Raw genomic sequence first — 55888 nt, forward strand, 5'->3', positions numbered from 1 at the left:
TTCAAATTGGTGAACGGCCCGCGCGTGAAGTTCAGGATATACGGCCAGTTGTGCGGGTAGGTGTTGGTGATGATCTGCATCCCCGCCCGCTTCAGCACCGGCACGGCATCGGGCGCCGGCGCCTCGATGAAATTCACCTGGCCGGACAGCAGGGCCGCCGTGCGCGTCGCCGCCTCTGGCATCGGCAATAGGATCAGCTTGTCCTGCTTCGGCACGCGCGCCTTGTCCCAGTAATCCGGGTTCGGCGCCAACTCCATCCGCTCATGCGCGGTCGCGCTGACGAATTTGTAGGGCCCGGTGCCGGAGGGCTGGTTCGCATAGGCGTTCCAGTCGTACTTCAGTGCCTCGGCCCGGCAGCGGCTGATCATCAGCACGTAGGACATGTCGTAGGGGAAGAGTGATTCGACGAATTTGGTCGTGATGGCGACCGTGTGGTCGTCCACCTTCTCGATCCCGTCGTAGTTCGTCAGATACGCACGGGCGAGCGCGAATTGCTGGGTGTAGAATTGCGGTGCGGTCTGGTCGCTGATGCGCTTGAAGTTCCACACCACGTCATCGGCGTTGAAATCGCAACCGTCGTGCCACTTAACGCCCTGGCGCAGGGTGAAGATCCAGCGCTTGTGGTTGTTCGGATCGATATGCCACTCGGTCGCCAGGCCCGGCTTGATGTCGGATGCCTTGTCGGCAGACGACAGATCCCAGTCGATCAGCGCGTCATACAGGCTCCAGCCGACGAACCGAAAACCCTCGAACCCTTGGTCCGGGTTGCCGGTGGTCACCGGCAGATCACCCGCCGTCATTGCCACGGTCAATACCCCGGCAGCCTGGGCTGGAATCGCCGCCGCACCACCCAGCAGCGCCGCTGCCAGGGTCCATCGGCCCAATGTGTTGAGGAATGAATTCGCCATAATGCCTCCGCTGGAGCCGGCCACGCTGTGAAGAAATCGCGCAGCGTCCTGAGTAACATAGTCGAGAGCACATTCCGTGAGCAAGTGGATTGCTGCGGTGCGAAACGATGCTTCGAATGTTGGCAATATCGCAAATAGATAGGGTTTGATGCCGTTTATGTAGGCAATGCGCGTCTGTCTGCGCCGATGGACGATCGGCTGATTGCTTCATACAGTCCGACCATGAGCCAGATACACGCTGCGCCGCCGCTTCGCATCGCCATCGCCGGGTTCGGCGCCATTGGCCGAACCGTAGCCGCCCGGCTGCTGGCTGGCATTCCTGGCCTTCAACTCACTGCCGTAGGCGTGCGCGGCGTCGCCAAGGCTCGCGCCACCCTGCCATCCGACGTCGAGGTCACCGACGTCGCCAGTTTGGCGCAACATGCCGACATCATCGTCGAATGCGCCCCGGCTGCCGTACTGCCAGGCATCGCGGAACCAGCGTTGCGCGCCGGCCGCACTGTCGTCGTGCTCAGTTGCGGCGCGCTGTTGGAACAGATGTATCTTGTGGAACTGGCCAGGGCACATGGCGGACGCATCATGGTGCCCACCGGCGCCTTGCTCGGCCTGGACGCGGTCGCTGCCGCGGCAGAGGGGGAAATCCATTCCATCCGCATGATCACCCGCAAGCCGCCGCGCGGCCTGGTCGGCGCGCCTTACCTGATCGAGCATGGCATCGAACTCGAAGGCCTGACCGCCCCATTGCGAGTGTTCGAGGGCACGGCACGCGAGGCCGCCCGCGGCTTCCCGGCCAATCTGAACGTGGCGGTGGCCCTGTCGCTCGCCGGCATTGGCCCCGACCGCACCCGGTTGGAAATCTGGGCCGACCCGACCGTCACCCGCAACACCCACACCATCGAACTCGATGCCGACTCCGCGCGCCTGTCGGTGAAGATCGAGAACATTCCCAGCGAAAACCCCAAGACGGGCCGCATTACCGCCCTGTCCGTCATTGCCCTGTTGCGGAAATTGCGCAGTCCGCTGGCAATCGGAACCTGAGCGTGCCGACATCCACCAAACACCGCATCGCCGGGCTGTATACCGCCCTCATCGCCGCCAACGTCGCTGCCTGGGCCTGGGCGGTCGTCATTTTCCAACATCAACCCGTGCTGCTGGGAACCGCGCTGCTCGCCTACGGGTTCGGCCTGCGCCACGCGGTGGACGCGGACCATATTGCCGCGATCGACAACGTCACCCGCAAACTGATGCAGGAGGGTAAGCGCCCAATCGCCGTCGGTGCGTTCTTCGCGATGGGTCATTCCACCGTGGTCATACTGGCCGCCGCCGCGGTGGCTGGGGCCGCCACCGCACTACAGGGCTCGCTCAGTCAATTCCGCCCAATCGGCGGCATCATCGGCACCAGCGTGTCGGCCCTGTTCCTGTTCGCCATCGCCGCGGCCAACATCGTTATCCTGCGATCGGTCTGGCGCAGCTTCCGCCACGTGCGTCGCGGCGGTCGCTACGCCGATGCCGATTTCGACATCCTGCTGAATAAAAGCGGCCTGCTCGCGCGCCTGTTCCGGCCGCTCTTCCGGCTGATCACCACCAGCTGGCACATGGCCCCGCTCGGCTTCCTGTTCGGCCTGGGGTTCGACACCGCGACCGAGATCGCCTTGCTCGGCGAATCCGCCACCCAGGCGGCGCACGGCGTCTCCGTCTGGTCGATCATGGTCTTCCCCGCCCTGTTCGCCGCCGGCATGTCGCTGATCGACACCACGGATGGGCTGCTGATGCTGGGTGCGTACGAATGGGCATTCATCAAGCCGATGCGTAAGCTCTACTACAACCTCACCATCACCTTCGTGTCCGTCATCGTCGCGGTGCTGGTCGGCGGGATCGAGGCATTGGGCCTGCTGGGCGACCAGTTGCAATTGAAGGGCATCTTCTGGGACGGCATCAGCGCGCTGAACGATAATTTCGGCACGCTCGGCTTCCTCACCATCGGCGTGTTCATCGCCGCCTGGGTCGGCTCGGTGATCGTCTACCGCTACAAGGGGTTGGACCACACCGAGATCACGATCGCCCGAGGCTGATCCGCTACAGCAGCACCCGCTCGGCATGGACGCCGCGGCAGTCCAGTTCGAACTCCAGCCCAATGACGGGTGGCCGGCAGAAATGCCAGGTTACCCCGTGCTCCGCCGCACCGCGCGCCACGATGTCCCGCGCAAGCGTCGGGTAGATGTCGTACACGGTGTATGCTTGCGCGCCCGTCACCATGGTCCAATCCACATCCAGCGACGCCATGCGCTTTTCCACCTGGCCCAGCACGAAGCCGATCTTCTCCGCTATCGCATCTACGCTGGTTTCGCCCCAACGGACTGTCTTGTCGCGGTACGCACCGGGACCTTCATGCGCCTCCGCACTACCGGCGATCACGAAGGAGGGCGGCGCGTCCGGTGACGGCACGGCGATGGAAAACGCGTGAAAACTCGGCCCCTCCGGCTTGTTCAGTTCCGGACACACATTGCTGCGCGCCACCGGGTTGTTGTCACCCTCCACGATGCCCCATCGCGTCAGCGTGCCAACATAGTCGCGATTGAACGCGATGAACCCAGCATCGGTGAACGGCGCCGGGGAGCGTAATTCGCAGGCACAGAACGCCGTCAGCGGCAGGCCCTGCTGGGTCAGAAACGCTTCGATCCGGTCGAAGCCCTGCTTCAACAACACCGGCTTGGCAAACCGCACCCGATGGATCGCGTAACCCGGCAGCGCCGCCACGCCAGACGAAAATTGGAATGGCCCTGGAATATACCGATAGCCGGTTCGCTCGACTGCGCCGCTCATGCTGCATTTCCTTTCAATCCGTCGTCCCCACCGGCAACAACTCCGGCCGGCTCCACTGCATTGTCTGTCGCCCGGCCTTGAATGCCATCAGCGGCTGCCGCAACTCCCGCACCGCCTGCACGGGGCCGTCGGCATCCAGCACCAGCACATCCGCCGGATTGCCGGGGTGAATGCCGTAATCTCCCTGGTTCAGCACCGCGGCCGCGCGGCTGGTGATCATCTCGAAACACTCGGCCATATGCGCGTCCGTACTCACCTGCACCACATGCGCATACATATTGGCGATGCGCAGGATGGAGGCATCGCCGAACGGCGTGAACCCGTTCAGCACGTTGTTGGTGCCGATGCAGGCACGCACCCCCTCCGCCAGCAGCATGTTCGCGTCCACCACGCCGCGGCGCACATTATCCGTCTGGTCACGCCCCATCAGGAACAGATCGGTCGCTGGCAGCACCGCGCAGGCGACGCCGGCATCGGCCATCCGCCGCGCAATCACCCGCTGTTGCGGCAAGGGGTGCGTCGTCAGCTTGGTCAGATGCGCCACGGTAACCCGGCCGCCCAGCCGATGCTCGTCCGCCAGGCGGCACACCAGGTCGATATCCATGTCACCGGGCACATTGCCGAAATCGACGTGCAGATCCACGTCGCAATCATACTGCCGGGCCAGCGCAAAGATCCGCCGCAACTGCCCGGCGCGATCCGTGTCGGACGCCGGGGCCCCGCCGATCACCCGCACGCCCGCCTCCAACGCCGCCACCAGCAATTCGTCGGTGCCAAGATTATTGGTGAGACCCTCTTCCGGAAACACGCAGATCTCCACGTCGATCTGCCGCGCAAAAGTCGCGATCGCTTGCTGCACGCCCTCCAGCCCGCGCAGTCCCACGATCGGATCAAGCTCCACCTGGGTGCGCATCCGCATCGTGCCGAACGACACGGCCCGGGCCAGGACCCGGCATGCCCGCTGGTACACGTCGGGCACGGTAAAACCCTGCTTCACCTCGCTAGACCGCCGCACGGAGTCTGCCAATCGCCCCGGTTCCGGCGCAGTACGGTCGAACACGCAGGCCTTGTCCAGATGTATGTGGCAATCCACCAGCCCGCCGCAGGCCAGGCGGCCGCCCAGTTCGACCGAAGCGGCTTCCGCCACCAGCCCCGGCTGCACGACGGCGATGCGGCCATCCGCAATGCCGATATCGGTCAACTCGCCACCCACCAGGCCGTTGCGCAAGATCAGATCCATATCGAAACCGCTTCCACTCCGCCATTGGCGCTAGTTTTGCATGGCTCAGCCGTCAGGAGGAAGGTAATGACGTTCTCGATTGCCGGGCTGTGTTCGCGAACAGGGGAGATCGGCGCGGCACTGGCCACATCCAGCATGGCTGCTGGGGCGCGTGCCATGTTCGTGTCGCCGGGCCGCGGCGCCGTATTTGCCCAAGCCCGGTCCGACCCAATGCTCGGCGCACTCGGCCTGGCGCGGCTGGAAGCCGGGGACAGTGCGGAGCAAGTTTTGGCCGCCATGCTCGCCGCCAAGCCCGATGCCGAATTTCGTCAGATCGCCGTGCTGGATGCCACTGGACGTATCGCCCACGCCACCGGAGACCGCTGCCTCGCCCCCAAGGGCGCGGTGGTGGATCTGGGGGCAGTCGCGTTGGGCAATGCCGTGGACAACGACGACGTCATCCCCGCCATCTTGCGCGGTTTCGAAACAGCGGACGGGCCCCTCGCGCATCGCCTGATCGCGGCTCTGGAGGCTGGCGCCGCAGCGGGTGGCGAGCCCTACCCGCTGCGTTCCGCCGCGCTCAAGATCGTCCGGCCAGACGTGCCCTTCGCCGTCGTCGATCTACGTGTAGACCTGGCCGAACACCCTATCGCCACCCTGCGGCATCACTGGGCGGCGTACGAGCCGCTGATGGAGGGCTACCTGGCCCGCGCGCTCACCCCCGAACAGGCACCGCTCGCCGCGGCGATCGAGGGCCACCTACGAAGCTGGCCCGTAGGCACACCCTAACATACAGATTTCTGGAGTCCCGATGTCTCGCACCCGCATCACATTCGTCGTGTCGTGCCTGGTCGCCGCCATGCCGGCCACCGCGCAAACGCTGCCCAAGCGCATCCAGGACAGCAAGATCATCAGCATCGCCGTCAACGGCACCTACCCGCCGATGGAAAGCGTCGACCCGGTGACCAACAAACTCGTCGGCTTCGACCTCGATCTCGGCGACGCGCTGGCGAAGAAACTTGGCGTCACCCTGGAGTGGCATGACGGCGCCTTCGCGCAATTGATACCCTCGCTGCAAACCGGCCGCGCCGACATGATCCTGTCTGGCATCAGCGACCTGCCCGCCCGGCGCGAGACCATGGACTTCGTCGACTACCTGAATTCCGGCGCCCAGTTCTACACCCTGGACACCAGCGGCATCAAAACCCCTGAGGATCTGTGCGGCAAACGCGTTGGCACCGTCCGCAGCACCAACTATCCCGCCAACATCGCCGCCTGGAGCGACGAACATTGCGTCAACGCCGGCAAGCCCGCCATCGACTCCGTCGGCGTCGACCGCATGCCGCTGGTCCACACCGAATTGCAGCAGGGCCGCATCGATGCCGCCGTGCAGGGCAGCGAAACCCTGCCGACGCTGATGAAGACCGAACCCGGCATCTACCGGTTGGTCGCGCCCCCCTTCACCAAGAACTTCCAAGGCATCGCCTTCGCCAAAGCCGACACTGGGCTGCGGGACGCCGTCATGGGCGCCCTGAAATCACTGTATGCCGACGGCACCTACACCACCCTGATCAAAAAGTGGGAACTGGACGCCAGCGCCGCCCCCGCCCCGACACTGAACGGCGACCCGGCGCCGTGACCGAGCCGGCTGCGGTGGTGCTGGACAGCGCCTCCGCCCTGGACATCGCTCAATTGCGCCACGTGCGGCCCCGTCATTGGGGCCGCATCGTCTCTGCGACCTGCTTGCTCGTCCTGCTGGCGCTGCTGGTGCACGCTTTCGCGATCGGGCAGATCAACTGGGCCACCGTTGGGGTGTACCTAACCTGGCCCACTATCCTGGCCGGCCTGTTGAACACAATCATCATGTCGGTCTGCGCCATGGCACTTGGCATCGTGCTGGGCGTCGCTGCCGCGGTCGCGCGCATGTCGCCCAACCCGGTGCTCCGCAGCACCGCCATCGGCTACGCCTGGCTGTTCCGCGGCACGCCGGTCATCCTGCAATTACTGCTATGGTTCAACCTGGCGCTGATCTTTCCCGTTCTAGGCATTCCCGGCCTATGGAGCGCCCGTGCCGTAACCGTCATCACCCCCTTTGCCGCGGCGTTGCTTGGGCTGGGCCTCAACGAGGGCGCCTACGTTTCCGAAATCGTGCGCGCCGGGCTCCTCTCGGTGGATGCCGGGCAGTACGAAGCCGCAAAGTCCATCGGCATGTCGCATAGCCTGTCCCTACGCCGCATCATCCTGCCGCAAGCAATGCGCGTGGTCGTGCCGCCGCTGGGCAACCAGTTCATCACCCTGGTAAAAACCACCTCGCTCGCCAGCGTCATCGAATACGCCGAGCTGCTGCACAATGCGGAGAACATCTACTACAGCAACGCCAAGGTGATGGAGCTGCTTTTCGTTGCCGCCTTCTGGTATCTCGTCGTAGTGACGGCGCTCTCATTCGGCCAGGCTGTTTTGGAACGCCGCTTCGCCCGCGGCATAGCCAGGGCACGATGACGCCAATCGTTTCCGCCGTGAAGGTCGGCAAATCCTTTGGCACCGTGCAGGCGCTGTCCGACATCACGATGGACGTCGCCGCCGGGGAGGTCGTATGCCTCATCGGCCCTTCGGGCTCCGGCAAGACGACGTTTCTTCGCTGCATCAACCAATTGGAACGCTTCGATTCCGGCGCCCTGTTTCTGGAAGGCGAGTTGGTCGGGTATCGCCGGGCTGGCGACCGCCTACATCCGCTGGCCGAGGCGCAAATCGCCCAACAACGCCGCGCCACCGGCATGGTGTTTCAGCGCTTCAACCTATTTCCGCACCTCACGGCGCTGGGCAACATCACCGAAGGCCCAGTTCAGGTGTTGCGTCAGCGCCCGGCGGAGGCGGCGGAGCACGCGCGCAGTCTGCTCGCCCAGGTTGGCCTGTCCCACAAGGCGGATGCCTATCCCTCCCAACTCTCGGGCGGTCAGCAGCAGCGCGTTGCCATCGCCCGCGCATTGGCCATGCGCCCGCGCCTGATGCTGTTCGACGAGCCGACCTCCGCCCTGGACCCGGAACTGGTTGGCGAAGTGCTGGCTGTCATGCGCGACCTGGCAGAACGCGGCACCACGATGATCACCGTCACCCACGAACTCAGCTTCGCGAGGGAAGTAGGCCACCGCGTCATTTTCATGGATGGCGGCCGTGTCGTGGAAACCGGCCCGGCGCGCGAGCTTCTATCCAACCCGCAGGAAGCGCGAACCCGCGGTTTCTTGGCCGCAGTCCTATCTTAACTCGATCCTAAACGCTGGGCTCGTCCATCAACGCCCGCAGACCCGCACGGGCCAGATCGGTCACGTGCGGATTCCGCGGTTGTGCGGGGTAAACCGCGTAGATTTGCCGGGTGAAGCGCGGCGCCTCCGCAACCACGACAAGATCGCCCTTGGCTACCAATGGGTTCGCCGCTCGTGCAGGCAGATAGCAGGATCCTTTCAGGTCCAACACGTAACGCAGCGCCAGCGCACCGACGCTCACCGTCACGCTTGGAGGCGGCATGTCTGCGAATGCTTGCGTATGCGACACAGCAAACTCCTCACCAAGGTCGACCAGGGCGTAGTTATCAAACCACTCGCCCGCCATGTGGGGGTGGCGCACCAACATGAGTTCTTCCGTCATCAACGGCTCGACAATCACGTGGTCGCGATATCGTGGACTATACAACAGGGCGACGTCCAGCAAGCCATTCGATACCTGTTCGAACAACCCATCCGAGTAGCTACCGCCCAAGTATAATGCGACGCCGGGCGCGTTGTGTCGCATCCAGTCGACCCAGCGAGCGATCACGCCATCCCACAGCGACACCGGGGCACCCAGACGGAACACCGCGTGATAGCCCTGCGGAAGCGCCACGCCTTGCCGCGCCTGCTCCCATATCTGGATGATCCGCCTGGCATGAGTCTGAAGCTCGATGCCGGCTGGTGTCAGGTCCGCGCCGCCACGCCCCCGGCTGAACAATGTCTGTCCGAGCTCCGCCTCCAACCCTTGGATACGGCTGCTGATCGTCGACTGTGTGACATTCAGCGACGCAGCTGCGAGACTAAAACTTCCAGTTTCAATGATCTGGATGAAGCTTCTAAGTCGATCGAGATCCATGATTTAATACATCGACTTTCCCGATAACAATACATTAACAAAACTGTTGATCTACAACATTATAGCCTGATACTGGTATGCGACAAATCTAGTTAGACGCAATATCGGCGATAATATTAGGTCCAAAATGGCATAAATGACACCGCCAAGTGTAATTATTGTAGGCGGCGGTATTGCGGGCGCAGGGCTGGCCTACGCACTTGCAGGCCATGCGGACGTAACGCTGCTGGAACGTGACAGCTATTTGGCCCGGCGCGTACCAAAGCAGCCAGTCGCCAACTTCGTTGAGCCGCCGGGCACAGCGGTGGTGCGGCAGCTCGCCGCAGCCAGCCGCCCATTTCTCGAAGCTCCGCCGCCGAATTTCACGACGGCGTCAATCCGCATAGGATGCGGTGCGGTGACCATCGCGGGCGAAGATCGGATCGAAGCCCTGGCACTCAGGCTGGCGGCGGCGCGAGAGCAGAGGTCGGACGCACGAGCCATCGACCTAACCGAGGCCGGACGTCGCTTTCCCATCCTGCGCCCCGGTTACGCTGCGTGGGCCATGTTGGAGCCAGACTCAGCCCATGTGAACGCCCACGCGCTCCATCACGGCTATCTGCAGGGGCTGCGCGGGCGAAGTGGCCGCGTCGTCACCGATGCCCATGTCGTCGGCATGCGCCGTATTGTTGGGCGCTGGACGGTGGAGACCGCCGCATCCGGGCGCTTCTACGCCGATGTCGTGGTCAACGCCGCCGGGGCTTCCGCCGACAAATTGGCGGCGATGGCCGGCATCAAGCCGCTCGGCCTACGTGCCAAGCGCTGCCTCGCCATCATGCTGGACATTCCGTTGGACATTCCGCCGAATGACTGGCCGCTCCTCCGGGACATCAGTGGCGACTTGTGTGTCAGCGCAGACGCCAACGCGCTGTTCATTTCGATCCCGGATATCCGGTCTAGTGCTTCGCCCAACGCGGCTCCGGCGGAGGAGGACGTGGTCGCTGCCATCGCGCGCCTGCAACGCGCCACCACCGTGACGGCGGGCCAGGTTCGCCATGCCTGGGCCGGCCTGCGCAGCTTTGCCCAGGACCAAAATCCGGTCGTCGGCGTCGAACACCATGCCGACGGCTTCGTTTGGCTGGCGGCCCAGGGTGGCGCCGGCATCAAGGCCTCCCCCGCCATATCCCGCATTGCTGCCGCAGCCGTGCTGGATCAGTGCTTCCCAGCGGATCTGGCGGCACTGGGCCTCCGTGCCGCCGAGTTATCACCGCAGCGCCTGCGACTGCAGCAATCCGCGCAGCCGAAGCTCCACTAGCAGCATTGTGCCTCGCACCCGTGAGTTGACGCCGCGGTGGCCCCGGGCCTAAACGCGCGGCCTTCCAGCCGCACAGGTACCCCGTGACAACAATCCTCGGCATTGATTTCGGCACTACGAACAGCGTCTTCGCCGTGCTGGACACCGAGTCCCGCCAGGTCACCACCCGCCGTTTCGCCGTGGGTGGGGAGGATTACGACGTCTTTCGCACCGTCCTGTGCTTCTGGGCCGACCAGGCCAATGGTCGCACCACGCTACGCCACGCCGCCGGGCCAGCCGCCATCCTGGCCTATCTGGACGAGCCGCTGGACAGCCGGCTGGTCATGTCCACCAAGACCTATCTCGCCAGCAAAAACTTCACCGCCACCAATCTGTTCGGCCGCACATTAACCTTGGAGCAGTTGATCGGCCTGTTCCTGCGCGACCTGTTCGGCGCGGCGGAGTTGGACACCACGGGGCTGCACATCGTTGCCGGCCGCCCCGTGCAATTCGCCGGCGAGCAGGCCGATGACGCGCTGGGCCAGACCCGGTTACGCGCCGCCTTTGCCGAGGCGGGGTTCCCCAGCATCGACTTGGCGCTGGAGCCGGAGGCCGCCGGGTATCGCTTCACCCGCGCCCTGAACGGCGCGGCGACCGTCCTGGTGGGCGATTTCGGCGGCGGGACCAGCGACTTTTCCGTCCTGCGGTTCGACCCCGGGGCCGACACCCCCATCACCGCGCTTGGCCGCGCTGGCGTCGGTATTGCCGGGGACTCATTCGACGCGCGGATCATGGACAAGGTGGTTGCACCCCTGCTGGGCAAAAACACCACCTACAAGCCCTGGGGCACCGACCTGCCCGTGCCCGCGGAGTGGTATAGCGCCTTTGCCCGCTGGCATCGCCTGTCGATGATGCGCAGCCCTCGCACCATGCGCGACATCGCCGAGGTCCGCCGTACGGCGGACCATCCAGAACGGCTGGACCATTTGGTAAGCCTGATCGAGGACGAGCAGGGCTATTCGCTCTACCGCGCGGTTTCCAATGCTAAGGCGGCACTTTCCTCCGCCGACAGCACGTCGCTACGCTTCGACCATGCCGGGTTTAGCATCGACCAGCCGATCGCCCGCACCGAGTTCGAGGGCTGGATCGCGCCGGAGCTAAAGCGGCTGGACGCCACCATCACCGAGGCGCTGGCCGCCTCCAACATCGCAGAGCACGCAATCGACCGCGTTTTCCTGACCGGGGGCACCGCCTTCGTGCCCGCTGTACGCGCGCTGTTCGACACGCGCTTTGGCCCAGAGCGCGTGTCCGGCGGTGGTGAGTTCGTCTCGGTGGCCGAGGGGCTGGCGCTTATCGGGGCGGAGCGGCTCGGCCTTTAATCGGCGGCTTGGCCCAGCAAAGCACTGCGCAGCTCCGTCGAGGGTGGATGCTCGCCGATAAAGCCGGACAAGATCCGAGCCGCAAGATCCGGATTGTTGAACTCAGCGATCGGGCGATTATTGGCTAGCAGCTTGAAGCCATGCGCGGTGAAGATATAGGTGGACGTGTCACCCACCTTCACCGCCGGCGCTGCCGCAACCAGCTTTTCGAAATCTGCCGCGTCCGCTGGATTGCAACCGCCGCTGCCGCAGTTCGTCGTCTCGCCGGCGCGGTATTCCTTCTCCACATCCGCCTTTGACCCGGAGTGCAGGAACTGTAGCAGCAGCACCTTGGACCCAGTCGAGGCCAGGATCTGCTGCGCGTCGTGGCTCTGTTGCGGCAAATACAGCCCGGCGACGTAGACCTTCACATTGAAGATTGTCAGCGTCCGCACGCCAATCCCATTCAGCACGAGGGACTGGCCCTCTACCGGGTAGCGGTCGGGCAGCGTGACACCGTCGAGCGTTGCCGCCCTGGCCTGAGACGCGAGCAGAACGCCAAGCAACGCAGGCAAAAACCGACGAACCATTATGACCTACACCTGATGGATGGAACCGTAATGCAAACGACACAGCAGCATCATCGTTCCACGGCCCTAACGCACCAGGTTCGGCGGCTCCCGTCCCGCCAACACCGCATCGATCCCGTCCAGCACCATATTACCCATGGCGTCGCGGGTAACCGCAGTCGCACTGCCCAGATGCGGCAGCAGCACCACATTTTCCAGCGTGATGTAGGCAGGGTTCAGCGCGGGTTCGCCCTCATAGACATCCAGTCCGGCCGCCGCGATCTGCCCACTGCGAAGCGCAGCGATCAAGGCCGCATCCTGCACCAGCGTGCCCCTGCCGGCATTGGCCACCACTGCACCGCGCGGCAGCTTGGCAATACGGTCCTCGTTCAACCAATGCATGGTGGGCGCGCCACCGGGCGCATTCAACGACAACAGTTCGCTGACGGCGAGGAAGCTGTCGTCATTGTCGTGGTAGATTGCCCCCTTTTCCAGATCCGGCGGCAGACGGACGATGTCACGGTAATGCACCGTCATCGATAGACCCTGCGCCAGCGCTGCCAATTCGCGCCCGATCCGCCCCATGCCAAAAATACCAAGCGTTCGGCCCACGACCCCGGCGCCCAGCAATTGCGTCGGCGCCCAGCCGTTCCAGCCACCGCCTCGAATCAGCCGCTCGCCTTCACCGGCCCGGCGTGCGGCCGCCAGCAGCAGCAGCAGCGCGCATTCCGCTGTTGCGACGGATAGGACGTCCGGCGTGTTTACCAGGGCAATGCCACGGGCTTTCAACGCCGCAACGTCGATATGGTCGAACCCGACGCTAAACGTGCCCAGTACCTTCAACGTCGCCGGCAGCGCTTGAATGACCGTGGCGTCCAGCTTTTCCGCCGGGCAACACAGAACGGCAGTCGCCCCTTGCGCCATTGCCGCCACATCGGCGCCGGTGCGCACGGTGTCCTCCGCGTTCAGCCGCGCATCATAATCACGCACGGCCCGCGCCTCGATAGCGGGCGGCAGGCGGCGCGTCACGAACAGGATGGGCTTGGACATGGCGGGGGGCTCCCAGTTTTGTCGCCATTTTGGCGACGATCGCCCCCCGGCGCCAGCCATGCCCGTCGGTTTACGCCGTCAGGCTAGTGCTGGTGCTAGCGGTGGCGGCGGAACTGTAGGCGCTCAGCGACTGCTGCAGCGTGGATTGCAGCTTATCCAGGACGGACTGCAGATCCGTCGGCTGGCTCGTGGTGGCGGCGGCCGTGGCGTTGGACGCGGCCGTCGTCGCGGCGGTGGCGCCGGACCCGACGGTGGACAACAGGCTTTGCAGCCGGTCCGCGATATTGCGCACCGAATGGCCCGGCGTGGCAGGCGGCGCCGTGGGATCCGTGGCGCCCGCCGGATCCACCGAGGTGGACGGGTCATTCGCCGTGGTGTTCTGCGAGCTTGGCTTTCCGGACTGCGCGCTGATCAGGATCGACTGCAATTCGGCGGCAAATTTCTGCAGCCCAATGCTGGACGTGGCGCCAGCGCTGCTCCTGGCCGTGGTGGCGGTAGCGCTGCTGCTGCTGCTGGTGCTGCTGCTGTCATCCGAGTCCAGCACGCCCAACGCGCCCGATTTCGACGCGGCGCCTGCCCCGCCCGAGCGGTGATGGTGGTGAATTTGGGCAGGGCTTGCCGATGTGGCGCCGACGGCTGATGTGCTCATAGCTGCCTCCATGGAGGAAAGGGGTGACTGGGTCTTGCCCAAGTATTTGCACCCCCCGTGCCAGCGAAAAAATGGCGGATTACCGCCATTTCTCAATCGCAACAGGCAGCCTAGGACCGGCATAAACTGCCGGGTTCGGCAATTTGCGCCGATCCGGCCGGGTGCCGCTAGGCGAACTCCGTCCGGATGGCGGCGGATTGCTCCCCGATAGCTGGGACCGGCCCCAATTGCCGCGGCCCAGCGCTGTCAATCACCGGTGGTGCCGCAATCATCGCCGGGCCACCCGGCGTCTGCACTGCAACCCGACGCAGCGCCGGGTGCTGGGAGAACGCTGCCAGATCGTTCACGTAGCCAAACGCAGTCTTTCCAGCGCGCAACCGGCCCCCCGCTTCCTCCCGCGTCAATGTCGCAAACACTGTCGCGATGTGGCCGTCCACCGCCGGGCGATTGGTGACACGCGCCGTGTTGTTCTCGAACCCCGGCCGCGTCGGCAGATCCGGTTCCAATAGGAAATGGGTGCAGAAAGACGTCCACTCCCGCTCGTTTTGGATCGCCAGCAACACGGCGGACCCGTCCTTCGTGTCGAACGCGCCATAGGGTGCGATGGATGGGTGGGCCAAGCCAACCCGTTTTGGCGCCTTCCCCGTGCCCTCGAAATATAGCAACGGCACGTTCATCCAATCGGCCATGCCGTCGAACAGGCTCACCTTCAGCCCCTTGCCGCGGCCGCTGATCCCGCGCTCGATCAGTGCCTCCAATACGCCGGCATGCGCCGCCATGCCGCAGGCGATATCGCAGGCCGACACGCCCACACGCCCCGGCCCCGCCGGATGCCCGGTGATCGACGCCAGCCCGCTTTCCGCCTGCACCAACAGGTCGTAAGCCTTCATGTCGGCGTAGTCATGCCCCTCGCCATAGCCGCTGATGTCGACCGTGATCAGCCGCGGATGTCGTTCCCGCAATGCCTCCGACCCAAACCCTGCGCGCGCCGCCGCATTTGGCGCCAGATTCTGGATGAACACGTCCGCTTGGGCCAATAGCCTATGGATCAGCGCCGAGTCCTCAGGCTGCTTGATATCGGCGACCAGGCTTTGCTTGCCCCGGTTCAGCCACACGAAATAGCTCGACAGCCCATGCACGGACGCATCGTAGCCGCGGGCGAAATCGCCCTCTGCCCGCTCGATCTTGATGACCCGCGCGCCGGCATCCGCCAGCTTGCACGAGCAATAGGGCGCCGCGACCGCCTGTTCCAAGGCGACCACCAGCAGCCCATCCAACGCGCCCATTAGTACGAGCGCGGCATGCCGAGCACATGCTCGGAAATAAACGACAGAATGAGGTTCGTGCTAATAGGCGCTACCTGATACAGCCGGGTCTCGCGAAATTTACGTTCGATGTCGTACTCCTCGGCGAAGCCATAGCCGCCATGGGTCTGAATGCACGCCTCGCCCGCGGCCCAGCTTGCCTCCGCTGCCAGCATCTTTGCCATGTTGGCCTGCTCGCCACAGGGCAGCCCGGTCTCGAACCGCTCTAGCCCGTCGCGCACCAGCAACTCGGCGGCGCGCATCTGGGCGTAGGCACGCGCGATCGGGAACGCCACGCCCTGGTTCTGCCCGATAGGTCGGCCGAAGACCTTGCGTTCATTGGCGTACGCGGTGGACTTGGCGGTGAACCACTTGGCATCACCAATACATTCAGCCGCAATCAGCAGCCGCTCCGCATTCATGCCATCGAGGATGTAGCGGAACCCCTTGCCCTCCACGCCCACCAGATTGGCAGCCGGCACCGGCATGTTGTCGAAGAACACCTCGCACGAATTGTGGTTCATCATCGTGCGGATCGGCCGGATGGTCAGGCCCGGCGTGTTCTTCATGTCCACGATGAAGGTGGACAGCCCCTCGGTCTTCTTCGCGACCTGGTCCTTCGGCGTGGTGCGGGCCAGCAGAAGCATCAGGTCCGAGTGTTCGGACCGGCTGGTCCACACCTTCTGACCATTGACGATATAGGTATCGCCTTCCAGCTTAGCGACGGTGCGTAGGCTGGTCGTATCTGTGCCGCTCGTTGGTTCGGTCACGCCGAACGCCTGCAGCCGCAACTCGCCGGTTGCGATCTTCGGTAGGTATTGCTGCTTCTGCGCATCCGACCCGTGCCGCAGGATCGTGCCCATGATGTACATCTGGGCATGGCAGGCGGCGCCATTGCAGCCTTCCGCCTGCACCGTCTCCAGGATCGCCGCCGCCGCGGAAATACCAAGACCGGAGCCGCCATATTCTTCGGGGATCAGCACCGACAGATAGCCGGCTTCCGTCAACGCCTGCACGAACTCGGTCGGGTAGCCACGCACTTCATCCAACTTGCGCCAATACTCGCCGGGAAAGCGCGAGCACAGCTTGCGGACCTCCTCCCGTATCTCAGCGTGGTCGTCACGGGCAACCAGGGGGTGGTCCATCATCAATCCTTCTTTTGGGGCGTAGACCCGTGTCCCAGGCCTACGCTATCGCTCACGCCGCCATTCGCGCGGGCTGGGCCACCCGCGCCAGGCTCGATACATTGTTGGTCACGTCGATCCGCAGCACCGCATCCGCCAACGCCGCGGACCCGGCGCTGCCCAAAACGGCCTCGGTCAACCCGGCAAACTTCGCCCGCAACTCATTCTCGGTCAGGAAGTTCGACGGCTCGCCCTTCGGCACCACCACCTTCTTGGTGAAGGTCTTGCCACCGGCCAGAACAGTCACCTTGCCGGACATGTTCGTCGGGAATTCGGCCTCGATCTCCGGGTCCTGCTCGCAGATCACCTTCGGCAGCAGGCTGCGGATCGTTGGGTCCTGCAACGCACCGTAGCTGTCCCAGTTCATCTTGCCCGTGGTCAGCGCTGCCAAGAGCACGAACGGACCGCTGAACTGGCCATCCACCACGTTCTGAGGGTCGGCCTTCTTCGCCGCAGGCGCACCCACCAGCAGCATCCCGGCATGGGACGTGCCGTAGGTGATCTTCTCGATCTGTGCCGGGTTGAACTTATGTTCGTCCTGCAGGGCCAGCATCGCGTCAATCCCGGCATGGCCGTAGCGGCAGGACGGATACGGCTTCACCGCCGTCGCCATCAGTTCATACACTGTGCCAAGGTTTTGCACCGCGCGCGCCGGGTTCGGATTGGGGGCGTAGGTGGACAGGAAACCGTGCCGCCCATCTAGCGCCTCGCTGGCACCCTTGAAGCCTTCCCGCGCCAGCGTTGCCGCCGCCAGACCGGCCATGCCTGCCCAGCCGACCTGGAACCGCTTGGTCCACGCGCCATTGACCAGGAATTGCAGGCTGCCAGCACTCTGGCTCAGCGCGATGCCGAGTGCGGACTCAACCCCAGCAGCGTCCAGCCCGAACACCCGCGCCGCCGCTGCCGCCGCGCCGAACACGCCGCAGGTGGCGGAAGGATGATAGCCCCGCTGGTAATGATCCCCGGCCGGCAGCGCCACCGCCGTGCGGCACATCACCTCATACCCAGCGATGATTCCCGCCAACACATCGGCCCCCGACGCCCCGCACATCTCGCCAGCGGCGATCGCCGCCGGAATCACTGGCGCACCGGGGTGCAGCGTGCCGGCCGCATGGGTGTCATCGAAATCCAGGCTGTGCGCCAGCACGCCATTCACCAGCGCCGCACCGGTGGGCGAGTAGCGCTTGGTGTCGCCGAACACGAAGCAATTGCCCTGGTCTAGCCCCAGCGCTTTCGCCGCGGATAGAAGCGCCGGCGTGCTTTCCGCATCGTGCCGGGCGCGGACGATGTTGCCCACCAGGTCCAGCACCAGGAATCGGGCGCGCGTCACCACCTCCGGCGGCAGCGCGTCCAGCTTCATGGAGGCCGCGTAGGCGGCCAGTGTCGGGGTGATGCTCATACCGGGTCCCATGCGAACACATCCTGGCTGCGATCCAATGGAATCAAACTGGCCTTCAGCGCCGGCGCGCCGTGCTCGGCGATCAACTCCGGCGTCCAGCCCTCGCCCCGATGGACGGAGCGGATCGGCCGGCTCTGGCTCATCAGGAAGATCTCGTTATAGCGGGTCGCGAACACCTGGCCGGTGAAGCCAGCCGCCTTGTCCGACGCCAGGAACACCGCCATCGGGGCATTCTTGTCCGGCGTCATCTGCTGCAGCTTGGCCACCCGCGCCTTCTGCTCTGGCGTCTCGGCCGGGATGGAACTGGTCATCCGGCTCCACGCAAACGGTGCGATGCAGTTGGACCGCACGTTGTAGCGCTGCATATCCAGCGCGATCGACTTCGACAGCGCCGTAATGCCCAACTTCGCCGCCGAGTAGTTCGCCTGCCCGAAATTCCCCACCAACCCCGACGTGCTGGTCATATGCACGTAGGAACCCGATTGCTGCGCCCGAAACTGGTCCGCTGCTGCCCGGCTGACGAAGAACGAACCGTTCAGATGCACACCGATCACGCTCAACCAGTCTTCAGGCGACATTTTGTGAAATATCACGTCACGCAGAATGCCGGCGTTGTTCACGACGACGTCGACCTTGCCGAAATTATCCATCGCGCATTGCACGATCTTTTGGGCGGACGCCCATTCGGCCACGCTATCGGTGCTGATGACGGCCTTGCCGCCGCGCTGCTCGATGATCTGCTTGGTCTGCTCGGCCGGGGAGGCAGACAGCCCCTGCCCCGTCAGCGAAGCACCGACGTCGTTGATCACCACGTCGGCGCCGGCCAGCGCCATTGCAACCGCGATCTCGCGCCCGATGCCGCCGCCGGCCCCCGTGACGATCGCAACCTTGCCTTCTAGCATCGTGTCTCCCTTCGTTCGTTCTCGCTGCCAGCCATCAGGCCAACCTCAATCCTCATCATCCGGAACCAGCCGCGCATACCGCGCCCGGTGTGCCGCGGCCGAGCCATACGCATTGCTCAGCACCATAGCCTTGCGTAGGTACAGCCCAACATCATACTCGTCGGTATAACCGATACCGCCATGCAGTTGGATCGCCTGGCGCGTCACCAGCATACCCGCGGTAGAGGCCCGCGCTTTCGCCCGCGACACCGCCGCCTGGCGCTGCGCCTTCGGTGCGCCTGCATCCAACACCGCAGCCGCGCTTTCGACACTGGCTCGCGTCAGCTCCAGTTGCAGCTTCAAATCCGCCGCACGGTGCTGCAGCGACTGGAAGCTGCCAATCGGCTTGCCGAATTGCTGCCGGGTCTTCAGGTATTCCAGCGTCATCACGAAGGCCTGGCCCATCACGCCCAGCAGCATGGCGCTGGTCGCCAAGGTCGCCTCCTCCAACGCATCGCTTGCCTCGCCTGGCACTGCCGTGGCAGGTGTGTCGGCGAAATCGACGGTGGCGACATGACCGCCATCCTGGGTGCGGGCGGTCTCGATCGTCACGCCTGGCGCAGACCGCTCCACCAGCGCCAGCCCCTGCGCCGTGGTAAGGATGAAGGCGTCTGCCGCTCCCGCCATCGGCACGAACAGCTTGCGGCCGGTTACCCGGCCATTCGCCAGAGCCGTCTCGGGTATCTGGTCCAACACATCCGGTCGCTCCTGCCAGGCGGGCACCACCACACGCTGGCCCGCTAGCAACGCGGCGTCCGGATGCAACAGCGCGGCAGTGGCGCACGGCAACAGCGGCTCCGGCACCAGCGCCGCGCCGCATTCTTCCAGCACGGCGCAGAACTCGGCCATCCCTAGCCCGGCGCCGCCCTTCTCCTCGGCGACCCGCAGGCCGATCCAGCCCATCTCGCCCATCTGCTGCAGCACTGCCGGGTCGAAACCCGGCTCGGTGAACCGTAGCGCACGGATCCGGCGCAGATCGCCGCCTCGGGGCGCAATCGCCGCCGCGCTGTCGCGAATGAGACGTAGATTCTCGAAATCAGGCATTGATCTGCACCACCGCATCCACGGCATACGCGCCGTCTGGCATTGCCAACACTGGATTCAGGTCGATCGCCTGCAATTTCGGCCCCGCCTCATGCGCATAGGACGACAGGCGGGACAGCATTTGCGCCAGCGCCGCGATATCCACCGGCGGTCGCCCCCGGGCACCTAGCAGCAGCGGCGCTCCGCGCAGGCCACGTATCATCTTCTCCGCCACATCCGGGCCGAATGGGCAGCGCCGCACTGCCACGTCCCGCATGATCTCCACGAAGATGCCGCCTAGCCCGACCATTGCCACCGGGCCGAACACCGGGTCCTGATGCACCCCCAGGATACACTCCACCCCGCCGCTCAATTGCTTGGCCACCAACACGCCCTGGATGCGTGCATCCGGCGCCTTCTCCGCGGCGCGGGACATCAGCAGCGCGAACCCGTCGCGCACGCCGGCCGCATCCGTCACGTCCAGCAATACGCCGCCGATTTCCGACTTGTGCACGATGTCGGGCGACAGGATCTTCAGCACTACCGGGTAGCCGATGGCCTCTGCCGCCACGACCGCCGCCTCCGCATCGGCACAGGCCCGCTCCGGCGCGCTTTCAATCCCCGCCTCGGCAAGCAGCTTCTTCGCCCCGGCCTCGTCTGGCGACGCGGGCGGCAACTCGGCTGCCCCCACATCCGGCGGCGGCAGCCCCGGCGGCTCGGCAAAGGCGTCGCCCAGCCGGCCCATTGCCTCGATCGCAGTGACCGACCGGGTCGGGTCCTCGAACACAGTCCAACCATCCGCCTCGTACCCGTCGACCAGGTTCGCCGCGGCCAGCACCGACAATACATACAGCCGGTCCGGATGCCGGGTTTTGATCGCCGCCAGTTCCTTGCGCAACCGCGGCGCGATGGAGGCCGCCCCGCCCGTCTGCGAGAAGAACGCCAGGACCGAGCCGTAGCCGCCCTCCTGGACCATCGCCTCGGTGAAGGAGGTAACCAGGCTCATATCGTTCAGCGACTGGGCGGTACAGTCCACCGGGTTATGCGCGGCGGCGTAGGGCAGCAATGCCAGCAGCCGCTTCTGCGTTGCCAGCGGCATTGGCGGCATGGGCAGGCCCAGCGCCTCCGCCGCATCGCTCACCAACACGCCGGCGCCACCGCTGACGGTGATCATGCCCAGCGTATTGCGCACCGGGTAAATCTTGCGCGCCGCAAGCTGCGCGAAATCCAGCATCTCCTCGGTCGACCGCGCCCGCAGCGCCCCGAACTCCGCCAGCACGGCGGATGTCACCGCATCGTCGCCGGCGATCGCCGCGGTGTGGGACTGCGCCGACAGCGCGCCCAGCCGCGACCGGCCGACCTTCATCATGATGATGGGCTTGCGCGCCGCCTTCGCCGCACCCAGCGCCCGGATGAAGCTGGCACTCTCGCGGATACCCTCGGCATAGACGGCGATTACGTCGGTGCCCTCGTCCTCCACCATCCAGCCGATCACCTCGCCGACGGCGACATCAGCCTCGTTGCCCGTCGCCACGCAGATCGGCGTGCCCAACCGGCGCTGCCGGGCAATGGTGAACACATGGGTGCCATACGCACCCGACTGGCTGACGATCCCGACGCGACCCGGCGGTGGATACCCGGTCTCCAGCGAGGCGGAGAAAATGCCGTAGAACCCAATCCGGTCGTTGAACAACCCAAGGCAGTTTGGTCCCAGCACCCGCATGCCATGCGCTCGCGCCACGTTCACCATCCTGTCCTGCAGGGCCGCCCCATCCACTCCCGTCTCGGCAAACCCGGCGGAGAAGACGATGGCGCCCTTAACACCCTTGGCCCCCAGCGCGGCGACCGTGTCCACCACCTGGTTGGCGGGCACGGCGACGATCGCCACATCGGGCACCTGCGGCAGGCTGGCAATGTCCGGGTAGGCCTGCAAGCCCTGGATTTCGGAACGGTTCGGATTCACCGGGTAAATCGCACCCTTGAAGCCCCGCGCCTTCATGTAGGCGATCGGCCGTCCCCCGATCCGCGTCGGGTCGGTCGATGCCCCGATGACTGCCACCGATTGCGGCGCCAGCAGCGGCGTCAAGCCAGCGAACCCCATCCTGATCCGTCCTCCTTGGCTGCGGTGTGCAACCGCTTGCTCCTGCGCTAGAACCGTTTTCAACCGCGCGCAAGTCGCGGCAGAGGAGAACGATCTGTGCAAATTCCCCGTCGAACCTTGTTGGGCGGTGCCACCGCCGCCCTGGCCCTGCCAGTGCGGGCGCAGCAGGCCCGGCCGACCTTCCGCGTCGGCGTCATGACCGACTTGTCCGGCCAGTATCGCGACAATTCAGGCCCTACCAGCGTGCTCGCCGCCCGCCAGGCGGTGGAGGATTTCCGGCCGGAACAGCACGGCTTCAACGTCGAAATCCTGGCCGCCGACCATCAGCAGAAGCCCGACGTCGGTAGCAGCATCGCGCGCCAATGGTTCGACCAGCAATCGGTGGATGCCGTGGCCGACCTCAATAACACAGCCATCGCCCTGGCGGTCGGCAACATCGCGAAGGACAAGGACAAGGCGCTGCTGATTTCCGGCGCCGCTTCAGCAGACCTCACGGGCAAGGCGTGCATGCCCATCTCGATCCACTTCGCTCCAGATACGTATTCGGACAGTCACTCGACCGGAAATTCCGTGCTGAAGGCCGGTGGCAAAACCTGGTTCCTGATCGTCGCCGACTACACGTTCGGTCACGCGCTCGCCCGCGACATCACCGCGCTCATCGAGGCGAATGGCGGCAAGGTTCTCGGCAGCGCCGCCTATCCCTTCCCCGGCACCAGCGACTACTCATCCTTCCTGGTGCAGGCGCAGAGCAGCGGTGCCAAGGTCGTCGGGCTCTGCAACACCGGCGGCGACATGGAAAACTGCGTCAAGCAGGCCCGCGAGTTCGGCCTGCCGCAATCCGGCATGACGGTCGCCGCCCTGCTAGGCTTCGTCACCGAGGTGAAGTCCATGGGCCTGGACGTGGCGCAAGGCCTGTCCCTGTCCGAAAGCTTCTATTGGGACCTGAACGACCGCACCCGGGCCTTCACCAAGCGCTTCCTGCCGAAGACGCCGACCAATTATCCCAGCAGCCTGCACGCTGCCTGCTATGCCGCCGTCACCCACTACATGCGCGCCATCGTTGATCTGGGCCCGGACAAGGCCCGCAGTGGCCTGGCCGCCATCAACGCCATGAAACGCCTGCCCACGGATGACGATTGCTTCGGCAAGAACACCATCCGCGCCGATGGCCGGTTCCTGTGCCCGATTCATCTGTTCAAGGTGAAGACCCCAGCCGAGAGCAAAAGCACCTGGGACGTCTTCAACCTGGTCGACACGACGCCTGGCCCGGAGGCATTCCGGCCGATGGCGGAGGGCGGTTGTCCCCTGGTGAAGACATGATGCTGGATCGCCTCGTCGTCCCCACTGGGGCGGCAGCGGTTCCCGACAGCCAGGGCTTGAACCTACTGGGCGCCGACCGATGCCTGATGCCCCTCGCATCGCTCTATCTGCCGCCGCCGCTGCTGCAGCATTTGGCTCCACATCTCGATCGCCTTGGCAGCCTCGGCGGCGGCGCGTTGGACGCGCTGGCGGCAGAGGCGGACCGCAACCCGCCCGTGCTGCATCACCGCACTCGCACCGGCGAGGACCGGCAGCACATCGCCAAACACCCCTCCTATCGGGAGATGGAGCGGCTGGCCTTCTCCGAATACGGCCTCGCCGCCCTATCCCACCGCGGCGGTGTGCTCGGCTGGGCGGATAAGATGCCGCCGGCCGCGAAATACCTGATCACCTATCTGTTCGTGCAGGCGGAGTTTGGTTTGCTCTGTCCCGTCAGCATGACCGACAGTCTGGCGCGAACCCTGCGTCGCTTCGGGGACCCGGCGTTGGTCGCGCGCTACCTGCCCGCCCTTACCAGCCAGGACATGGATGTGCTGCACCAGGGCGCCATGTTCATGACCGAGCAGGGCGCCGGCTCCGACATCGCCGCCACCACCGTCACCGCATCCCCAGACGGCACCGGAGCCTGGCGGTTGAGCGGCGACAAATGGTTCTGCTCGAACCCCGACGCCGGACTGGCCATGGTGCTGGCCCGCCCCGATGGCGCCGCGCCGGGCATCAAGGGGGTGTCGCTGTTCCTGCTGCCCCGCACCCTGCCCGATGGCTCCGCCAACGCCTATCGGATCGTCCGGCTGAAGGACAAGCTGGGCACCCGCTCCATGGCCAGCGGTGAGATCCGGCTGGAGGGCGCGACGGCCTACCTGGTCGGTGAACTCGGCGCCGGGATGCGCCAAATGGCCGACATGGTGAACAACTCCCGCCTGTCGAACGGCGTGCGGGCCGCCGGGCTGATGCGCCGGGCCGTGACGGAGGCGCTGTTCGTCGCCCGCAACCGGCAGGCCTTCGGCAATCGTCTGATCGACATGCCCCTGATGCGGCGCCAACTGGCCAAGATGATCATGCGCGCCGAACAGGCCCGCAGCATGATGTTCCAGGCCGCCGACGCCCTGCGCCGCGCCGACGCTGGCGAAGACGGCGCCTACGCCCTGCTGCGCGTGCTGACCCCACTGCTGAAATTCCGCGCCTGCCGCGACGCCCGGCAGGTGACGGCGGACGCGATGGAGGTCCGCGGCGGCTGCGGCTATATCGAAGACTTCCCGGACGCAAAGCTGCTGCGCGACGCCCATCTCGGCTCGATTTGGGAAGGCACCAGCAACATCGTCGCCCAGGATGTCCGCCGGGCCGATGCGCGGGAGAGTTCGCTCGACATTCTACGTGCCCACCTGGCACCGATGGACCCCACCATCCTGCCGCTGCTGGATCGCGCGATCGCCCTATCCCGAGCCGGCGACCCGTCCAGCGTCCGCCAATCCGGCTCTGCGATCTATCACATTACCTCCGCCGCCGTGATGCGATGGGAGGCGAAGCAGCTTGGCGATCCCAGCCGAGCCGCGCTGGCGGAGATGGTGCTGACGCATCGCGTACAGCCCCGTGATCCACTGGCGCCAGCACCGGAACCACCAAGCGAAATCTTCTGACAGCAGCTCTCTACGGCGTACTGTGCATCAGGAACGCGAACAATTCCTGTCCCGCGGACGGCTGGCGCAGGACCTGTTCGTTCTCCTCATAGACGATGATATCTGCATCCCGCAGCGTCACTGCCCGGGCTGCCCCGTCCACGCCCGGCTGCCGCACCATGCCGGCCGCATTCCATTGCAGGGTGAAGGTGTGCCAGTACTCATATTCTGTCGCCACCACTGGGCAGGCGAGCGCCAGCAGCGCCCGGAGGCTGCCGATGGCAAAACTGCCGCCGACGATAGCGACCCGGGGCGGCTGGCAAGCCCCCGCAGCCGGTACGGGTTGTGCGGTTGTCACGGGAACCGGGCCGTTTGCGGTTCGCACGAACAAATTCATCAGCCGCGCCAGGTCGGCTTCGTCCGAGTTCGGGCCCGGGTGGGCGGCCATAGCGTAGGTAAAGCCGCCAGGCGCCAGCCCGCGGCCCGGCAGGATCTGATCCATCCCGCGCAGGATGGCCTGTTCACCCAGCGCCTCGCCCACTGCGTTCCAATGCGTGCCGCCATCGGGGTAGAGCCGGAACGGATACGCGCCATGCGCCTTCCACAGCACCGCCGTCGTGTCGACCACGTGCACGCCGGCGGCCTGCAGGATCGCTAGCCAGGTCCGCACCAGCCCAACCCGATCCGCCACCGGCGCCGGGCAGCGGTAGCCGACGGGCAGCAGTTCCGGATACTGCGCCGCCTTCGAAGGTGTCAGGACATACAGGAACGCCTTGCCCCGGCGCTCCTGCTCGTCCTGCATCGCCTTGATCTTACTCGCCCAGGCCACGGCTCCAGGGCGCCAGGCCGCGATCTCGCGGGAGCAGTAATCCTCGGCATAGGCCCGCTCGATCAGCACGTCATCACGTCCCACGATGACCGATGGTGTCGGCGAAAACCCGAGAAGCGAGAATTGCACCTGATTTCGCAGCCGGACCGCCGCCGGGTAGAGCGGCATCTGCGTGCCGATCAGCCGCCCGTAGACCGCCTGAAACCGGCCATCCAGCACGCTTGCCCAGCCCGTCGGCAACACCTCTGGATCCGTCACCCCGATCAGACCCGGCACCAGCTTGATCGGAGGATGCCCGGCGGCCATCACTGCAAGGTTCACCACCAACAGCAGCGCCCCCACGGCAAGCACCAGCGCCCCAAGCCCGAGCGGAAGAACTTTGCGAATCATGCCCCTAGAACCGGAAATACAGGAACGGCTTGAACGGATCCGCCAGCGCCTTGGCCAGCGCGAATGCGAAAAGCAGGGACAGGGCAAAGTCCAGCACAGCGCGCCCCGCCGGCATCACCCCAACGGCAGTCGCCAACCGATCAAACCCTGGCACTCGCGGCAGGAACGAGATTAGCACCGCTGCCACCAGCGCGGCTATCATTGGCGCCGTCCACCACATGCCAACGACGCTGCCAATCCGCGCCGGCTGCATCATCGTGGCAAACATGGACCCGGCCTGGCCGAGCGACGCTGACCGGAACACCAGCCACCCTGCGACGGTGATCCCGAACGTCACCGCATTCGCGAGCGCCCGCGGCATCCGGTCCAGCCAGCGCAACAGCAAGAGCCGCTCCAGCACCAGGAACACACCGTTATACGCGCCCCACAATACGTAGGTCCACGCAGCCCCATGCCATAACCCGCTGGCAAGAAAGCAAACCCAGAGGTTCACGTACCGGCGCCATGCCGCCACCCGGTTCCCCCCCAGCGGGATGTATAGATACTCCCGGATCCAGGTGGACAGCGAGATATGCCAGCGTCGCCAGAACTCGGTAATGCTGCAGGAGATATACGGCCTGTTGAAATTCTCGTTCAGCCGGAAGCCGAACATCCGCGCCAGCCCGATCGCCATGTCGGAATAGGCGCTGAAGTCGATGTAGATCTGGAAGGTAAAGAACAGCACGCCGCCCCAGGCGTCGCCCCACCCAAGCAACGCCGGGTCGGCGGCGAACGCCATATCCGCGCCGGAGGCCAAGGTGTCCGCCAGCACCGTCTTCTTCACCACGCCCAGCATGAACCGGCGAAAGCCTTCCGCCAGATCATCCCCCCGAAGGCGGCCGAAGGCGACCAATTGCGCCTCCAACTCATGGTATTTGATAATTGGGCCGGCCAGCAGCTTCGGAAACAGGAACACATACAGCATATAGGTCGGCAAACCCGGCGCTGGCTTGCTGCGGCCTCGTGCAATATCAACGAGGTAGGTGATCTTCTCGAACACGATGAATGATACGCCGACCGGCAGCGCGACCTGCCCCACATGCCACGGCCGCAACCCGGCGCTCACCAGCAGAACATCCAGATTATCGACGGCAAAGCCGGTGTATTTGTAGTATGCCAGCATCCCCAGATTGATCAGCACTCCCACCACCAACGCCGTCCGGCTACCCCGCGCCACCTGCAGTGCCAGCACGTAATCGGTAACGCAGGTCGCTAAAACCACCGGCACGAAAAGCGGCTCACTCCACAGGTAGAACACCAGGCTGGCCACCAGCAGCACGCCAGCCCGCGCCCCCGCCCGGCGCCGCGCGGCCAGGAACACCGCCAACACCGCCGGGAAGAACAGGAAGAGGAACAGCGGCTCGTAAAACAGCATCAGCGGACCGAAGGGCTGGACAGAATGGGAACTCCGGGCCGGTGACGTGTTAGAAGGAGTCTCGACGGCGGTCGCAGCCATCGCCATCTAGAATGCCGACCGCAGAGGGAGTGCCGGATGTCTGAAGTCATCGTCAAGCCGGCGACGCGCCAGTCCGCCAAGAACCGCGGCGCGTCCAACCGCGCCGCCAAGGTCGGCACCGTCACCTTCGAGCCGCGCCGCCAGCCCGCCAAGCCCGTGACCAAGCGCCTGGTGGTCAAGAGCGAATACGAGCCTGCGGGCGACCAGCCCACCGCCATCCGCGACCTATGGGCCGGCGTGCAGGCCGACGAGCGGGACCAGGTGCTATTGGGCGTCACCGGCTCGGGCAAGACCTTCACCATGGCCAAACTGATCGAGCACGCCCAGCGCCCGACCCTGATCCTGGCCCCGAACAAGACCCTGGCCGCACAATTGTATGGGGAGATGAAGCAGTTCTTCCCCGACAACGCCGTGGAATATTTCGTCAGCTACTACGACTACTACCAGCCCGAGGCCTACGTCCCCCGCACCGACACCTACGTCGAGAAAGACAGCCAGATCAACGAGGCCATCGACCGGATGCGCCACGCCGCGACGCAGAGCCTGCTGGAGCGCAACGACGTCATCATCGTCGCCTCCGTCTCCTGCATCTACGGTATCGGCTCGGTCGAAACCTACTCCCGCATGGTGGTCAAGCTCGAGGTTGGCGGCAAGATTGACCGCGACACCCTGGCCCGCGCCCTGTCGGAGCAGCAATATCGCCGCAATGACACGGCCTTCCAGCGCGGCACGTTTCGCCTCCGTGGCGACTCCGTCGATATCTTCCCGTCCCACTACGAAGATCGCGCCTGGCGGATCAGCCTGTTCGGCGACGAGATCGAAGCGATCAACGAGTTCGATCCGCTGACCGGTGAGATCACGTCACAACTCGAAGACGTGCATGTCTACGCCAACAGCCACTACGTCACCCCACGCCCGACGCTGACCCAAGCCGTGCGTGACATCAAAATCGAGCTGAAGGATCGCCTGGACCTCTTTGTAAAAGAAGGAAAGCTCCTGGAGGCTGAGCGGCTGCAACAGCGCACCACCTTTGACCTGGAGATGATCGAGACCACCGGATCTTGCAAATCGATCGAGAACTATAGCCGCTTTCTCTCGGGTCGCAGCGCCGGGGAGCCGCCGCCGACCTTGTTTGAATACCTGCCCGAGAACGCCATGCTGATCGTGGACGAAAGCCACGTCACCGTGCCGCAGATCGGCGGGATGGAACGGGGTGACAACGTCCGCAAATCCGTTCTGGCCGAGTTCGGCTTCCGTCTGCCCTCCTGCATCGACAATCGCCCTTTGAAGTTCGAGGAGTGGGAGCATTTTCGTCCGCAAACCATCTTCGTCAGCGCCACGCCGGGTCCGTGGGAACTGGAGCGCGTTCAGGGTGTGTTCGCCGAGCAGGTGATCCGCCCCACCGGCCTTATCGACCCGGTTTGCGAGATCCGGCCCGTTGAGCACCAGGTGGACGACCTGCTCGCCGAGCTACGCGCCACCGTCGCCAAGGGCGCCCGCACCTTGGTCACGACCCTCACCAAGCGCATGGCGGAGGACCTGACCGACTACCTCACCGAGCATGGCATCAAAGTCCGCTACCTGCACAGCGACGTCGACACGCTGGAACGGATCGAGATCATTCGCGATCTACGCCTGGGCGTGTTCGACGCCCTCATCGGCATCAACCTGCTGCGCGAGGGGCTGGACATTCCGGAATGCGCGCTCGTCGCGATCCTGGATGCGGATAAGGAGGGGTTCCTCCGCTCCGAAACCAGCTTGACCCAAACCATCGGCCGCGCCGCCCGCAACGTGGATGGCAAGGTGATCCTGTATGCCGACGTGATGACCGACAGCCTGCGCAATGCGCTGGAAGAGACGTCGCGCCGCCGGGCCAAACAGCAGGCCTGGAACGAGGCGAACGGCATCACCCCAACCAGCGTGCGCAAGCATATCGGCGAGGCGCTGAACAGCGTGTTCGAGCAGGACTACGTCACCGTCGCCCCGGTCAAGGATGGCGGCGTCACCGACATGGTCGGCAAGGACCTCGGCAGCTCCATTGCCGATTTGGAGAAGCGCATGCGTGCCGCCGCAGCCGATCTGGAGTTCGAAACCGCCGCCCGCCTGCGCGACGAGATCAAGCGGCTGGAAGCCCTGCAACTCGGCCTAGAGCCGCCGCCCGTCGCCCAACGCATCGGCGCGCCGAAGCGCGACCGCACGCCGGAGCCACTCGGACCCGGCGGCGGCGGTTATGACCCGGATAAGCGCAAGCCAAAGGGGCGCCGGCCGGCGCGTCGTTAACATCCACCCCTGCCCACACGAAAGACCGCGACATGGACACGCTGCCCCCGGCCACCGCCGGGTCCACCCGCCCACAGCAATTCGCGATGGGCGCCCTCGGCCTGGCCCTGGTTTGCCTGGGTGTCTACACGCTCTGGAACTTTATCAGCGCCTTGGTGTGGGCCGGGATCTTCGCCATCGCGTTATGGCCGCTCTATCACCGGGCCATCACGCGCTTCGGCACGGGGCACCACAACATCCTGCTCCCGGCCGTATTCACCCTGGCCGTGGCGCTGGTGTTTATCGTGCCCCTTGGTGTCATCGGAGTGCAATTGGCGCACGAGACGCACAACGCCACCGAATGGCTGCGCCATACCCAGGAAAACGGCATCCCAGAGCCTGAATTCCTCCACCACCTGCCATTCTTCCAAGCCCAGGTGGATAGCTGGTGGCAGGCGAACCTCACCGACCCCGGCAGCGCCCGCGAACTGGTGCAGCGCACCACACGCGGCCATGTGTCCGACGTCAGCCGGATGGTCGGCACCCAGATTGCCCGGCGGCTCACCCTGTTCATCTTCACGCTGCTGACCCTGTTCTTCCTGTTCAAGGAAGGCCGCGTCGTCACCGACCAACTTCGCATCGCCAGCAACCGCGCCTTCGGTCCCAATGGCGAGCGCATCGGCCGCCAGATCATCGCCTCCGTACACGGCACTGTCGACGGGCTGGTGCTGGTAGGCCTTGGCGAGGGTTTGATTCTCGGCGTCATCTACGCCATCGCGGGCGTGCCGCACCCCACCATCTTCGGCGCATTGACAGCGGTCGCCGCGATGATCCCGTTCGCCGCACCCGTCATCTTCGTCGTCGCGGCGCTGTTCGTAATCGCCCAGGGCTCATTGGTCTGGGGCGTTACCATCATCGTCGCCGGGTTCGCAGTCACCTTCATCGCCGACCATTTCATCCGGCCAGTGCTCATCGGCGGCGCGACGAAGCTACCCTTCATCTGGGTGCTGCTTGGCATCCTCGGCGGCGTGGAAGAATGGGGTCTGATCGGCCTGTTCCTCGGCCCGGCCATCATGGCGGCACTGATCCTGCTCTGGCGGGAGTGGGCCTGCGGCCGTAGACCGATGTAATGCGCCAAATCCACCTCAACGCGTTCGACATGGCCTGCGTCGGCCATATTCAGCAGGGGATGTGGACCCACCCGCGCGACCGCTCGGCGGAGTATGATACGCTCGGCGCCTGGACCCGGCTGGCACAAACGTTGGAACGCGGGCTGATCGACGGCCTATTCCTAGCCGATGTCCTGGGTGCCTACGATGTCTACGGCGGCACGCCCGACGCCGCCCTGCGTCATGCCGTGCAAGTGCCGCTACTGGACCCGATGATGCTGGTGCCCGCCATGGCCGCCGTCACCCAGCATCTCGGCTTTGGCGTCACTGTGAACCTGGCCTACGAGCAGCCCTTTACCTTTGCCCGCCGCATGTCCACGCTGGACCAACTGACCGGCGGCCGCATCGGCTGGAACATCGTCACCGGGTATCTGGACAGCGCAGCCCGCGCCATGGGCTTCACCAACCAGATGGCGCATGACGATCGCTACGATTTGGCCGACGAGTTTATGTACGCGGTCTACGCCCTGTGGGAACACAGCTGGGACGAAACCGCCGTGCAGCGCCAGCCTGGCCAATTCACCGACCCCGCGCAGGTCCGTCGCGTGGTGCACAATGGCGCGCAATACCGCTTCGACGCGATGGCCCTCGTTGCCCCTACGCCGCAACGCACACCCGTGCTCTACCAGGCCGGCAGCAGCGACCGCGGCCGCGTCTTCGCCGGTCAACATGCCGAATGCGTCTTCGTCAATGGCGGTAGCAAGATGGCGGTTGCCCGCCTAGTCGCCGACCTCCGCGCCCGCGCCGCCCCGCGCCCGATCCGAGTCTTTGTCGGCGCCACGCCCGTTCTCGCCCGCACCACGGCGGAGGCGCAGGCGCTGCTGGCCGAATACCGCGCGCACAGCAGCACCGAGGGTGCGCTCGCCCATGCCGCCGCCTCGCTCGGCATCGACTTCGCCCGCTACGATTGGGACCAGCCGGTCGATGCCTCCCCCACCGAAGCCATCCGCTCCAACGTCGAATCGATGACCCGGCAACTCGGTGCCGGTTGGACCAAGCGCATGCTGGCAGACCGCTTTATCCTCGGCAGCCGCCAGCCCCCTGTCGTCGGCAGCCCGGCCGAAGTCGCGGACGAACTGCAGGCCTGGGTCGCCGAGGCCGACGTCGACGGCTTTAACCTATCCCGCACCGTGGCACCCGAGTGCTGGGAAGCGGTCGTCGACCTCCTGGTGCCGGAACTGCAGAACCGCGGCGTCTACAAAACCGCCTACGCCCCGGGCACCTACCGTGAGAAACTCTTTGCCGCCGGGCCGAGGCTCGCACCGCCGCACCCGGCGGCACTGGCCCGCGCCAGCTAGGCAGCGCGCCGCCCCACCCGGGGCCGGGCCGCCGCACGGCTCGCATCGGCAGGTGCAGCATCCTCGGCATCGTCGATCTGGAACCGCGCTGTCAGGCTAGCCAGTTCCATGGTCTCATGCGCCAGCGAGTGGCTGGCCGCCGTTGTCTCTTCCACCATTGCAGCGTTCTGCTGGGTCACCTGGTCCATCTGATTGATGGCCGAGTTCACTTCGTGCAACGCCGTCGCCTGCTCCTGCGCCGAAGCCGCAATGTCGGACACGGCAGTGCTGATCTCGGTGACATGCGTCACGATCCGGTCGAGTGCCTGACCCGTCTGTCCTACCAGTTTCACACCCGCGCCAACCTGTTGAGCGGAGGTGGAGATGATCGCCTTGATCTCCTTCGCCGCCTGGGCAGAACGCTGCGCCAGCGCGCGCACTTCGCTTGCCACCACCGCGAACCCTCGGCCCGCATCGCCAGCCCGCGCTGCTTCAACGCCAGCATTCAACGCCAGAAGATTGGTCTGGAACGCGATCTCGTCGATCACGCCGATGATCTGGCTGATCTGCTGCGATGACTGCTCGATGCTACCCATGGCGCCCACGGCCTGGCGCACGACCTCGCCAGATTGCTCGGCATCGGTGCGCGTTCGCGCAACGACGTCCCGGGCCGCATTCGCCCCCTCGGCGGTCTTGCGCACGGTCGCGGTAATCTCGTCCAACGCTGCGGCAGTCTCCTCCAGGCTGGCAGCCTGCTGTTCCGTCCGTCGGCTCAAATCGTCGGAGGCCTGGGCGATCTCGCCAGCACCTGCCTTGATCGTCGCAGTACTGGACATCAACTGCCGCACCGTCTCGCTCAGCTGCAGAACGGCGGCATTGAAGTCTTTGCGCAACTGCTCGTAGCCCGGCGCGAACTCGTCTTCTAGACGGAACGTCAGGTCACCCTGAGCCAGATGAGACAGGCCGCCGGTCAATCCATTGACCACTGCCGCCTGCTCCGCATTCGCCTTGCGCTGCTTGGCGTCCTCCGCTTCCCGCGTCAGTTCGACCTGGCGCCGGGCTTCGGTGGCCTCGACCTCCATCTGCACCTTGGCGATTGCGGCGTCTTTGAACACCTGCACCGCGTCAGCCATGTCGCCGACTTCGTCCTTGCGGCCGATCGCCGGGACGGTGATGTCCATATCGCCATCCGCCAGCCGCTTCATGGCGCTGGTCATCGCGACGACTGGCCGGCCGATTGCCCGGCTCAGGACCCAACCTGCCGCGACCGACAGCAGCAGGCTTCCCGCGGCGCCCGCCAGCAGGATGACGCGCAATACCGTCATGCTATGGCTCTGCGCAGCGTCCTCGTCATCGGACCAAGTGCGAAGCTTGGCAATAATAGCGTTCAAATCTGCAAATACCGCCGGGCTACGGATACCAACGCCGGCGCCATCATTGGTGAAATCACGCATCTCCTGCAATTGGCTCGCATCCGACATCCGCGCCAATTGCAACGAGCCGAACGTGTCCCACCAGCTCTGCGTCAACTTGCGGGACGAGGCAATTGCTGCTGCCAAGTCTGGCCGGGCGGGCGCCGTCAACGCCGTCGCGCGGTCCATCGCCGCGCCAAGATCGTGCCATGCGGAGACCAGTTCGTCCCGATACGACGCTTTGCCGGCAACCGCGAAGGTGGATATGGCGCGGCCTGCAACATTAAAATCGGTGGCGGCTTCCTGCATCGCCGCCAAGGCGTCGCTCGAATCGCTGTTTCGTTGTGCGATCGACTGTAGATTATCCAGGTTCATCCAGGACATGCTGTTGGCGCCGATGATCGTGCAAACCACAACCGCAAACCCCAGCACCAGCTTGCGCGAAATTCTTAAATTAGTCAGCCACATTACCATCTCCGTCACACGCCAGTCGTCGTTGTGGCCGAAGCAATGCGACAGATTGGTGAACGGGAGATTTAGAGGGTAAATTTCCCGCCAGAAAAGTTAACCAGTCGTTGAACCGGCGAGATCGAGCTTCATCCCTACGTGGCTCGCCTTGAACCCAAGCGATACATAGAAGCGCTGGGCATCGATCCGCGCCGTGTTCGTGGTCAGTTGCAGCAGACCGCATCCTTTCGCCCGGCACGCCTCGATCACCCAAAGCATCATCGATCGGCCGATCCCGGCACCGCGCAAATCACTTGCCACCCGAACCGATTCCACCTGGCCCCGCCATGTCCCACGCATTGACAGCCCCGACAGAAACGTCAGTTGCAGACAGCCGACGACACGGCCTGCGAGATCGGCGACCACCAGATCGTCATTGGGATTGGCCAAAATCCGCTCGAACGCCACCAGGTAGGCGGCGTCCAGCGTATCAGCATTCGTCTCCCGCGTTTGCCCCAGCACATCGTCGGCAAGCAAGGCAACGATCGCCGGCAGATCGCCCCGTGTGGCGGAGCGGAATATCACATCGGCCATAGAGTCGGCTCCGTTGGTGCCCACGCCCAGCCAGGCGGCGGCGGTGTATACGGCGACCCGGCTACGAGCCGCCCGCCCTGCCATCGCGCCGCGCCCGAGCGCAACATCTCCGCCATCAGCGGCCCTACGAGATCGGCCGGGTCAACGCAGAACGGCATCGCGGCGTAAGCCACGAACCACGGGCTGCGCAAGAGCAACGGCGTGATTTCCGCCTCATCCAGCCCGTTCTCAACCATGAGTGCATAGGCGAAAACTCGCTTGGCGCCGTGCCAGGCCATCCGTTCCGGCGCACTCCGCCAGCCCGCCAACCGGCGCGCCGCCACTGCGAGGGCAGCCGCCGGGTCCGTCGTCGGCGGGCCATGGCCGGACAAGGCGCAGCCTATGCGCAGTTCTGCCAGCCGCCGCATCGTCGCCTCCGCCGCATCCAGCATGTCCGGCCGGGTCGCATCCACCCAACCCAGATCGTTACTATGCACTGCATCACCGGTCACGAGCAGCCCGAGCGCCGGGGCATGCAGGCTCAAATGGCCGGCGGTATGCCCTGGCGTTTCCACCACCATCCAGTGTGCCAATCCGGTATCGACGACATCGCCAGGCTCCATGGCCCAATCCACCCGATACGGCTCGACCGGCTGGTGCAGATACCGGGCGCGGCAGGCCTCCGCATCGCGCGCATTCACCAGCGCCGCCTCCGCCCAGTGGGTGGCAATCGGAATGCTGAATTGCCCAGACAGAACGTGATTGGCGCCAGCATGGTCGCAATCGAAATGCGTGTTCACCAGCAACGACAGATGCTCGGCCGGTACCCCCTGCGCTTGCAACCAAGCCAGCAGCGCCGGCACGTCGGCGCCAAATCCACCATCCACCAGCACCGGTCGCTCTCCACGCAACAGCACCGCGTTGGCGCTGGGGAATGGCCGCTGGAAGAAGGCAACCGCGTCGTTCACGCCGACAGCGGCTCCGCAATGTCTTCCAGCGACTTGCCCTCCGCATCGATGCCCAACCACAACTCCATCCCAGCCCCCGCCAGCATCAGCAGCCCAGCAACACAATATCCGGCAGAGAGCGCCCAAGCAGACCCAGCCGCGATCAGCTTGCCAAATAGCCACGGGGCCGCCGCCCCGCCGATCAGCGTACCCAGCGCATAGAATACCGCGATCGCTAGAGCCCGTGTTTCCAACGGAAAGATTTCACTGGCCGTCAAATAGGCGGACGACGCGGCTGCCGAGGCGAAGAAAAACACGCCAACCCAGCACAAGGTCTGCGTGGTCGCCGTCAACAGCCCCATGCCAAACAACACGGCCACCACCATCAGCAGCACGCCCGAGATAGCGTAGGTACCGGCTATCATCTTTTTGCGCCCGACCGTGTCGAATAAATGCCCCAGCGCGAACGGCCCGACCAGATTGCCCAGGCAGAGCGGCAGAATATACAGCCCGATATGGGCGTCCGGCACGCCCTCGTAATGCTGCAGCACCAAGCCGTAGGTGAAAAACACCGCATTGAACAGAAACGCCTGCGCCACCATCAGCACCAGCGCCAAGCAGGACCGGCCACGATGCTTGCCCAACATTGCCGAGAATACCGGCACGAAGCCGAACACCTTCCGCGGATGCACCGTCAACACACCCTCTGCTTTTGGAAGCGCCCCGCCGCCGCTATGGCTCACCCGCTGCTCGATCTCGTCGATCGTGCGCTTGCCCTCAGCCTCCTTGCCATGCGTCACCAGCCAACGCGGGCTTTCCGGCACCCAATGCCGCAGGAACAGGATGCTGATCCCCAACACGCCGCCAATCCCGAACCCTAGCCGCCAGCCCCAATCCAACGGCACGAACTGCCCCGACAGCAGTGGGATGGACGCCGCCGCACCTGCTGCCGCTCCCGCCCAATAACTGCCATTGACCATCAGATCGATGCGGCCGCGCAGTCGCGCCGGCATCAGTTCATCGATGGCCGAGTTGATCGCGGCATACTCTCCGCCGATGCCCAGCCCGGTGATGAACCGGAACGCCGCGAAACTCCAGAAATCCCAGGCAAACGCCGACAGCAGCACGCCCAGCACGTAGATCCCGAGCGTGACGTTGAAAATCACCTTCCGCCCCAGCCGATCCGTTAACCAGCCGAAGAACAACGCCCCCACCACCGCGCCCATCACGTAAATCGATGCAACGCTACCAATATCCTGTGGCGTCAGCCCCAACGTGCGCTTGTCCTGCAGCACCGGGCCAAGTGAGCCGACGATCGTCACCTCCAACCCGTCCAGGATCCAGGTCACGCCGAGCCCGATCACCACTAGAAGGTGAAACCGGCTCCACGGTAGGCGGTCGAGCCGCGCTGGAATATCGGTCTGAATAGCGCCGCTCAATGCTGCATCCCCCGTTCGGTCGCAGGTGGGAACAATCCCGCGTCCGGATGGTTGCCGCCCGCCTTTAACCCCCTTCCGCCCGCTTCCTCTATATTCCCCATATGTTCCCCTCCGGCCCCACATCGTCGCCCTGGACGCTCCTGACCGACTGGCGGCTCCCCCGCCTGCGCCGCCGTATCGACGCCGTGTTGCTGATGCCGCGGGCGATCGTCGCCTGCACGGTGCGCCAGGGCCGCCGGCACAGCGCGCAGGACCGCATCGCCGCCGAGGACGCCGCGTTGGACCTGCACGATTTCCACGCCGGCAGCCGCGCCCATCCAGTCATTCCCTTGCTCGTTACCATGGACGCCACCCGCAACAGCGCCAACCGCCCCCTGATGCTGCCCGGCGTCACCCCGGTCATGGAGGCGAGCGCCGCCACCCTCTCCCCCGTCCTGCAGGACATCGCCGACGCCACGCCATTCGGCCCGCCACTGCACCGGCCGAGTGGCAGAACGCGCCTTACCGTCCCGTTCCCTCGCTGATCGAGGCGGCGCGCATGCTCTACGCCCGGCATGGCGTCGCCGACATCGCCAACACGCATGCCTCGGCGCAAAACCTCACAGCCACCCGAACCGCCATTGCCGACGCGTTCCAACAGGCAGCGTCCATCCGCCGACCAACGATAATCTTCGTCACCGGGATCCCCGGCGCCGGCAAAACCCTGTGCGGTCTGGACACCGCCTTCGCCGGCCAGGCGGCCTTCCTCACCGGCAATCCCAGCCTCGTCCACGTCCTGCGCGAGGCACTGGCCCGCGATTCGGACCTACAATTGCGCGCCGCCCGCCAGCGCATGGAGGGCGTCATTCAAGCCCTGCCCAGTTTTCGCGACCACTACGCCAAGGACGGGATACCACCAGAACGCGTCGTGGTGATCGACGAAGCCCAGCGCTGCTGGTCCAAAGCCCATGCGGCCGCGAAAACCGCCACCAGCGCCAATCCGCTGCGCGACAGCGAGCCCGCCCTCCTGCTGGACATCATGGCGCGGCGCGACGACGGCCCGGTGCTGCTCTGCCTCATCGGCACCGGCCAGGAAATCCACGATGGCGAAGGCGGCCTCGCCGAATGGGGCATCGCCCTACGAACCCGTCCCGCCTGGTATGTGCTCGCCGCCCCCTCCGCGACCGAGGCGCCGCTCCTCCGACACCGGCTCCCCGTTCTGTCGAACGCAGCGACCGACCCTGCCTTCCACCTCGACGTGCCCGTGCGATCGTTGCGGAATGCCGCCGCGCCTGCCTGGGTCGATGCTGTCCTCGCCGGCGACACCGAAGCGGCACGTGCCATTGCCCGTGACGGCATTCCCTTCAGCGTCACCCGCGACCTCGCCACCGCCCGCGCCCGCCTCCGCCGTGCCTGCCGCGGTACACGGCGCGCCGGGTTGCTCTGTTCGTCCGGCGCTCGCCGCCTACGGGCCGAAGGCCTCGGTGCCACCCTCCCGCATGACGACCCTGCCGCCGTCGCCCGGTGGTTCCTCGACCGCTTCCCCGACATCCGTGCCTCCGACGCGCTGGAAGTCGCAGCCACGGAGTTCTTTGCCCAAGGTCTCGAACTCGACGCCGCCGGCCTGTGCTGGGATGGCGATCTGGTTCGCGAGGCCGCCAACTGGGCCTGTCGCGCCTTCCGCGGCACGACATGGACGCGCCCGCGAAATCCCGACAAACTCGCCAACAAGCTGAATGCTTACCGCGTGCTGCTGACCCGGGCGCGCTACGAAACCGTCATCTGGGTGCCTCCGGGGGACAACGCCGACCCAACCCGCGACCCGGACACGCTGAACGACATCGCCGGCTATCTGCTGTCATGCGGCGCTCATCGCCTAGGATCTCCCCGGTGACCAAACACCTAGCGCTTCTGCTCGCTACTCTCCTGCCGCTCGCCCCCATCGCCCGCGCCGCCGATTTGAAGGTTGCGACCTGGAACCTGGAATGGCTCACCCCTCGTCCACTGGGCGACCTGGCGCTGCCGGAGGACGTCCGTCCCAAATCCGCCGCCGACCGCGCCCTGCTGCGCGGGTACGCCCAGAAGCTCGACGCCGACGTCATCGCCGTCGAGGAAGTGGATGGGCCGGCCATCGCCGCAACCATTTTCCCACCCGACCGCTACGCGCTTTATTTCACCCAGGACGACGTAGTGCAGCGCGTCGGCATCGCTGTCCGCCGCGGCATCCCGGTGCATCAAAACCCCGACCTCGCCGCCCTGGACGTAACGCCGAACGCCACCCACCGCCTCCGCAGCGGGGCGGACCTCACGGTGGATCTGCCATCCGGCCCGATCCGCCTGCTGGCGCTGCACCTGAAAACCGGTTGTAATCGCGACCAGTTGGATCGCAGCCGTCGTCCCCAGTGCGCCACGCTGCGCAGCCAAACCGCCGTGCTGCAGGGCTGGATCGCCCAGCGCCGGCGGGAGGGCATCCCCTTCGTCATCCTCGGCGACTTCAATCGCTGGATGGACCCGGCCGACCAGTTCCTGGCCGCTCTGCAGGAAACCGCCCCACTCGCCCGCGCAACCGAGGGCCATGACAGCCCGTGCTGGGGTGGTGAACGCTTCATCGACCACATCCTGGCGGGGGGCGCCGCCCGCGCTTGGATGGACCCGGCCTCGCTTCGCGTTCTCGTCTACCGCGAAGCCCCCGACCAAAAGGAACACCTCTCCGACCACTGCCCGGTTTCCGTGCGCTTCCATCTTCCCGGCTGATCGGGCTAAAACCCTGTCCGATCCACGAACGGGAGCAATCGCATGCCAGAATATACCGCCCATGCCACTACGGTCGCCGGCCGAAACGGCCATGTGGAGAGCAGCGACGGCGTTCTGAAGCTTGACCTGACACTCCCCAAGGAGATCGGCGGCCCTGGCAAGCCGAATGCAACCAATCCTGAGCAGCTTTTCGCCGCTGGCTACTCCGCCTGCTTCGGCGGTGCCGTCAGTGCCGTGGCCGCAGCCGAAAAGGTGAAGACCGGCGCCGTCAGCGTCACCGCAGACGTCACCCTGCATGTCGATCCAGGCCCGAACTTCTACATTTCCGTGAAGTTGGGTGTGAAGATCGACGACGTGGACCACGAGACGGCCGAACGCCTGGTGCACAAGGCGCACGAGGTTTGCCCCTACAGCAAGGCCACGCGCAACAACGTTAAAGTGGAATTGACCGTCCTATGAGCACCGTTCTCGTCACCGGCGCCACCGCCGGCTTCGGCGCTGCCATCACCAAGCGTCTGGTGGGCGACGGCCACCGCGTCATTGCCACCGGCCGCCGCAAGGACCGCCTGGACGCGCTGGTCGCCGAACTCGGCAGCGCAGTCCTGGCTTTCCCGCTGGATGTCACCGATGCGGCTGCCGTCGCTGCCATGCCCGGCAGCCTGCCCGAGGGGTGGCGCGAGGTCGATATCCTCGTCAACAACGCCGGTCTTGCGCTGGGTCTGGACCCGGCGTGGAAGGCGAGTCTGGCCGATTGGGACACCATGGTCGCCACCAACATCACCGGGCTGATCGGCGTGACCCGCGCCCTGCTGCCAGCGATGGTCGAACGCAACCGCGGCTTCATCATCAATCTCAGCAGCACCGCCGGCAGCTATCCCTACCCGGGCGGCCACGTCTATGGATCCAGCAAGGCATTCGTCACCCACTTCACCCTCAACCTGAAGTCGGACCTCGTCGGGACCAACATCCGCGTCAGCAGCGTGGAGCCTGGGCTCGTTGGCGGCACCGAGTTCAGCAGCGTTCGCTTCGGTGGCGATTCCGATAAAGCAGCTGGCGTTTACAAGGGCACCGTTCCGCTGAATGCCGAGGACATCGCTGAGACCGTGGGCTGGCTGGTCAGCTTGCCAGAACACGTCAACATCAACCGCGTGGAAATGATGCCAACCTGCCAGGCGCCTGGGCCCCTGGCCGTCAAGCGGACCTAACGCTTACAGCAAGCCCTGCTGCCGGAAGCTGAGCCACTTGCCGTTACCGACGATGATGTGGTCATGGACGACCACATCGATCGTCTCCAAGGCGCGCTTGATCTCCGCCGTCATATCCAGGTCCGGTCGTGACGGAGTGGGATCGCCACTTGGGTGGTTGTGCACAAGGATCAGCGCCGTCGCGTGCAGTTCCAGCGCGCGCTTCGCCACCTCCCGCGGATAAACCGGCGTATGATTCACCGTGCCACGTGCCTGCGCCTCATCCGCAAGCAGCCGATTTTTGCCGTCCAAAAACAAGATGCGAAACTGTTCGATTCGTTCACGCGCGAGTTGGGCGTTCAAATATCCCATTAGCGCGTCCCAGTTGGACAGGACGGGGCGGCCCTGAACCTCCGCCCGAATCAGCCGCACGGCCGCGGCGTGTACCGTCTTCAGTGCCGCACTGCCAGCTTCGCCCATCCCTTCTACGGAACGCAGATCCTGCAATGGTGCGGCAATTGCGTTCGCAAACGAGCCGAAGCGGTTCAGCAGCGCGCGCGCGATCGGCTTGGTATCGCGCCTTGGCAGCGCCAGAAACAGTACTAGTTCCAGCAACTCATGGTCCGCTACACTGTCGGGTCCCGCAGTCAGCAGGCGCTGTCGCAGACGCTGCCGGTGCCCCTCCGCGCTTAGCGGTGACGCGGGCTTTGGGTCGGGCCCGAGGTCCAAGCTGTCCATTCGACATCAGCCTGCCACGCCAACAGGCCGGACGGCAATCCAGCCGCCCGGTCAGCTTATGATAGGGCTTAGTGGTCCTTGCCCCGCCCCGTCTTACCCTGCAGCGCGTCGATCCGTTTAGACGCATCGGCCTTGCTCAGCGAGGCATCGAATTCCTCGCCCGCTTCCTCGCAGAGCGTTTTCAGGTAGGAAGCCTGGGCCCCGGTCATGGTCTCATCTCCCGTGGTCCAGTTATCGGGATCCTTGACCGTATTGGACGGGACCGAGTCATCATTGGTAGTCTTTGGGTTTGTGCTCATACGAGATCAACGCGGATGTGCACGCTCTGTTCCCTATCGTTGGTAGGGCAACGGTAACAGAATGCGGACCGGGATTCGCTGCAGCCCACCGGGTCCCTGCACGATCACGTCAGCTGCCGGGTCGAAATCCGTCAGCATTTCCCGACAGGCGCCACAGGGCGGCACAACCGCTATGTCTCGCACGCTTTCCTCGGCCTTGGGATGGCGAACCGCTACAGCGCACTCGACCGTGCCATCTCCCTCCAGGATCGCCCGGCCCAACGCCACTGCCTCGGCACACACCGAAAGGCGACCGACCGTGGCGCCCAAATGCACCCCGGTCCAGATCCGCCCATCACGCGAACGCAAAGCCGCACCGACAGTGTGCCAGTGCGGCTTATAGTGTTTTACCAGGATCGCCCGAGCCGCCTCGACCAATTCGAGGTCGGCCTCATCCAATTCTACGACCGCCGGGCTCACTCTGCGGCTTCGGCCTCTTCGCCTTCTTCCGGGGCGACCAACATCGCCTTCTCCACCACGACGGCCTGGTCCCGCACCCGCTTCTCAATGCTGATGGCCACGTCCGGGTGGTCCTTCAGGAAGGTCTTGGCGTTCTCACGCCCCTGTCCGATCCGCTGGCTATCGTAGGAAAACCAGGCCCCTGACTTCTCCACCACCCCGGCCTTGACGCCGAGGTCGACCAATTCGCCACGCTTGCTGATGCCTTCGCCATACATGATGTCGAACTCCACCTGGCGGAACGGGGGCGCCAGCTTGTTCTTCACCACTTTCACCCGGGTTTGGTTGCCCACCACCTCGTCCCGATCCTTGATTTGCCCGATACGCCGAATCTCCAGCCGAATCGAAGCGTAGAACTTCAGGGCGTTGCCGCCGGTGGTCGTCTCCGGGTTGCCGAACATCACGCCGATCTTCAACCGGATCTGGTTCAGGAAGATCAGCATCGTCTTGGATTTCGAGACGCTGCCCGTCAACTTACGTAGTGCCTGGCTCATCAAACGGGCGTGTAGGCCGACATGGGTATCCCCCATCTCACCCTCCAGCTCCGCCCGCGGCACTAGCGCGGCGACGCTGTCGATCACCACGATGTCGATAGCGCCGGACCGCACCAGCGTGTCGCAAATCTCCAGCGCCTGCTCACCACCATCCGGCTGCGACAGCAGCAGATTGTCTACATCGACACCCAACTTGCGGGCGTAAATCGGGTCCAGCGCATGTTCCGCATCGATAAACGCGCACGTGCCGCCACGCTTCTGCGCCTCTGCAATCGCATGCAGCGCCAGCGTCGTCTTGCCAGAGCTTTCCGGACCATAGATCTCCACGATCCGGCCGCGTGGAAACCCACCAATCCCAATGGCCATGTCCAGCCCCAACGAGCCGGACGAGATCACATCGATCTGCTCATCCGACCGAGCGCCCATGCGCATGATGGACCCTTTGCCGAAGGCCCGTTCGATCTGGCTGAGCGCGGCGTCGAGCGCCTTGGTCCTGTCCATGGGAAATTCCTTGTGTCTGGCGAGTCGGGCGGCGAAGTTCGGCTCTGTCATAGGCCGAAAAGGCCCCGTAACCGAGCCTCCGACCCACCCCAGCCGCCGTGCTCATTTTAACGCGTTTGCTGTGCTGGATGCGTTAATAAACCGTGCCTCTTCCGTTCACAAGAACAAAACGTGATCAACTTCACCCGCTCGTAGATATTCGGGTTCGAGTGGTTGAGCTCGAGTTTTTGAGTTCAAGAAATCAGCCGGGTAGATCGCCCGGCAGTGCCCGCTCCCGCACCGCCGCGAGCATGACCTTCAGCGTGTAGGGTTTGGGCAAAAACGCAATATCTTCCGCCGCCAGATCGCCCCGGACCGCTTCTTCCGCGTATCCGGACGCCAGAATCGCTGGCAAACCCGGAAACTGCTCCCGCACGGCGCGCACCAACGATGGCCCGTCCATACCCGGCATCACCACGTCCGAGAGGATCACAACAGGCCTGGCGCCTTCCTCCTGCTCGGCCAGCAACGCCAGTGCGGCCTCGCCCGACTCGGCGCTCAACACCGTCCAACCTTCTTTGGTCAGCGCACGGGCCGCCAATCGACGCACGCCATCCTCGTCATCCACCAGCAGCACGGTGCGCCCGCCCGGCGCCGAATGCACCACCGGCTCAACAATCGCCGGGACCTCCGCCACCATCGACACAGGGGCCGCCGCAGCGTCGCCAACCGGCAGCCGGGGTATCGCCATCGCATCGCCGTCGTGGCGCGGCAAATAGATCCGGATCCGCGTGCCCTTGCCAAGCAAGCTATCGACGGCGAGGAACCCGTCCGATTGGCGAATAATCCCATGCACGGTCGACAGCCCAAGCCCGCTGCCCCCACGCTCCCGCCTCGTGGTGAAGAACGGATCGAAGATCCGCGGCAACACCTCCGGTGGAATACCCACCCCGGTATCCTGCACCTCGACCATCACGTAGCGACCCGGCGGGATCGTCTCCTCGCCGCGAATCAGTGCGCGATACAGCGTGATGTGCCCGGTGCGCAGGGTCAGCTGCCCGCCCTCCGTCATCGCATCGCGCGCATTCACCGCCAGATTCACCAGCACCTGGTCCAGCTGCGTCGGGTCGACGCGAACCGTGCGCCCCGGATGCTCCAGCTCCAGCTCCAGCCGGATCGTGCTGCCCAGCAGCCGGCGCAGCAGCCCCGTCAGGTTCTCCACCGCATCGTTGATCGACACGGCCCGCGGCTGCAGCGTTTGTTGCCGCCCGAATGCCAGCAATTGGCGCACCAATGCTGCCCCGCGCCCAGCGCTGGTGCGGATCTGCTCCAGATCCTCCACCGTATCCTGCTCCGGCAGGCCGCGGGCCAACGCCTCATCCGCCGCACCGATAATCGCCGTCAGCAAATTGTTGAAGTCGTGTGCGATGCCACCGGCCAACTGGCCCACCGCCTGCAGTTTCTGGCTCTGCGCCAACTGCGCTTCCAGCCGCTTTTGCGCCGAGATATCCGTCAGTTGCAGCACGGCCCCACTGACGGTCTCATCCGCCTCGCGCAGCGCCACGGTGGACACCTCCACCGTCTGTTCCGAGGCGCCGCTCTTGCCCCGCAACATCGAGATAAAGGACCGCGGCGGCCGCCGCCCCTGCAACGAGGGCGCGAGCTCATCCCAAACCTCATCCCGCCGCTGCTCGCAGAACATGTCCTGCACGGGCTGGCCCGGCGACAAATCGCATTCCCGGTCTACCATGCGCCGCAGCGACTCATTCACCCGGATCAGCTTGCCAGCCCGGTCCACGATGGCGATGCCGACCGAGGATTCCTGCACCAGCACCTGCAGTATGTCGTCCAACGGACCGGACAGCCGGTCGATCAGGCGCTTCGCCCGGGGTCGATTGCGGCCCCACGGCCAGGCCCATAGGCGCGGAGGAAACGACACCGCGGCACTCATCGGGCGACACGGCCGCGCAGGCGCCACACGTAGGCGATCACCTCGGCCACCATCTTGAAATGCTCGGCCGGGATCTCGGCATCCAGCTCAACCTTATACAGGGCACGGGCCAGGGGCGGGTTTGGTACGAGCGGCACACGGTGCTCGGACGCCAACTCACGAATACGGGCTGCCACCTCATCGACCCCCTTCGCGACGACGCGGGGTGCGCCGCCCTTCTCGCGGTCATATAACAATGCGATAGCGTAGTGGGTTGGGTTCGTCACCACCACTGTTGCAGTCGGCACTGCGGCCATCATCCGCTTGCGTGCCCGCGACATCCGGATCTGCCGCAACCGCGCCTTCACATGCGGGTTGCCATCCGACTCCTTGGCCTCCTGCCGGATGTCTTCCTTGCTCATCCGCAGCTCTTTGTGGTGCTTGTAGCGCACCCACCACATGTCGGCCCCGGCGATCACCACCTGCGCGCCCAGCAGCGTCATCGTCAATTGCAGCACCTGGCGCATGATCCGGTCCGCAAGTTGCGCCGGCAGCCAAGACGTCGCCCCCGCCATCGCCATCACGTTGCCCGACAGCACGTGATACGCCGCGAAGCCGAGCACCCCCAGCTTCAGGATCGACTTGCCCGCCTCCACCAGCCCAGTCATGCCGAACAGCCGCTTGAACCCCTTCATCGGGCTCAAACGCATCAGATCCGGCATCAGGGCGTTCATGTTGAACACCAGCCCAGTCTGCAACAACGTCGCTGCCACCGACGCCGCCAACACCCCCAAAATCACCGGTGACGCCAACGTCGCGATAGCCATCACCGCCGCCACCAGCGCATCCTTCGGGTCCTGCGTGATGGAAAGGTCCAGCATCGGGGTCAACCGGTTGGCGACGCTCTGCCCCATCGATGGGCCGAACATCATCAGCACCATCGTGGCCGCACCCAGCCCCGCCAGCGCCGGCACCTCGCGTGAGACGGCAACGCTCCCCTCGCTTCGGGCACGTTCGAGCCGTTTGGGGGTAGCGGCCTCTGTCCGGTCTTCGGTGTCTGCCACCCGCTACAATCCCGGTAGCACGTTGAAGCTTTCGCGCGCCGTCTCGACCCAGATCTCGGCCAGGCTGGTCGCCAGAATGGCCAATAACGCCAGACCACCGATAATCTGACCCGGCATAGCCGCGAAATATATTTGCAGTTGCGGAATCAACCGCGACAGCAGGCCTAGCCCCACCTGCCACACCACGCTGGCAATCACGAATGGCGCCGCCAGCCGCATCGACAGCCCGAACGTGGTCGATACCGCGCCTACGGCCGCATCCACCCCGTCCGTTACCGACAGCAGATGGCCCATCGGCACCAAACTATAGCTGCCGGACAACGCCGCCACCGGCAGCGCCCACAGTCCCGTGCCCAGCACCAACACTGGCGCCGCCAGCGAGAACATCCGCGAAATCGTGCTGGTTTGGCCCAACATCGGGTCGGGCGCCACGATGCTGGTCAGCCCCAGCATTACCGAAATAATCTGCCCCGCCATTGGCAAGGCCAGCGCAATGCACCGCGCCAACCAGCCCAACACGCCACCGCAAAGCAATTCCGCTCCGATCATCGCCAGCATCGGCCACGGTCCCGGCGGCTGCATCACCCCCACGCCGGGCAACACCAGCACCACCAACCCGATCGACAACCCGGCGCGTAGCGACGCCGGCGGCTCCGCCTCACCCAACCCGGGCAGCAACATGACCGCCGAGCCGCAACGGCACAGCACCAGCACGAACGAGAACGCCCACGCGGGGAGCGCAGCCAGCAGCGCCGACGTGTCGAGCGCCGACAGGTCCATTATTGACCGCCGATGGCGATCATTTGGTCGAACAGGCCGTGCGTGTAGTCCGACAGCGTCGCCAACATGAACGGACCCGTCAGCGCCAACACGCCGACGATGACCACAACCTTCGGAACGAAGGCCAACGTCGCTTCATTCACCTGGGTAATGGCCTGGACCAGCGACATGAACACGCCGACTGCAAGCGCCGAGAGCAGCGCCGGGCCGCCCATTTTCAACACCACTATCATCGTCGCGTGCAATGCTGCACCAACGTCGCCTTCGCCCATGCCATGCTCCTTTTTGGATTGGCTGCGTCAGATAAGCGTTAGATCGGCATCTTCATGATGTCCTGATACGCCTGCACCACCCTGTCGCGTATTGCGGATGTGGTTTGTAAAGCCAGTTCGGCCCTGTTCACCGCAGTCACCACATCGGTGAGGTTCGCCGTGCCGGTGCCAGCGATCGCCTCGGCCGATTTCGTGTCTGCCGTATGGCCGGTATCAACCACGCCCTGCAGCGCCTGGGTCAGCGCATTGCCGAAGCCCTCCATGCTTGGCGCCTGCCCGGCATCGACGCGGCCATACGCCCCCGCAGCGCTCGCGGCCGAAACCGAAAGGCCTGGGATGGCAGGAACGCTCATTTCAGCAGATCGATCGCACGCGTCAGCATCGTGCGCGTCACTTCCATCACGTTCAGGTTCGCGCTGAACGAGCGCTGAGCCTCCCGCATGTCCATCACTTCGACAAAGCTGTTAACGTTCGGCGTCTGCACGTAGCCCTGGGCGTCCGCCGCCGGGTGGGACGGGTCGTAGCGCTTCGGGAATGCGGCCTTGTCGGTGCCGACGTTCTTCACGCGAACGGTATCCTCGCCCAACGTGGCGTCCATCTTATCTTCGAACGTCACCGTCTTTCGGCGATACGGGCTGGCGCCCGGCGCATCCCCCGTCGTGTCCTGGTTGGCGAGGTTTTCCGCGATCACGCGCAGCCGCGTGGTCTGTGCGTCCATGCCGCGGGCGGAAATGCTCAGTGCCTTGGTCAGATCCATGCTGGCTCCTACTTGCCGATCGCGATGCGGAACAGGCCGAGATACTTGTGATAGAGATTTGTCACCAAAGCCTGAGTACTGGCGTCGTCGGCGACCTTGGTCATCTCGGTCTCGATCGACACCGCGTTGCCGTCCGGCGCCCGCTCGCTAGGGCGGATCATTGGGTCGGTCCGGCCGACCGAACTGGTGCCGGTCATGTGCGCCGCGTTCGTGACCGCCATGTCCGGCATCGATTGCGCCAGCAGCTTGGCGAATGGCTGCAGATCCTTGGCCACATATCCGGGCGAGTTGGCGTTGGCGATATTCTGCGCCAACAACCCCTGTCGCTTATCGACCCAGGCGAGCTTGCGTTCTGCAAGGTCGAACAGACCCATACCGTCGTTCTTCATGGCCGCACTCTCGCGCGCAACAGTTTCGAGCGGGTTAATTCCAGGCAGCAACGCTTCGGTAATTCCTCCCTGCCTATAAGGCCGTATGACAACCACGCCCGGGCTGTTCAATTTCGACAACGCCGACTACGAGGCGAACGCGCTGAAGACCGCCATCGGTATGGCCGAGGGTCTGGCGCGGACGATCTGCATCGCCCGTCTCCTGGTGGAAAACGGCCGCACGGTCGACATGGCGGGCCTGGATCGCGGCGTTGGTCTGCTGTGCGCCAAGGCGCTCGACCTACCGCCCGATTCCGGCCGCAGCCTGCGCCCAACGCTGATGATGGTGCTGGAGGAGGCGAACGGTCTGACGGAGGCGATACAGAACCAAGCCGCCTAAACCAAACCCACCCCAGGCGGCGAAAATGCCGCGTGGGTCACCCTGCTGCTTCCAAGGCAAAATGCCGAAAGGATGCGATGAATACGACGTCGATTTTCACCGCCGTGGCAGCTCTTGCCGCCGTGCTGCTGTTAATTCTCGTGGCCGGTCGCCTCGCGCGGATGACCAAATTTGTCCGCCCGCGCGGCATCGGCGCACCGCGGATGAGCATCCAGGATGCATTGGTGCTGGATCCCCGCCGCCGCCTGCTGATGATCGACTGCGACGGTCGCAGCCTCCTGCTGCTCACCGGGCCGCAGGATCAGGTGGTCGGCTGGCTCCCGCCCCAGGCGGAGCCGATGGCATGAAGGCCGCGCCTCTGAAACACTGCGCCACCTGGCGCAATGCCATGATGTGGCTCGTCTTTGGCGTGCTGCTGTTCATTGCCTCCCCGGCCATCGCCCAGTCCGTCAGCATCGATCTGGGTGCCGCCGGGCAAAACGGTGCCACGGGACGGCTGATCCAGCTCACCGCGCTCATCACGGTCCTGTCCATCGCGCCGAGTCTGCTGGTGATGGTCACGGCGTTCACACGAATCGTGATCGTCTTATCGCTGCTGCGTTCCGCCATTGGCGCCCAGGGCGTGCCGCCCAACACGGTGCTTATTGGCCTGGCCCTGTTCCTGACCTTTTTTGTCATGCAGCCAGTGCTGGACCAATCCTACACCAACGGTCTGCTGCCCATGAGCGACGGTCGCGTCGGCGAGTTGGAGGGCTTGCGCCTGGCCGCCGAGCCATTTCGCCACTTCATGGCCGTCAACGTACGCGGCAACGACCTGCAGCTTTTCCTGGACATCGCCCACCTGCCCCCAGCCGCCAACGCAGACGGCGCCCCATGGCGCGCCCTGGTCCCCGCCTTCATGATCGGCGAGCTACGCCGGGCGTTCGAGATGGGGTTCCTGCTATACCTGCCATTCCTCGTCATCGACATGGTCGTCGGCAGTGTGCTGATGAGCCTGGGCATGATGATGCTACCGCCTGCCAGCATCAGCCTGCCGTTCAAGCTGATCTTCTTCGTGCTGGTCGATGGGTGGCGTCTGGTATCCGGCAGCCTTGTGCAGGGATTTGCCGGCGGGGGCTGATGCAAACCCGCAGACCACTGGGCGTTAGGTCGGTTGCAGCAAAGGAGAACGGCCGTGAAACAGCCCCATACCGAGCAGTCGATCGACCACACCGACGGCCAGCAGAACACCGGCAACCACCCAGCACCCGGCGCCACGAAGACGCCGGGTGGCACACGCATCGGCGCCAAGAATGTCGAAACCGATCGCGATACCCGCGAGGAGTCTGTCGAGATCGGCACCGACGTGGACAAAGTCACGGGTCTGGATGAGGTCAACACCAGCACGAAGCAGGTGGACAATCCCCGCGAGCGTCATCCGGAGCGGGACGAACACGGGCGGCTGTAATACAGCCAGTCGATCGGCCGCCGCCCTGCAACCCGTGTCCTAACGGGGGCTTTCCCCCAGGCCACACAGCCATTGCTGGCGCGGACCGCGAGTAGAACCGGAGAAGCGAGCGACGGCCGAACACACGACAACCGGCCGTCGCTCTGCAACCCGTGTTCCAACGGAGGCTTTCCTCCTGGCCACGCAGCCATTTCTGGCGCGGACCGCGAGTAGAACCGGAGAAGCGAGCGACGGCCGAACCAACTAACGAAGCATCGTCGGGAGCGGGGAAATAGTCTACCGCCCCCTGTAATACAACCCTTATCTAGCGCAGCACTCGCGAAATATATGGCGGCAGCGCAAACGCGCCACGATGGACTGCTGGCGTCCAGTATTCGGTATCGCCGAACATTCCCGCAGACTTCGCGCGCGACTCCAAAACGGCCGCCGGAACATCCTCGATCGGCATGTCGCTGGCGATGCCCAGGGCCATGAAGCCACCGACATAGGTCGGCACCGCTGCAACATAGGCGCCGACATGGGCGAACACACGGGCCCGCAATGCGCTGGTATCGCGCAGCTCATCACTCTGCATGAACGGCACGCCACACTGGTTTACCAGCAGCCCGCCAGGCCGCAGGATTCGCGCGCAATTACGATAAAACGCCTCGGTAAACAGCGACGCGCCTGGTCCCGCCGGATCGGTGCTGTCGACGATGATGACGTCGACCGAGGCCGAGAGCGCCGCAGCAACATAGGCAATGCCGTCGCCAACGATCACCTCTGCCCGCACGTCATCCCACGCGCCCCCACCAATACCCGGCAGATGTTCGCGTGCTAGCCGGATTACCGCGCCGTCGATCTCGACCATGACCGCGTGCGTCACGCCGCGATGCTGCAACACCCGCCGCAAAACCCCGCCATCGCCAGCGCCGATGATCAGGACCCTATCCGCAGCCCCATGCTGCAACAGGGGCACGTGGGTTATCATTTCCTGGTAGGCGAATTCATCCGCCTCGGTAATCTGCACCACGCCATCCAGCAGCAGAACGCGCCCGTGCGATGTCGTTTCTACCACGACGATGTCCTGAAACGCCGAGGTTTCGCGCGCGATTTCCCGCACGACATCGAAGCTCTGCGCCCATCCGGGATATAGATTTTCTGCAAGCCAGGTCATGATACAGGCAGTCCTTCATCATCATGGCCGGGTCACCCCGGCCACACACCAACCAACAGCGGAAGGAATGCAGGCGGCCGAAGCCGCCTGGAAGACTGCCCGGGCACGTTGGCCCGGGCAAAACGGTGACGGGGCGCTAGGCCCCGGCCGCTAGAACCTGCCGCGACGCTGCTCGTCCAGGTCTACCCGACCCGGCGAGAAGGCGTCCTGCAGCACTGGGATCGCATCATGTGGGTTGCAATCACCACACATGAAAATATCGATCGCAGCAAACTGGCGCTCGGGCCAGGTGTGGATTGAGATGTGGCTCTCCGCCAACACGACCACGCCCGACACTCCGCCATTTGGCGAAAAGTGATGGAAATGGCTGTGCAGGATCGTTGCCCCCGCACGCACGGCAGCGGCCCGCAGGGCCGTGTCGATATGCACGGGATCGGCTAGATTTTCCGCGTCCCACAAATCCGCCAGAAGGTGAGTCCCGGCAAATTTCATGCCGTCCTTCTCAACGAAGTAATCCTTCCGATCCTCTCCCTCGAAAACAGGAAGAGTCGCGATTGTCGTCTGGTTCTCGCTCGGAAGCTCCGAGACCATCCCCAGTTGAGCAAGTGCGTTCATCACGTACCCCCAAACCAGTAGACAGCCTGTTGGACGCGGCGCGTCCCCTTGGGCCAAGGTGGCGTGAGATAGTCCCCCGGCATCGCGGGCGCAAGTCCTAATGCTTGCTCCCGCGACATAGCTGGGGCGAATTTAATGTGATCCAATCGCGGCGAGCCCTGCGGGAACCGCACGCGCCAAGGCCACTTCGCCTGCCGCCCGGCGTAGATCACTGGGCCCGGTAACCGGTGCCGCCGTCAGGAGCCGGAACATGTCGGCCCGCGCGCCGACAATCCGGGTCGCCTCCCGCATCCCCAGCAACCGCAGCCCGGCATCGTCGCCAGCCTGCGCCTGGGCAGAGGCCAGGCGCAGCACGATATCCTGCTGCGCCGGGCTCAGCGCGCCCTCTGCAGGCACGGCACGTGCCATCAAGGAAGACAACGCAGCGGCAGCGCCACTCCAGTCCTTGGCATCGCTGAGGATCGTCGCACGCAGATCATCGGCCGCATTGCTATCGATGCCCGACAGGATTGCGACGGCGCCCCCGACATCATGCGCCCGCGCATGCAGTCGCGCGTCCAGCAATCCACGCTCCTCGGTTAAATCCGCCGGCAAATCCGGTGCGTCGGTCGCCACAAGCGCCGCAGCCGCACCCTTGTCATCCCCCTCACCCAGCCGCATCGAGGCCAGGCGCACGCCAAGTTTGGCCTTGGCGTTTCCAGGTGGCGCGGCGGCGATCATCCGCTCAATGATCGGGCCCGCGCGTTTCGGCAGATCCAAAGCGCTCAGCTTATCGGCCAGCAAAGACGACACGACTGGCTCGTCCGCCTTCGCTATCGCCTCGGCGTTTTCCTCCGCCAATCCCACGAGTTCCATCGGCGGCAGGTTCGCCGCGTCTGGGCCGCGCAGTAGCTCCGTCATCATCGTCGTCATGCGCGCGTTGATGGTGGGCGTCGCCTCTGGAAACAATTGCGATGTCTCTCGGAGAGCGTCGAACGCGGCGTGCCACTGCCCCGCCTTCGCCCGCAACGACGCCACGCGCAGCCGTAATTTGCGTTCACGATCATCGCCACGCCAGGCGAGGAATTGCCGTTCCAACGCAGTCGCTGCATCGCCCGGGCCAATCGCGCCGCTCGACAATCGCAGCAATGTGGCACGGGTTGCAGCGCGCGCGCTGGTCAGCCGGTCACGCCCTACTGCCAAGGCGTCATACACCGCCAATGCATCGGCAGTTTTGCCCTTGGCTTCCAGCCGGATCGCCCTGGTCAACGCCAGGAGCGGCTCATCCGGCAATTTGGCCAGCAGGGCATCTGCCGCGTCCGCCGCACCGCCTTCCGCCATCGTCTCCGCCGCCAACGGCAGCAGCCGATTGCGCAAGGCCGGCGGGTAGGACATCACCAGCCCCATGGTTGCGGCAAATACCGGCGCCGCCTCCGGCGAGTCGGGCCGCAACATCGTTGCCCGCACCGCGCGCCACAACGCTATCTCGTCACTGCCATTCAGCCGCGGTTCCATCAGTCCGCTAGATTCCTCCGGACGTCCGCTCAACAACCCTGCAATCCCCGCCAGCCCGGCAACATCCGGGTCATCCAACCCGCGCGGATCTTCGGTTACCGCCAACCCCAGCAGCGACTGCGCCTCCGCCCCCAGCCCCAGCGTCAACATCGTCTGCGCCGCCCGTTTGCGGGGCTCCAACCGCGACTGCGGCGGCGCACGTCCCTGGTCCGCCACCTGCGTCTGCAGCCGGCGCAGCAGAATCGACGGCGGCTCATCCGGGAAGTCAAAACGGCGCGTCAGCACCGCGGCATCGGCCAGCGCCCGCGCGCTATCCGGCGCAGGTGCCAGCGTGTCCCCGGTCTCGATCACGAAGCCATCCTTTGTGGCGCGCAACTGCGTCCGGTCCGAAACCGGTTCCACCACGACGCCCTGCCAACTCGGCCGCACCGAGAACTCTGGCACGCGATATGGCACCGGCACGCCGGGGCCGCCATTATGCAGCGTGCCGACCAGCAGGTTCTGCCCGGTATCCGGGTCCGCCACGACGACGATCGACCCAGGCCCAGCCGCCGGGAACGTCAACTGCGTGTCCTTCGACACCGGGATCAGCGGCGCTGCCGTGGAAGGCTTGTCGGCCAGCGTCACCGACCAGCCAGCCTTCTGGTGCTCCATTCGCAGATCACGCCCCGCCGGCATCTTCACCCGCACCAGCGTCGCCTGCGGCAGCAATTGCACCACGGCGCCCGCCAGCATCGGATCGTCGCTCAATGCCGCCAGATCCAACGGCCGGCGCTCGTCGAACACCATCCATCCTTCGGCGCCATGGCGGAACGCCGCGGCGGACACGGTCTGCCCAAATGGCAGCAGCACCGAGCTTCCGGCCTCGCCTGGCGGCAACGGCATGCGCTTGGCCGCCAGCGCCATAGTTTCGGCATCACCTGGCGGCGTAGCGGGCGCGCCCGGCGCCGGCGCCGGGGCACCATCGGCTGGTAATGTTGCAGCCGCGGGCGTCGAGGCAGGCGCGGCAGCCGGTGGCGCATCGCGCACCACGGGCACAACCGGCGCAGGCTGCGCAATCGCACCCGGCGTTATCACCTTCGGCATGTCCGCCGACGGCTTGGCCAATACTTGCGCGGCTGGCAGCGGGCTCTTTCCAGTCGGCGCGATGACGGCTGGCGCGGCCGCCGGAGCGAGTGGCGCCGATTTCGCCGCAGCTTCACTATGCTCCCCCGGCTTCGCTGCCGCAGGCTGCACCGGCTTGGCAGCGGCCTCACGCGACCGCCCTCGCGCGACTGCCTTGGGCGCCTCTTTGTCCAGCCCAGCATCCAGCGCATCGACGACGACGCGATTGCCCAGCTTCATCGTATGCACGCGCGCACCCGGCGCCAGGGTCACCGTCGCCATGCCAGCGCCGCCGGCCATGCTCACGATGTTGCGGGCCGTGCCACCGATTGCCGGAACCGCGCCCGCGCCCTCGAAGCGTAGCACAACAGTGTCGCCGTTGCGTTCCATCTTGAACGGTGTCGGTTCGGTGAATTCGAACACCAGGCGGCCATACGCTTCGTGCGTGGCCATCCGGACGTCGGCGGTTTCGGCCGCCAGCACCGGCCCCGCCGCCATCAATATGGCGACAGGCAAAACGAACTTCATTATTCGAAACTAGCGAGAAGCGCGTCCACTGCACCCTGATCCATAGCGTCCCCCACACGTTGCGGTCCATTCAACAGCACAACGGGGCGAATCACGGACGATGTTTCCATCGGCCCACGGCCAAACACGCGCAGCATGTCGGCGATTTTCGCCTCGATGGTCTTCAGCGTGTGCACCACTTTGGCGACACGCTGTCCGGTAATGTCCTGGAACGAACAGGCTTCGTAGATCCGGGCCGTCATGGCCGTGACATCAGTACGCAGCTCCGTCTTGGCGACGATCGCATCCAGGTGTTCACATTCATCCAGGATCAAGCCGGTCGCTTCGGCCGTGTGCATCACGACCGCGTCTAGCTCGTCCGTCGCCGCCGGCACATCGCGGCCGACGATTTCGTCCACACCAACGGCCGCGACTTCTTGCCGGGCCGCGTCGATGAAGTCTGCCAGAATGCGCA

General features: G+C 65.0%; 56 protein-coding genes (1 of these 56 running past the window's edge). 22 read left to right on the forward strand and 34 right to left on the reverse strand.

Annotated elements, in window-relative coordinates; genetic code table 11:
- Positions 1 to 908: ABC transporter substrate-binding protein (locus GSQ76_RS32050; RefSeq protein ID WP_254070532.1), on the reverse strand; the 908-nt coding region annotated here is incomplete at its 3' end.
- A gap of 222 nt (positions 909 to 1130) precedes the next feature.
- Between GSQ76_RS32050 and GSQ76_RS20535 the strand changes: the two genes are divergently transcribed.
- On the forward strand, positions 1131 to 1946 hold the full coding sequence (locus GSQ76_RS20535) for an aspartate dehydrogenase (protein WP_158745974.1): 816 nt from the start codon (positions 1131 to 1133) through the stop codon (positions 1944 to 1946).
- A 2-nt stretch (positions 1947 to 1948) separates the two neighbouring features.
- Positions 1949 to 2980 (forward strand): HoxN/HupN/NixA family nickel/cobalt transporter, encoded by a 1032-nt coding sequence (locus tag GSQ76_RS20540; RefSeq protein ID WP_254070533.1) that lies wholly within the window; start codon positions 1949 to 1951, stop codon positions 2978 to 2980.
- A gap of 4 nt (positions 2981 to 2984) precedes the next feature.
- Here GSQ76_RS20540 and GSQ76_RS20545 read toward each other — a convergent pair whose 3' ends face one another.
- The gene (locus tag GSQ76_RS20545) at positions 2985 to 3731 is read right to left on the reverse strand and encodes a hypothetical protein (RefSeq protein WP_158745975.1); all 747 of its coding nucleotides are present in this window, start codon (positions 3729 to 3731) and stop codon (positions 2985 to 2987) included.
- 13 nt (positions 3732 to 3744) lie between these two features.
- Entirely contained in the window at positions 3745 to 4971 is a 1227-nt protein-coding gene (locus GSQ76_RS20550; RefSeq protein ID WP_158745976.1) for an amidohydrolase family protein, read from the reverse strand.
- A gap of 66 nt (positions 4972 to 5037) precedes the next feature.
- Between GSQ76_RS20550 and GSQ76_RS20555 the strand changes: the two genes are divergently transcribed.
- The 4 genes from GSQ76_RS20555 to GSQ76_RS20570 are packed head-to-tail and all read left to right on the forward strand — an operon-like array spanning position 5038 to position 8210.
- Complete coding sequence (locus GSQ76_RS20555) at positions 5038 to 5739, forward strand: DUF1028 domain-containing protein (RefSeq protein WP_158745977.1); 702 nt, start codon at positions 5038 to 5040, stop codon at positions 5737 to 5739.
- 22 nt (positions 5740 to 5761) lie between these two features.
- Positions 5762 to 6589, forward strand: coding sequence for an ABC transporter substrate-binding protein (locus GSQ76_RS20560; RefSeq protein ID WP_158745978.1), 828 nt, complete (start codon positions 5762 to 5764; stop codon positions 6587 to 6589).
- Positions 6586 to 7449, forward strand: a complete 864-nt coding sequence (locus GSQ76_RS20565) for an amino acid ABC transporter permease (protein ID WP_174247376.1) — start codon at positions 6586 to 6588, stop codon at positions 7447 to 7449. Before GSQ76_RS20560 ends, GSQ76_RS20565 begins: the two co-directional genes overlap by 4 nt.
- Positions 7446 to 8210, forward strand: a complete 765-nt coding sequence (locus tag GSQ76_RS20570; protein WP_216851190.1) for an amino acid ABC transporter ATP-binding protein — start codon at positions 7446 to 7448, stop codon at positions 8208 to 8210. The genes GSQ76_RS20565 and GSQ76_RS20570 overlap by 4 nt, the downstream gene beginning before the upstream one ends.
- Before the next feature lie 7 nt (positions 8211 to 8217).
- Here the strand turns inward: GSQ76_RS20570 and GSQ76_RS20575 are convergent, their stop codons facing one another.
- Entirely contained in the window at positions 8218 to 9069 is an 852-nt protein-coding gene (locus GSQ76_RS20575; protein WP_158745979.1) for a LysR family transcriptional regulator, read from the reverse strand.
- Positions 9070 to 9205: 136 nt separating this feature from the next.
- Between GSQ76_RS20575 and GSQ76_RS20580 the strand changes: the two genes are divergently transcribed.
- A complete protein-coding gene (locus GSQ76_RS20580; protein ID WP_158745980.1) occupies positions 9206 to 10363 on the forward strand; it encodes an FAD-binding oxidoreductase in 1158 nt (385 codons plus the stop codon).
- Positions 10364 to 10446: 83 nt separating this feature from the next.
- Positions 10447 to 11721: an Hsp70 family protein gene (locus tag GSQ76_RS20585; RefSeq protein ID WP_158745981.1), complete on the forward strand. Its 1275-nt coding sequence runs from the start codon at positions 10447 to 10449 to the stop codon at positions 11719 to 11721.
- Here the strand turns inward: GSQ76_RS20585 and GSQ76_RS20590 are convergent.
- From GSQ76_RS20590 to GSQ76_RS20630, 9 genes are all read right to left on the reverse strand, one after another.
- Positions 11718 to 12290, reverse strand: a complete 573-nt coding sequence (locus GSQ76_RS20590) for a chalcone isomerase family protein (RefSeq protein WP_158745982.1) — start codon at positions 12288 to 12290, stop codon at positions 11718 to 11720. The genes GSQ76_RS20585 and GSQ76_RS20590 overlap by 4 nt on opposite strands.
- A gap of 66 nt (positions 12291 to 12356) precedes the next feature.
- A complete protein-coding gene (locus GSQ76_RS20595; protein WP_158745983.1) occupies positions 12357 to 13319 on the reverse strand; it encodes a D-glycerate dehydrogenase in 963 nt (320 codons plus the stop codon).
- Between the two features lie 70 nt (positions 13320 to 13389).
- The gene (locus tag GSQ76_RS20600; RefSeq protein WP_158745984.1) at positions 13390 to 13968 is read right to left on the reverse strand and encodes a hypothetical protein; all 579 of its coding nucleotides are present in this window, start codon (positions 13966 to 13968) and stop codon (positions 13390 to 13392) included.
- A gap of 167 nt (positions 13969 to 14135) precedes the next feature.
- Entirely contained in the window at positions 14136 to 15254 is a 1119-nt protein-coding gene (locus GSQ76_RS20605) for a CaiB/BaiF CoA-transferase family protein (RefSeq protein ID WP_158745985.1), read from the reverse strand.
- Complete coding sequence (locus GSQ76_RS20610; RefSeq protein ID WP_158746168.1) at positions 15254 to 16417, reverse strand: acyl-CoA dehydrogenase family protein; 1164 nt, start codon at positions 16415 to 16417, stop codon at positions 15254 to 15256. The genes GSQ76_RS20605 and GSQ76_RS20610 overlap by 1 nt, the downstream gene beginning before the upstream one ends.
- 52 nt (positions 16418 to 16469) lie before the next feature.
- A complete protein-coding gene (locus GSQ76_RS20615) occupies positions 16470 to 17855 on the reverse strand; it encodes an MmgE/PrpD family protein (RefSeq protein ID WP_158745986.1) in 1386 nt (461 codons plus the stop codon).
- Positions 17852 to 18757, reverse strand: coding sequence for an SDR family NAD(P)-dependent oxidoreductase (locus GSQ76_RS20620; protein ID WP_158745987.1), 906 nt, complete (start codon positions 18755 to 18757; stop codon positions 17852 to 17854). Before GSQ76_RS20620 ends, GSQ76_RS20615 begins: the two co-directional genes overlap by 4 nt.
- Positions 18758 to 18802: 45 nt before the next feature.
- On the reverse strand, positions 18803 to 19840 hold the full coding sequence (locus tag GSQ76_RS20625; protein ID WP_216851191.1) for an acyl-CoA dehydrogenase family protein: 1038 nt from the start codon (positions 19838 to 19840) through the stop codon (positions 18803 to 18805).
- Positions 19833 to 21920, reverse strand: a complete 2088-nt coding sequence (locus GSQ76_RS20630; RefSeq protein ID WP_158745989.1) for an acetate--CoA ligase family protein — start codon at positions 21918 to 21920, stop codon at positions 19833 to 19835. Before GSQ76_RS20630 ends, GSQ76_RS20625 begins: the two co-directional genes overlap by 8 nt.
- Before the next feature lie 96 nt (positions 21921 to 22016).
- Here GSQ76_RS20630 and GSQ76_RS20635 point away from each other — a divergent pair, with 96 nt between their 5' ends.
- Positions 22017 to 23240: an ABC transporter substrate-binding protein gene (locus tag GSQ76_RS20635; protein WP_158745990.1), complete on the forward strand. Its 1224-nt coding sequence runs from the start codon at positions 22017 to 22019 to the stop codon at positions 23238 to 23240.
- Positions 23219 to 24877, forward strand: coding sequence for an acyl-CoA dehydrogenase family protein (locus tag GSQ76_RS20640; RefSeq protein WP_216851192.1), 1659 nt, complete (start codon positions 23219 to 23221; stop codon positions 24875 to 24877). The genes GSQ76_RS20635 and GSQ76_RS20640 overlap by 22 nt, the downstream gene beginning before the upstream one ends.
- Before the next feature lie 10 nt (positions 24878 to 24887).
- On the opposite strand, the gene GSQ76_RS20645 is transcribed toward GSQ76_RS20640, so the two are convergent.
- Both GSQ76_RS20645 and GSQ76_RS20650 read right to left on the reverse strand, forming a co-directional pair.
- On the reverse strand, positions 24888 to 26075 hold the full coding sequence (locus GSQ76_RS20645) for an alginate O-acetyltransferase AlgX-related protein (protein ID WP_158745991.1): 1188 nt from the start codon (positions 26073 to 26075) through the stop codon (positions 24888 to 24890).
- A 4-nt stretch (positions 26076 to 26079) separates the two neighbouring features.
- Positions 26080 to 27489, reverse strand: a complete 1410-nt coding sequence (locus GSQ76_RS20650) for an MBOAT family protein (protein WP_158745992.1) — start codon at positions 27487 to 27489, stop codon at positions 26080 to 26082.
- A gap of 117 nt (positions 27490 to 27606) precedes the next feature.
- On the opposite strand from GSQ76_RS20650, the gene uvrB reads away from it, so the two are divergent.
- Genes uvrB through GSQ76_RS20665 form a run of 3 tightly spaced genes read left to right on the forward strand, consistent with a single transcriptional unit; the run spans position 27607 to position 32296 of the window.
- The gene (gene uvrB, locus GSQ76_RS20655) at positions 27607 to 29850 is read left to right on the forward strand and encodes an excinuclease ABC subunit UvrB (protein WP_158745993.1); all 2244 of its coding nucleotides are present in this window, start codon (positions 27607 to 27609) and stop codon (positions 29848 to 29850) included.
- 32 nt (positions 29851 to 29882) lie between these two features.
- The gene (locus GSQ76_RS20660) at positions 29883 to 30959 is read left to right on the forward strand and encodes an AI-2E family transporter (RefSeq protein ID WP_216851193.1); all 1077 of its coding nucleotides are present in this window, start codon (positions 29883 to 29885) and stop codon (positions 30957 to 30959) included.
- Complete coding sequence (locus tag GSQ76_RS20665) at positions 30959 to 32296, forward strand: LLM class flavin-dependent oxidoreductase (protein WP_158745994.1); 1338 nt, start codon at positions 30959 to 30961, stop codon at positions 32294 to 32296. Before GSQ76_RS20660 ends, GSQ76_RS20665 begins: the two co-directional genes overlap by 1 nt.
- Here the strand turns inward: GSQ76_RS20665 and GSQ76_RS20670 are convergent.
- The 4 genes from GSQ76_RS20670 to GSQ76_RS20685 all read right to left on the reverse strand — a co-directional run bounded on the left by GSQ76_RS20670 (position 32293) and on the right by GSQ76_RS20685 (position 37093).
- Positions 32293 to 34155 (reverse strand): methyl-accepting chemotaxis protein, encoded by a 1863-nt coding sequence (locus GSQ76_RS20670; protein ID WP_254070534.1) that lies wholly within the window; start codon positions 34153 to 34155, stop codon positions 32293 to 32295. The genes GSQ76_RS20665 and GSQ76_RS20670 overlap by 4 nt on opposite strands.
- A 96-nt stretch (positions 34156 to 34251) precedes the next feature.
- Positions 34252 to 34728, reverse strand: a complete 477-nt coding sequence (locus tag GSQ76_RS20675; protein WP_158745995.1) for a GNAT family N-acetyltransferase — start codon at positions 34726 to 34728, stop codon at positions 34252 to 34254.
- Positions 34716 to 35675: an MBL fold metallo-hydrolase gene (locus GSQ76_RS20680; RefSeq protein ID WP_158745996.1), complete on the reverse strand. Its 960-nt coding sequence runs from the start codon at positions 35673 to 35675 to the stop codon at positions 34716 to 34718. The genes GSQ76_RS20675 and GSQ76_RS20680 overlap by 13 nt, the downstream gene beginning before the upstream one ends.
- Complete coding sequence (locus tag GSQ76_RS20685) at positions 35672 to 37093, reverse strand: MFS transporter (protein ID WP_254070535.1); 1422 nt, start codon at positions 37091 to 37093, stop codon at positions 35672 to 35674. Before GSQ76_RS20685 ends, GSQ76_RS20680 begins: the two co-directional genes overlap by 4 nt.
- A gap of 101 nt (positions 37094 to 37194) precedes the next feature.
- On the opposite strand from GSQ76_RS20685, the gene GSQ76_RS20690 reads away from it, so the two are divergent.
- Genes GSQ76_RS20690 through GSQ76_RS20710 form a run of 5 tightly spaced genes read left to right on the forward strand, consistent with a single transcriptional unit; the run spans position 37195 to position 41031 of the window.
- Positions 37195 to 37617 (forward strand): hypothetical protein, encoded by a 423-nt coding sequence (locus GSQ76_RS20690; protein ID WP_158745998.1) that lies wholly within the window; start codon positions 37195 to 37197, stop codon positions 37615 to 37617.
- 14 nt (positions 37618 to 37631) lie between these two features.
- Entirely contained in the window at positions 37632 to 38966 is a 1335-nt protein-coding gene (locus GSQ76_RS20695) for a DNA/RNA helicase domain-containing protein (RefSeq protein ID WP_158745999.1), read from the forward strand.
- Entirely contained in the window at positions 38963 to 39826 is an 864-nt protein-coding gene (locus GSQ76_RS20700; RefSeq protein ID WP_254070536.1) for an endonuclease/exonuclease/phosphatase family protein, read from the forward strand. The genes GSQ76_RS20695 and GSQ76_RS20700 overlap by 4 nt, the downstream gene beginning before the upstream one ends.
- 42 nt (positions 39827 to 39868) lie before the next feature.
- Complete coding sequence (locus GSQ76_RS20705; protein ID WP_158746001.1) at positions 39869 to 40285, forward strand: organic hydroperoxide resistance protein; 417 nt, start codon at positions 39869 to 39871, stop codon at positions 40283 to 40285.
- Complete coding sequence (locus GSQ76_RS20710) at positions 40282 to 41031, forward strand: SDR family NAD(P)-dependent oxidoreductase (protein ID WP_158746002.1); 750 nt, start codon at positions 40282 to 40284, stop codon at positions 41029 to 41031. Before GSQ76_RS20705 ends, GSQ76_RS20710 begins: the two co-directional genes overlap by 4 nt.
- Before the next feature lie 3 nt (positions 41032 to 41034).
- On the opposite strand, the gene radC is transcribed toward GSQ76_RS20710, so the two are convergent.
- The 11 genes from radC to GSQ76_RS20765 all read right to left on the reverse strand — a co-directional run bounded on the left by radC (position 41035) and on the right by GSQ76_RS20765 (position 48711).
- Positions 41035 to 41748 carry a DNA repair protein RadC gene (gene radC, locus GSQ76_RS20715; RefSeq protein ID WP_158746003.1) on the reverse strand — a complete coding sequence of 238 codons (714 nt, stop codon included), beginning with the start codon at positions 41746 to 41748 and terminating at the stop codon, positions 41035 to 41037.
- A 68-nt stretch (positions 41749 to 41816) separates the two neighbouring features.
- Complete coding sequence (locus GSQ76_RS32375) at positions 41817 to 42047, reverse strand: DUF3072 domain-containing protein (protein ID WP_158746004.1); 231 nt, start codon at positions 42045 to 42047, stop codon at positions 41817 to 41819.
- 33 nt (positions 42048 to 42080) lie between these two features.
- On the reverse strand, positions 42081 to 42506 hold the full coding sequence (locus tag GSQ76_RS20725) for a cytidine deaminase (RefSeq protein WP_158746005.1): 426 nt from the start codon (positions 42504 to 42506) through the stop codon (positions 42081 to 42083).
- On the reverse strand, positions 42503 to 43540 hold the full coding sequence (gene recA / locus GSQ76_RS20730) for a recombinase RecA (protein ID WP_158746006.1): 1038 nt from the start codon (positions 43538 to 43540) through the stop codon (positions 42503 to 42505). Before recA ends, GSQ76_RS20725 begins: the two co-directional genes overlap by 4 nt.
- Before the next feature lie 241 nt (positions 43541 to 43781).
- Entirely contained in the window at positions 43782 to 45458 is a 1677-nt protein-coding gene (locus GSQ76_RS20735) for a PAS domain-containing hybrid sensor histidine kinase/response regulator (protein WP_158746007.1), read from the reverse strand.
- 8 nt (positions 45459 to 45466) lie between these two features.
- Entirely contained in the window at positions 45467 to 46513 is a 1047-nt protein-coding gene (gene flhB, locus GSQ76_RS20740; RefSeq protein WP_158746008.1) for a flagellar biosynthesis protein FlhB, read from the reverse strand.
- Between the two features lie 3 nt (positions 46514 to 46516).
- Positions 46517 to 47293, reverse strand: a complete 777-nt coding sequence (locus tag GSQ76_RS20745; protein ID WP_158746009.1) for a flagellar biosynthetic protein FliR — start codon at positions 47291 to 47293, stop codon at positions 46517 to 46519.
- A complete protein-coding gene (locus GSQ76_RS20750; protein WP_158746010.1) occupies positions 47293 to 47565 on the reverse strand; it encodes a flagellar biosynthetic protein FliQ in 273 nt (90 codons plus the stop codon). Before GSQ76_RS20750 ends, GSQ76_RS20745 begins: the two co-directional genes overlap by 1 nt.
- Positions 47566 to 47603: 38 nt before the next feature.
- Entirely contained in the window at positions 47604 to 47918 is a 315-nt protein-coding gene (gene fliE / locus GSQ76_RS20755; protein ID WP_158746011.1) for a flagellar hook-basal body complex protein FliE, read from the reverse strand.
- On the reverse strand, positions 47915 to 48322 hold the full coding sequence (gene flgC, locus GSQ76_RS20760; RefSeq protein ID WP_158746012.1) for a flagellar basal body rod protein FlgC: 408 nt from the start codon (positions 48320 to 48322) through the stop codon (positions 47915 to 47917). The genes fliE and flgC overlap by 4 nt, the downstream gene beginning before the upstream one ends.
- Before the next feature lie 8 nt (positions 48323 to 48330).
- Positions 48331 to 48711: a flagellar biosynthesis protein FlgB gene (locus GSQ76_RS20765; RefSeq protein WP_158746013.1), complete on the reverse strand. Its 381-nt coding sequence runs from the start codon at positions 48709 to 48711 to the stop codon at positions 48331 to 48333.
- Positions 48712 to 48796: 85 nt separating this feature from the next.
- Here GSQ76_RS20765 and GSQ76_RS20770 point away from each other — a divergent pair, with 85 nt between their 5' ends.
- The 4 genes from GSQ76_RS20770 to GSQ76_RS20785 all read left to right on the forward strand — a co-directional run bounded on the left by GSQ76_RS20770 (position 48797) and on the right by GSQ76_RS20785 (position 50537).
- On the forward strand, positions 48797 to 49090 hold the full coding sequence (locus GSQ76_RS20770) for a hypothetical protein (protein WP_158746014.1): 294 nt from the start codon (positions 48797 to 48799) through the stop codon (positions 49088 to 49090).
- A 77-nt stretch (positions 49091 to 49167) separates the two neighbouring features.
- The gene (locus tag GSQ76_RS20775; RefSeq protein WP_158746015.1) at positions 49168 to 49437 is read left to right on the forward strand and encodes a flagellar biosynthetic protein FliO; all 270 of its coding nucleotides are present in this window, start codon (positions 49168 to 49170) and stop codon (positions 49435 to 49437) included.
- Positions 49438 to 49478: 41 nt separating this feature from the next.
- Positions 49479 to 50210: a flagellar type III secretion system pore protein FliP gene (fliP, locus tag GSQ76_RS20780; RefSeq protein ID WP_158746172.1), complete on the forward strand. Its 732-nt coding sequence runs from the start codon at positions 49479 to 49481 to the stop codon at positions 50208 to 50210.
- A 54-nt stretch (positions 50211 to 50264) separates the two neighbouring features.
- Entirely contained in the window at positions 50265 to 50537 is a 273-nt protein-coding gene (locus GSQ76_RS20785) for a hypothetical protein (protein ID WP_158746016.1), read from the forward strand.
- Positions 50538 to 50841: 304 nt separating this feature from the next.
- On the opposite strand, the gene speE is transcribed toward GSQ76_RS20785, so the two are convergent.
- The 4 genes from speE to GSQ76_RS20805 all read right to left on the reverse strand — a co-directional run.
- Entirely contained in the window at positions 50842 to 51693 is an 852-nt protein-coding gene (gene speE / locus GSQ76_RS20790; RefSeq protein WP_158746017.1) for a polyamine aminopropyltransferase, read from the reverse strand.
- A gap of 150 nt (positions 51694 to 51843) precedes the next feature.
- Positions 51844 to 52308, reverse strand: a complete 465-nt coding sequence (gene speD / locus GSQ76_RS20795) for an adenosylmethionine decarboxylase (RefSeq protein WP_158746018.1) — start codon at positions 52306 to 52308, stop codon at positions 51844 to 51846.
- Between the two features lie 132 nt (positions 52309 to 52440).
- Positions 52441 to 55434 (reverse strand): hypothetical protein, encoded by a 2994-nt coding sequence (locus GSQ76_RS20800; RefSeq protein WP_158746019.1) that lies wholly within the window; start codon positions 55432 to 55434, stop codon positions 52441 to 52443.
- Positions 55434 to 55888, reverse strand: the 3' portion of a protein-coding gene (locus GSQ76_RS20805; RefSeq protein ID WP_158746020.1) for a protein phosphatase CheZ. It continues 130 nt past the right edge of the window; only the last 455 of its 585 coding nucleotides appear in the window; its start codon lies beyond the right edge, outside the window; its stop codon occupies positions 55434 to 55436. Before GSQ76_RS20805 ends, GSQ76_RS20800 begins: the two co-directional genes overlap by 1 nt.

The organism is Acidisphaera sp. L21, assembly GCF_009765685.1.
Classification (GTDB): Bacteria; Pseudomonadota; Alphaproteobacteria; order Acetobacterales; family Acetobacteraceae; genus LMUY01.

Coding starts and splice junctions, on each gene's coding strand:
- GSQ76_RS20535 (WP_158745974.1), top strand. CDS start 1,131: ATGAGCCAGATACACGCTGCGCCGCCGCTTCGCATCGCCATCGCCGGG.
- GSQ76_RS20545 (WP_158745975.1), bottom strand. CDS start 3,731: ATGAGCGGCGCAGTCGAGCGAACCGGCTATCGGTATATTCCAGGGCCA.
- GSQ76_RS20550 (WP_158745976.1), bottom strand. CDS start 4,971: ATGGATCTGATCTTGCGCAACGGCCTGGTGGGTGGCGAGTTGACCGAT.
- GSQ76_RS20555 (WP_158745977.1), top strand. CDS start 5,038: ATGACGTTCTCGATTGCCGGGCTGTGTTCGCGAACAGGGGAGATCGGC.
- GSQ76_RS20560 (WP_158745978.1), top strand. CDS start 5,762: ATGTCTCGCACCCGCATCACATTCGTCGTGTCGTGCCTGGTCGCCGCC.
- GSQ76_RS20570 (WP_216851190.1), top strand. CDS start 7,446: ATGACGCCAATCGTTTCCGCCGTGAAGGTCGGCAAATCCTTTGGCACC.
- GSQ76_RS20575 (WP_158745979.1), bottom strand. CDS start 9,069: ATGGATCTCGATCGACTTAGAAGCTTCATCCAGATCATTGAAACTGGA.
- GSQ76_RS20580 (WP_158745980.1), top strand. CDS start 9,206: ATGACACCGCCAAGTGTAATTATTGTAGGCGGCGGTATTGCGGGCGCA.
- GSQ76_RS20590 (WP_158745982.1), bottom strand. CDS start 12,290: ATGGTTCGTCGGTTTTTGCCTGCGTTGCTTGGCGTTCTGCTCGCGTCT.
- GSQ76_RS20595 (WP_158745983.1), bottom strand. CDS start 13,319: ATGTCCAAGCCCATCCTGTTCGTGACGCGCCGCCTGCCGCCCGCTATC.
- GSQ76_RS20600 (WP_158745984.1), bottom strand. CDS start 13,968: ATGAGCACATCAGCCGTCGGCGCCACATCGGCAAGCCCTGCCCAAATT.
- GSQ76_RS20605 (WP_158745985.1), bottom strand. CDS start 15,254: ATGGGCGCGTTGGATGGGCTGCTGGTGGTCGCCTTGGAACAGGCGGTC.
- GSQ76_RS20610 (WP_158746168.1), bottom strand. CDS start 16,417: ATGGACCACCCCCTGGTTGCCCGTGACGACCACGCTGAGATACGGGAG.
- GSQ76_RS20615 (WP_158745986.1), bottom strand. CDS start 17,855: ATGAGCATCACCCCGACACTGGCCGCCTACGCGGCCTCCATGAAGCTG.
- GSQ76_RS20620 (WP_158745987.1), bottom strand. CDS start 18,757: ATGCTAGAAGGCAAGGTTGCGATCGTCACGGGGGCCGGCGGCGGCATC.
- GSQ76_RS20625 (WP_216851191.1), bottom strand. CDS start 19,840: ATGCCTGATTTCGAGAATCTACGTCTCATTCGCGACAGCGCGGCGGCG.
- GSQ76_RS20630 (WP_158745989.1), bottom strand. CDS start 21,920: ATGGGGTTCGCTGGCTTGACGCCGCTGCTGGCGCCGCAATCGGTGGCA.
- GSQ76_RS20645 (WP_158745991.1), bottom strand. CDS start 26,075: ATGATTCGCAAAGTTCTTCCGCTCGGGCTTGGGGCGCTGGTGCTTGCC.
- GSQ76_RS20650 (WP_158745992.1), bottom strand. CDS start 27,489: ATGCTGTTTTACGAGCCGCTGTTCCTCTTCCTGTTCTTCCCGGCGGTG.
- uvrB (WP_158745993.1), top strand. CDS start 27,607: ATGTCTGAAGTCATCGTCAAGCCGGCGACGCGCCAGTCCGCCAAGAAC.
- GSQ76_RS20660 (WP_216851193.1), top strand. CDS start 29,883: ATGGACACGCTGCCCCCGGCCACCGCCGGGTCCACCCGCCCACAGCAA.
- GSQ76_RS20665 (WP_158745994.1), top strand. CDS start 30,959: ATGCGCCAAATCCACCTCAACGCGTTCGACATGGCCTGCGTCGGCCAT.
- GSQ76_RS20670 (WP_254070534.1), bottom strand. CDS start 34,155: ATGTGGCTGACTAATTTAAGAATTTCGCGCAAGCTGGTGCTGGGGTTT.
- GSQ76_RS20675 (WP_158745995.1), bottom strand. CDS start 34,728: ATGGCCGATGTGATATTCCGCTCCGCCACACGGGGCGATCTGCCGGCG.
- GSQ76_RS20690 (WP_158745998.1), top strand. CDS start 37,195: ATGTTCCCCTCCGGCCCCACATCGTCGCCCTGGACGCTCCTGACCGAC.
- GSQ76_RS20695 (WP_158745999.1), top strand. CDS start 37,632: ATGCTCTACGCCCGGCATGGCGTCGCCGACATCGCCAACACGCATGCC.
- GSQ76_RS20705 (WP_158746001.1), top strand. CDS start 39,869: ATGCCAGAATATACCGCCCATGCCACTACGGTCGCCGGCCGAAACGGC.
- GSQ76_RS20710 (WP_158746002.1), top strand. CDS start 40,282: ATGAGCACCGTTCTCGTCACCGGCGCCACCGCCGGCTTCGGCGCTGCC.
- radC (WP_158746003.1), bottom strand. CDS start 41,748: ATGGACAGCTTGGACCTCGGGCCCGACCCAAAGCCCGCGTCACCGCTA.
- GSQ76_RS32375 (WP_158746004.1), bottom strand. CDS start 42,047: ATGAGCACAAACCCAAAGACTACCAATGATGACTCGGTCCCGTCCAAT.
- recA (WP_158746006.1), bottom strand. CDS start 43,540: ATGGACAGGACCAAGGCGCTCGACGCCGCGCTCAGCCAGATCGAACGG.
- GSQ76_RS20745 (WP_158746009.1), bottom strand. CDS start 47,293: ATGGACCTGTCGGCGCTCGACACGTCGGCGCTGCTGGCTGCGCTCCCC.
- GSQ76_RS20750 (WP_158746010.1), bottom strand. CDS start 47,565: ATGGGCGAAGGCGACGTTGGTGCAGCATTGCACGCGACGATGATAGTG.
- fliE (WP_158746011.1), bottom strand. CDS start 47,918: ATGAGCGTTCCTGCCATCCCAGGCCTTTCGGTTTCGGCCGCGAGCGCT.
- flgC (WP_158746012.1), bottom strand. CDS start 48,322: ATGGATCTGACCAAGGCACTGAGCATTTCCGCCCGCGGCATGGACGCA.
- GSQ76_RS20765 (WP_158746013.1), bottom strand. CDS start 48,711: ATGAAGAACGACGGTATGGGTCTGTTCGACCTTGCAGAACGCAAGCTC.
- GSQ76_RS20770 (WP_158746014.1), top strand. CDS start 48,797: ATGACAACCACGCCCGGGCTGTTCAATTTCGACAACGCCGACTACGAG.
- GSQ76_RS20775 (WP_158746015.1), top strand. CDS start 49,168: ATGAATACGACGTCGATTTTCACCGCCGTGGCAGCTCTTGCCGCCGTG.
- fliP (WP_158746172.1), top strand. CDS start 49,479: ATGATGTGGCTCGTCTTTGGCGTGCTGCTGTTCATTGCCTCCCCGGCC.
- speE (WP_158746017.1), bottom strand. CDS start 51,693: ATGACCTGGCTTGCAGAAAATCTATATCCCGGATGGGCGCAGAGCTTC.
- speD (WP_158746018.1), bottom strand. CDS start 52,308: ATGAACGCACTTGCTCAACTGGGGATGGTCTCGGAGCTTCCGAGCGAG.
- GSQ76_RS20800 (WP_158746019.1), bottom strand. CDS start 55,434: ATGAAGTTCGTTTTGCCTGTCGCCATATTGATGGCGGCGGGGCCGGTG.